Genomic DNA, 41,862 nt, shown 5'->3' on the forward strand with positions numbered 1-41,862 from the left:
GTCATGGCGGAGGGGAAACGCCCGGTTACATTCCGAACCCGGAAGCTAAGCCCTCCAGCGCCGATGGTACTGCACTCGGGAGGGTGTGGGAGAGTAGGACACCGCCGGACAATCGTTCAGTTCAGGGTCACCCCTTTCCGGGGTGGCCCTGAACTGCTTTCCGTGAACGGGAGCGGTCAGAACGCGTAGCGGACCCGGCAGTACGGCGCCTTCGCGGCGATCAGGTCCGTCAATGCCGCCACGTAGGCGCCCTTGCTGCCGGTGCGGTACCGCACGTTCCAGCCGCCGGTCTGCGACCGCTTCGGCTGCTGGAGATCCGGCCGCCAGAGGATCTCCTCGGCCTTCGGGTGCCAGCCCAGGTTCACCTCGTGCAGCCGGTCGTTGTGGGTCAGGAAGATGACCTCGGCGGCGAGCTGTGCCTTGGCGGCGGGCCCGAGCGCGTCGTCGAGCTGGTCGAGCAGCTCCGCCCAGTCGTCCAGCCACCCGTCGCGGACCACCACCGGGCTGAAGTTGACGTGCACCTCGTAGCCGGCCGCGACGAAGTCGTCGACGGCGGCCAACCGCTCCGCGACCGGGGACGTCCGGATGTCGAGCAGCTTGGCGTCGCGGGCCGGCATCAGCGAGAACCGGACGCGGGTCCGGCCCCGGGGATCCCAGTCGAGCAGGTCACGGTTGACGTGCTTCGTGGCGAACGTGGCCTTCGCCGTGGGCAGGCCCCGGAACAGCGTCACCAGGTCCCGGACGTTGTCGGAGATGCGGGCGTCCAACGAGCAGTCGGAGTTCTCGCCGATGTCGTAGACCCAGGCGGCGGGGTCGCACTGGTTCGGCTCACCCTTGACACCCTGCCGGCCCACGTGCCGACCCAGGTAGCCGGTGATCCGGTCGATGTTGGCGAAGACCGTCACAGGGTTGCTGTAGCCCTTGCGGCGCGGCACGTAGCAGTAGGCGCACGCCATCGCGCAGCCGTTCGCCGTGGAAGGGGCGATGAAGTCGGCCGAGCGGCCGTTCGGGCGGGCGGTGAGGGACTTCTTGACCCCCAGCACCAGGGCCTCCGTCTTGATCCGCACCCACCGGGCCGCGTTCGTCTCGTCCCCGTACAGCTCCGGGATGCGGGAGTGGCTCTCGACCTCGACGCGCTCCGCGTCGGGAAAGCGCTCCAGCACGGCCCGCCCACGGGGCAGCGCGGCGGCCTCCGGCTCCACGTAGATCCGCCGGATGTCGAACAGCCGCGGGTGCGGGACAACGTCGGTCACGAAAGGGACAACTGCGGACCGATCGCCGTTGTTCCCGCATCCCGGTCGCGCCGTTTTCGCGCCCGTGCCTCGGGTACCCGGACCGCATGCCCGAGGGCCACCTCGTCCACCGGTACGCGCGCGACCAGCAGGCCGCACTCGCCGGGCAGGTCCTCGCCGTGTCCAGCCCGCAGGGTCGCCTCGACGCCGGCCCGTACGACGGGCGGCGGTTGCGCGCGGTGGAGGCGTACGGCAAGCACCTGCTCTACCACGTCGACGACGCGCCGGCCCTGCACGTGCACCTCGGCATGCGCGGGCTGTTCCTGCGCCACGAGGACCCGGCCGTCCCGCCCCGCAAGGGCGTCCGGCTGCGGTTGGCCCGCACCGGCGTCGCGTACGACCTGATCGCGCCCATCCGCTGCGAACCGCTCCCGGACGACGGCGAGCGCGCGCTGCGGGCCTCGCTCGGCCCGGACCCGCTGCGCGCCGACGCCGACGGCGAGGACGCCGTCCGCCGGCTCGGCGCCGCCAGGGGCGCGGTCGGCGCCGCGCTGCTCGACCAGGCGGTGTGGGCGGGCCTCGGCAACGCCTGGCGGGCGGAGCTGCTCTTCCTCGCCGGCCTCGACTCGGACGCCCGGGCGGTCGGGCCGGCGCCGGCCCGCCGGCTGTGGGAGTTCGCCGTCGGGTACCTGGCGCTGGGCCGCGACGCCGGCCAGGTGGTCAGCGACCCGGCGGCGCCCGACGAGCGGTGGGTCTACAAGCGGCCGACCTGCCGGCGCTGCGGTGCCCGGGTGCGCACGTGGCAGCTGGGCGGCCGCACGGCGTACGCCTGCCCGCTCGACCAGCCCGCGGCCTGACCCGTCCCCGGGACGCCGGTCCGCCGGATCGCCTCCGGCCGGGAGGACCGGTCCCACCCGGCCGGACGCCGCGGCGGTCGCCGTGAGCGGGCGTTCGATGAAGGGGCGGGCGCTCGGTGGCGGGGCGGGCGCTCAGTGGCGGGGCCGGCGCGAGGCGGCGAGCCGCAGGGCGTTGCAGACGTCGGCGACGCCCCGGACGTCCCAGGCGATCTCGCCGGCCACCCGACGGGTGTCCGGGCCGGCCACGATGCCCGCGAGGATGACGACGCGGTTCTGCACGGTCACCACGATCTGCTGGCGACGGGTGGTCCAGTCGCTAGTCAACCGCTGGGCGACCAGCGCCGCCAACCGGCCGTCCTCGTCGTCGGGCGAGGGGCCCGGCGGCTCGGGGCGGAACCCGCCCTCGTCCGGGTACGGCCAGGGGATGAGCATGGCGGGCTTCCTCTCGATGGTCTGCGGCCGGGCCACCCGGGCCCGGCGATCGGGTCAGCGGGACGACGCGTCGGTCACCGCCGCCGCGCGGAGGCCGCGCGGATCCGGCCCGGCGGCGGCGGCCACCAGCCCGGCGGTGTCACCTGCCCCGCCCGGGGAGAGCCGCCGGACCGCCTCCTGCGGGCTCGCGAAGACCGGGAACAGCCCGTCGAGCCGCATGGTGTGCAGCACGGTGCGGATGAAACGGGACGGAGCGGCCAGGCAGAGCACCGCGCCGCGCTCCCGGGCGTCGCGGTGTGCCCGGACGAGCAGCGCGAGCCCGCCGGCGTCGATGAGGCGCACCCGGGTCAGGTCGACCACCACGTGCCCGCCGACGTCCACCGCATGCCGCAGGGCGGCCCGCAGCTCGTCGGTGGTGTCGACGTCGACGTTCCCGGCGGCCGTCGCCGCCGCGACGTCGTCGAGGTGGTCGACGCCCGGCACCCCGCCGCCCGGCACCCCGCCCTGACCGGTGGCGTCACCTTCGAGACCCGGCAGGCTGCACCGGGGACAGCGGTGCGGGCCCGTGGCGAACGGCGAGCCGCTCCAGCCGTGTTCGGCCACCAGGGTCCAGACGACCTCGGCGTCGGGCAGGACGCAGGCGGTGCCCGTGGTCGTGTCCCCGCAGCTGTCGCAGATCAGCGTCATCAGGTGCTCGTCCGGTACGACGGTCATCGTGTCTTCCTCCATGGGAGGTCGGGCCGTGCCACGCGCCGGCCCGCGACCGGCGGCGTCTGGGCGGTGTCGAGGTCCGGCCCCGTCCCGCGCGGCGGGGCGGCGGCGCGCCGGGGACCGGCCGTGGCCGCCACGAGGGCGACGCCGACGACGGCCGAGGCGGCCGGCACGCCGACGCGCCACGCGCCCGACCGGTCGGTGTCGAGGCCGACGATGCGGGCCAGGATGACGCCGAGCAGCGCGGTGACGATCCCCGCCACCAGGGCCAGCCAGGCCGGCACCTCCCGCCGGCGCGGGGTCACCCACCAGCCCGCCCCGGCGACGAGGAGGCCGACGGCGAGCGCGGTGAGGAGACCGGCGACGGTCATCTGGTCCCTCCTGCCGGGCCGGCTGGCCGACGGCAGCCGGCCCACGGGTGTTTCCCCACCACCCTCGGCGCCGCCCGTGGCGCGGGTCACGCGGTTGTATGACAGTTGCGTGACAAAACCGCCGAACGCCGGACACGGTTGGGCGCCCGTCGCCGCCTTGGGGATGATGCCGGTATGACGGACGTGCTGGTGATTGAGGACGACGACCGGATCCGTCTGGCGTTGCTGCTCGCGCTCGAGGACGAGGGCTACCGCGTCCGGGGCGTGGCCACCGCCGAGGAGGGACTGCTGCGGCAGCGTCGGGAACCGGCCGACACCGTACTGGTCGACCTGATGCTGCCGGGCCTCGACGGCTTCGAGTGCATCCGGCGGCTGCGCCGCGACGACGACGTGCCGATCGTGGTGGTCAGCGCCCGCGACGACACCCACGACATCGTCGCGGCACTGGAGGCGGGGGCCGACGACTACGTGGTCAAGCCGGTGGCGATCAAGGAACTGTCGGCGCGGCTGCGCGCTCTGCGGCGCCGGGCCCGGGCGGCGCCCGACCCCGTACCGGTGCTCGCCTTCGGGCAGCTGGAGATCAGCCCGGACGCCGGGGAGGTACGCCTGGCGGGGCAGCCGGTGCAGGTCACGCGCACCGAGTTCCGGCTGCTGTGCGAGCTGGCCGAGCACGCCGGCCGGGTGCTGTCGCGCCACCAGCTGCTGCAACGGGTCTGGGGCTACGACACCGGTGACGAGCGGCTCGTCGACGTGCACGTGGGTCGGCTGCGGCAGAAGATCGAGGACGATCCGGGCAACCCCCGGCACCTGGTCACCCTGCGCGGTCTCGGCTACAAGCTGACCCGGTGAGGCGCCTCGGACTGCGGGCCCGGGTGTCCGCCGGTTTCGCGGTCGGCGCGCTGCTGCTGTCGGCCTCGATGGCGCTGGTCTCGTACGAGCTGACCAGGCGATCCCTGCTGGACGAGCGGGAGCGCACCGCCGTGCGGGCGGCGTACTTCGACGCGGCGGTGGTGCGTACGGGCCTGGACACGGAGGCACCCGACGTGGTGGAGGTGCTGCGGTCGCTCGACACCGGCGGCAACCGCCGGCCGCTGCTGCACCGGGGCGACGACTGGTACGCCCGTACGGCCGACGCCGGCCTGACCGCCGCCATCCCGGTCGACCTGCAACAGCTCGTCCACGCCGGGGAACCGGCCGTGCAGCGGGTCCGGGTCAACGGCCAGCCCACCCTGCTCGTCGGCCTGCCGCTGGCCCCGTCCACCAGCTACTACGAGCTGACGTCGCTGCGCGAGCTGGACCAGACCCTGCGGGTCCTGGCGCTGGCACTGACCGCCGTGGCCATCGTGGTCGCCGGGTCCGGCGCCGCGCTGGGCTGGTACGCCACCCGACACAGTTTGCGGCCGCTGACGGCGGTGGCCGACGCCGCGCAGGAGATCGCGGCGGGCAACTTCTCCGCCCGGCTCGCCGCGACCACCGACCCCGATCTCACCCGGCTCTCCACGTCCTTCAACCACATGGTCGACCAGCTCTCCCGGCGTATCGAGCGGGACCGGCGCTTCGCCGCCGACGTCAGCCACGAGCTGCGCTCGCCGTTGCAGACCCTCTCGGCCGCGGCCAGCGTCCTGGCCCGTCGCCGGGCCCACCTCGACGAGCGCACCGCCACCGCCGCCGGCCTCGTGGCCGACGAGATCACCCGGTTCCAGCAGCTGGTCGACGACCTCATCCAGCTCGCCCGCAGCGACCAGCCGGTCGACCGGACGCCGGTCGACGTGGCGGCGCTGGCCCGCCGCGTCTGTCAGGTCCGTGGGCTGCCGGCCACGCTCGTCCGGGTCGGCGCGGGTGTCCCGCCCACCTGGCTGGTCGACGAGCGTCGGGTCGAGCAGATCCTGGCCAACCTGGTCGACAACGCGCTGCGCCACGGCGGCGGGCCGGTGGCCGTGCGGCTGTCGCAGCGGGACGGGACGGGGATCGTCGAGGTCGACGACGAGGGGCCGGGCGTGCCGCCGGAGGACCGTGACCCCATCTTCGACCGCTTCGTCCGTGGCCGGGCCGCGCACTCGCGTGGCGACGGCGACGGCACCGGGCTCGGGCTGGCCATCGTCGCGCAGCACGCCGCCGCGCACCGGGGGCGGGCCGGCGCGGGCGACCGCCCCGGCGGGGGCGCCCGTTTCCGGGTCGAGCTGCCCGGGGTGCTGCCGTGACCCGCCGCGCGCCCGTGCGGCCGTCGCCCGCCGCGACCTGCCGCGCGCCCTCGAGCCCCCCTCCCGCCGCGACCGGCGCCGCCCCCGCGAGCCCTCCGCCCGCGTCCCGCCGGCGGGCGCGCCGGCCGGGCCGGTGGCGGGCCGTCGGCGGCGCGCTCGTCGTCCTGGGGCTGCTGGGCGGCTGCGGCGTCCCCACCGAGGGCGCCCCGCGCGCCGTGGCACCCCCGCCCGGGCCGTTCCCCTCGCCGGGGGCGATCGTGGCGACACCGACCCCCACCCTGACGGCTGGGCGGACGACGGAGGTCCTCTGCTTCGTCAGCGACGACCGGCTGGTCCGCGTCGAGCGTCGGGTCGACGGCACGCCCACCGTCGACGCCCAGCTCCAGCACCTGCTGGCCGGCCCGACCACCGCCGAGCGTGACCGGGGCCTCACGACGGCGCTGCCCGGGGCCGTGCCGGTCGCCGCCGCCCGGCCCCGGGGCAACGAGGTCGACGTGGACCTCGGCGGGGCCGGCGACGAGACGGGCCGCAGCGACGAGGTCCTCGCCTTCGGGCAGATCGTCTGCACCCTGACCGCCCGCTCCGACGTCGACACCGTGGCCTTCTTCCGGGCCGGGGCCCCGCTGGGGGTGCCGCGCGCCGACGGTTCGCTGTCCCGGCGGCCCCTGACCGCCGACGACTACGCCGGCCTCGTGGCACCCCGCTGACGCGACTCGGCCCGTGCTGCGGACGCCCCGACGGGCCCGCGCCCGACGGCGCCCCGCCCGGTGCCCCGGGGTGGCCCGCTCGGTGCCCCGACGCGGTCTCCGTCCGGTGCCCCGACGGTGGCCCTCGCCCGGTGCTGCTGAGGCGGGCCGTCGGGCACTCCGGGGGCGGGCCGCCCACGGTGTCGCGCGGGCGGGGTCAGCCGCCGAAGGCGGTGAGGAACCGGTCGCGGAAGGCGTCCATCGGCCAGACCGGCGCGCGGGGCCCGGGCCGGAGTCCGTCGTCCCAGCCCCATCCCGAGATCCGGTCGAGCACGGCCGGGTCCCGGGCGACGACGGTGACCGGCACGTCCCGGCTCGCCCCGGCGCCGGTGACGACCGGAGCGGGTTGGTGGTCGCCGAGGAAGACCAGCACGAGGTCGTCGTCGCCGTGAGTCTCCAGGTAGGACACGAGGGTGCCCAGGGAGTACTCGACGGACCGGCGGTAGCCGGCGCGGGGCTGCGACGACGGGTTGCCGGTGGTGGCGCCGTGGAAGACCGTCCCGTCGCCGACCCGCGACCAGTCGACGAGGCGCGGGATCTTCGTCCAGGGGGAGTGGCTGGACACGAGCGCGATCTCGGCCATCACCGGGGCACGATCCGCCCGGGAGCGTTCCAGGCGCTCGAAGGTCGCCAGAGTGTACTGGTCGGGCATCGGGGCGTAGCTGAACGTCGGCCCCCGGTAGCCGAGGCTGCGGGCGTCGTAGAAGCGTTCGTAGCCGAAGAAGGCCCCCTCCGGCCAGGGCCGGGTGGCGGCCGGCATCACCCCCACCGTGCGCCAGCCGGCCCGCCGGAAGGCGCCGCCCAGCGTCAACCGGTCGCTGGCCAGCAGGCTGCGGTGCCGCTGGTCGTTGTCCACCCACATGCCGGACAGCAGCGTGGCGTGGGCCAGCCAGCTGCCGCCGCCGGTGGTGGGCGAGGTGAGGAACCCGCTGCGCGAGGCGAAGCCGGCGGCCCGCAGCCGGCGGTCCCCGTCGGCCAGCACGGCGCCCACGCCCGGGGCGTACTCCGGGTTCTCCACCGCGTCGCGCCCGTAGCTCTCCACGAAGGCGACCACCACGTCCTTGCCGCGCAGCGCGGTCAGCAGGCGGTCGCCGGGGGCGTCCCGGAACGCGTCGACGCCGACCTGGGCCGCGAAGACCTCCCGGTCGCGCAGCCGGGCGCGCACCTGGCGGGCGTGGTCGCCGACCAGGTCGGTCGCGGCGGCGTCGGCCACCGGCACGCCGGGGGACACCCGCACGCCGAAGGCGGCGCAGGCCAGCCAGACGACCGCCAGTGCGGCGACCGTGCGCCGGGTGGCGGCGCGGTGCCGCACCAGCAGGGGGGTCAGCCGCAGCACGGACCGCGTCGTCGCGACGAGCACGGCGGCGAGCAGCAGCACGGCCGCGACGCCCGCCCCGGCGGCGCCCGCCCGCCCGGCCGAATCGGTGAGGAACCCGAGCGCGTCGTCGAGCAGGGCCCAGTCGAGGACCAGGTCGAAGGGGCGGCCGAGGGTCGTGAGGAAGCCCAGGTCGGCGACCTTCAGCAGGGCCAGCAACCCGAGCAGCGCGCCGACGAGCGCCGCCACCGGCCGCCGCGCGCGGGCCGGCAGGGCGAGCAGCACGGCGACCACGAGCAGGCCTTCGAGGGGCACCCGCACGAACGCGCCGGGCGTGAGCCGGGCGGGCTGGTGCGGCGCGGTCAGGGCGGCCAGCACGAGCAGGGCGGCCAGCGCGGTCGTCACCCGCGCCGCGCCCCGCCGCCTCCCGCCCGCTCCTTCGGAGGTACGGCCGCACGCCCCGGCAGTCGACCGGCCGGTCGCGGGCGGCGACGAGGTCGGGTTGGTCGCGGGCGGCGACGAGGTCGGGTTGGTCGCGGGCGGCGACGAGGGCCGGTCAGTCACGGGCGGCGACGAGGTCGGGGCGTACCGCCGTGGGCCGGATCCGGCGGCGTGGGGCGTCCGGCGGCACCGTCCGGGCGGAGCGCCGCCGCCACAGCCACCCGACGTCGCGGCCGAACGATTCGACGAGCAGAGCCAGTGCCACCGCCAGCACCAGCGCGGCGCCCGGTCCGGGCAGCACCCCGGCGGCCGCGACCAGCAGCAGCACGCCCTGCGCCGCCGCGACGACCTTGCGCCAGTACCTCGGGGGCAGCGGCCGGCGCAGCCAGGGCAGCACCCATCCGGCGGCGACGAACGCGTACCGCATGGCGCCGAGGGCGAGCACCCAGGCGCCCACGGCGGGCGCGACGGCCGCCCCGAGGACGAGGATGAGGAACGCGTCGACCTCCATGTCGAAGCGGGCACCCAGCGCGCTGGCGGTGCCGGTGCGCCGGGCCACGTACCCGTCGACGGCGTCGAGGGCCAGCGCCACGGCGGTGAGGGCGACCAGCACCCCGACCGACGCGGCCCGGTCGACGGCGGTCGGGGCGAGCGCGTCCCCGGTCAGCGCCGTCACGCCGCCGACGAGGAGCGCCCGGGCCAGCGTCACCCGGTCGGCCGGCCCGAGGGCGTACGCGCCCGACCGGCGCAGCCCCCGGTCGAGGGTCAGGCACAGCGCCGCCCCGTACGCGGCCCCGGCGAGCCAGCCCGCCGGGCCGAGACCGACCGTCGCGGCCAGCCCCGCCAACAGGACAATCTGGACGATCAGCCCGATCGCCGGGTCTTTTCGAACCGTGGGCACCGTGCCTCCGTGTCTATCGTCGACGACATCCGACAGGAACTACGGGAAATACCGCCGTTCGGTTCGCCCCGGATGCGGGTGAGGAGGAGCCGGTGACCGGTGAGGCGCGCGCCTTCTGGCTGCGTACGCCCGGCGAGGGTGAGATCCGGTCGGCTCCGCTCGCTGACCCCGGCCCGGACGAGGTGCTCGTCCGCAGCCGGTATTCGGGCGTCAGCCGGGGCACGGAGACGCTGGTCTTCGCCGGTCGCGTCCCCGCCGACCAGCACGCGGCGATGCGCGCCCCGTTCCAGGAGGGGGACTTCCCGGCACCGGTGAAGTACGGCTACCTCAACGTGGGGGTGGTCGAGCGGGGCCCGGCCGAGCTGCGCGGCCGTACCGTGTTCTGCCTGCACCCGCACCAGACCGCGTACGTGGTCCCGGCCGGCGCGGTGGTGCCCGTGCCGGACGCGGTGCCGCCCGCCCGCGCGGTGCTCGCCGGGACGGTGGAGACGGCGGTGAACGCGCTCTGGGACGCCGCGCCCCTGGTCGGCGACCGGGTGAGCGTGGTCGGCGGCGGCATGGTCGGCTGCTGCGTGGCGGCGCTGCTCGCCCGCTTCCCGGGCGTGCGGGTGGAGCTGGTCGACACCGACCCGGCCCGGGCGATGGTCGCCGCGGCACTCGGGGTCGGCTTCGCCCCGCCGGAGGAGGCCGCCGGCGGGCGGGACCTCGTGGTGCACGCCAGCGCCACCGCCGCCGGCCTGCAACGCTCGCTGGAGCTGCTCCGGCCGGAGGGCACCGTCGTCGAGCTGAGCTGGTACGGCGACCGCACCGTCGCGCTGGCGCTGGGCGGGGCGTTCCACTCCGGACGGCTGAGCGTGCGCGGCAGCCAGGTGGGCGCCGTTGCGCCGGCCCGACGGGGGAGCCGCAGCTTCGCCGACCGGCTGGGGCTCGCCCTGGAGCTGCTCGCCGATCCCGCCTTCGACGCGCTGCTCACCGGCGAGTCCCGCTTCGCGGAGCTGCCCGACGTGCTGGCCCGGCTGACCGCCGGCAGCCTGCCCGCACTGTGCCACCTCATCACCTACGACGGAGAGTGACCCGTGTTCAGCGTGACCGTCCGAGACCACATGATGATCGCCCACAGTTTCCGGGGGGAGGTGTTCGGCCCGGCGCAGCGCCTGCACGGGGCGACCTTCGTCGTGGACGCCACCTTCCGCCGCGCCGACCTCGACGCCGACGGCGTGGTGGTCGACATCGGGCTCGCCACCGACCAGCTCAAGGCGGTGCTCGGGGATCTGACCTACCGCAACCTCGACGACGACCCGGCCTTCGCCGGGGTGAACACGACCACCGAGGTGCTGGCCCGCGCGGTCGCCGACCGCCTCGCCGAGCGGGTACGCGCCGGCGACCTCGGCGCGGGCGCGCGCGCCCTGGCCGGCATCACCGTCACGCTGCACGAGTCGCACGTCGCCTGGGCCAGCTACGAACGGTCGCTCTGAATGGCGACGGTGCACGTCGTGCTGCCCAACGACATCGACGACCCGGCCGAGCCGAGCGGCGGCAACGGCTACGACCGCCGGCTCTGCCGGGGCCTCGCGGCGGCCGGCTGGACGGTCCGCGAACACGCCGTGCCCGGCGACTGGCCCCGCCCCGACCGGGCCGCGCGCGCCGGGCTCGCCTCGGTGCTCGCGGCGCTGCCCGACGGGTCGCCGGTCCTGCTCGACGGGCTGGTCGCCTCGTGCGTGCCGGAGGTGCTCGCCCCGCACGCCCGGCGGCTGCGCCTCGTCGTCGTCGTGCACCTGCCGCTGGAGCACGACGCCGAGGCCGCCGCCCTGGCCGCCGCCGGCGCGGTCGTCACCACCAGCGAGTGGACCCGGCGACGGCTGCGCGACCGGTACGCGCTGCCGGCCGACCGGGTGCACGTCGCCCGGCCCGGGGTGGACCCGGCCCCGCCCGCGCCCGGGTCACCGGCCGGCGGGAACCTGCTCTGCGTCGCCGCCCTCGCCCCGCACAAGGGTCACGACGTGCTGGTGGAGGCCCTGGCGGCGGTCGCCGACCTGCCCTGGACCTGCGTCTGCGTGGGGCCGCTGACCCGGGACCCGGGGTTCGTGGCGGCCCTGCGGCGGCGGGTGACCGGGCACGGTCTCGCCGACCGGGTGCGTCTGGTCGGCCCGCGCACCGGGGCGGCCCTGCACGCCGCGTACGCCGCCGCCGACCTGCTGGTGCTGGCCTCGCGCCGGGAGACGTACGGGATGGTGGTCACCGAGGCCCTCGCGCGGGGCGTGCCGGTGCTCGCCACGGCGGCCGGCGGGCTGCCCGAGGCCCTGGGCCGCGCGCCCGACGGCGCGGCGCCGGGACTGCTCGTGCCGCCCGACGACCCGGCGGCCCTGGCCGGCGCGCTGCGGCGCTGGCTCGGTGAGCCCGACCTGCGTCGGGCGCTGCGGCGGGCGGCGCGCGGGCGGCGGCGCACGCTCGACGACTGGGCCGTCCCCGCGACCGTCGCGGGCGCGGTGCTGGCCGGGACGGCCGCGGCATGACCGGGCACCTGCCGCCGCGCTTCGCGCACTGGCTGGCGCTGCGGGAGCCCGCCGACGCGGCGGCCCGCGCCGTGGACCTGGTGGATGTCGTGCGTCGCCGGCTGGCCGGCGCCGGGCCGCTCGTCGTGCACGACCTCGGCGCCGGCACCGGCTCCATGGGTCGCTGGCTGGCGCCGCGGCTGCCCGGCCCGCAGCACTGGATCCTGCACGACACCGACGCCGACCTGCTCGCCCGCGCGGCCGCCGGGATGCCCGTCGCCGCCGGCGACGGCGACCCGGTCACCGTCGAGGTCCGCCGCGGCGACCTCACCCGGCTGACGGCCGCCGACCTGGCCGAGGCGTCGCTGGTCACCGCGTCCGCGCTGCTGGACATGCTCACCGCGGCGGAGATCGAGCGGCTCGTCGCGGCCTGCGCCGGGGCGGGCCGCCCGGCCCTGCTGGCCCTGTCGGTGACCGGCGGGGTGCGGCTCACCCCGGCGGATCCGTGGGACGGGCGGATCGCCGCCGCGTTCGACGACCACCAGCGCCGCACGGTCGACGGGCGCGCCCTGCTCGGGCCGGACGCCGTGCACGCCTGCGCGGCGGCGTTCGCCCGGCACGGCGTCGACGTGGTCCTGCGGCCCAGCCCGTGGCGGCTCGGCCCGCAGCGGGCGGAGCTGGCCGGCGAGTGGTTCACCGGCTGGCTCGACGCCGCCTGCGAGCAGCGGCCCGAGCTGATCGGCCCGACCCGGGCGTACGCCCGCCGGCGCCGCGCCGAGATCGCCGCCGGCCGGCTCGACGTGCTGGTCGACCACCTCGACCTGCTGGCCGGCTGTGGCTGAACCGGGCGCCCCGCCGGTGCGCGCCCACCGGCGGGGCGGGCGTCCGGGCAGGACCCGGCCGGTGGCGCGCCGGTGCTGGCCGTGGGCGCGGGCGCTCGGCGGCGGGGGCGTGCTGGCCGTGCTGCTGGGCTGGCTGGGCACCGGCCCGTTCCTCGCCGGGCTCCGCCTGGTCGACGGCCCGGTGCTGGCCGCCGCCGTCGCCATCGGAGCGCTGACCACCGGCTGCTGCGCCTGGCGGTGGAGCCTCGTCGCCAACGGGCTGGGGGTGCGGCTGCCGCTGCCGACGGCGCTCGCGCACTGCTACCGGGCGGTGTTCCTGAACTCGACTCTCCCCGGCGGTGTGCTCGGCGACGTGCACCGGGCGGTGCGGCACGGCCGCGACGTCGGCGACGTCGGCCGGGGGGTGCGCGCGGTGGTGTGGGAACGCGTCGCCGGGCAGGTCGTGCTGGCCGCCGTGGCGGTGGTCGTGCTCGCCGCGTTCCCGTCGCCGGTGCGGCCCCACCTGCCGGCGGTGGCGGCGCTGCTGGCCGCCGCCGGGCTGGGCGTCGTCCTGCTGGCCCGCGCGCTGCCCGCCGCCGGGCCGTCGCGGTGGGCGCGCGCGGCGCGTGCGGCGGTGGCCGACGTGCGCGCCGGGCTGCTCGGCCGCCGCGCCTGGCTGGGCGTGCTCGTGGCCTCCACCGTGGCCGTCGCCGGGCACCTCGCCACGTTCGTCCTGGCCGCGCGCACCGCCGGCTCCACCGCGCCGCTGACCCTGCTGGTGCCGCTGACCCTGCTGGCGCTGCTGGCCATGGGGCTGCCGGTGAACGTCGCCGGCTTCGGCCCCCGTGAGGGCGTGGCCGCGTGGGCGTTCGGCGCCGCCGGCCTGAGCGCCGCCGAGGGCGTCGCCACCGCCACGGTGTACGGGGTCCTGGTGCTCGCCGCCAGCCTGCCCGGCGCCGCCGTCCTGCTGGTCCGCCGTGTCCGCGTGTCCGCCGGCACCGTCTGACGAGGAGCCCGATGCCCGAATCCCCGCCCGCCGCCACGGTCCGTACGCAGGTCACCGTGCCGCTGCGGTTCCCCGACGGATACCTCACCACCGCCCGGGTGTTCTCCTTCGACGGTCTCGTCGACGGCCGGGAGCACCTCGCGTTCGGCCTGGGCGACCGGGCCGGTCCCGTCGACAGGGCCACGGCGCGCCCGTCGCCGCCGCTGGTCCGCCCGCACAGCGAGTGCCTGACCGGGGACGTGTTCGGCAGCCGGCGCTGCGACTGCGGCCCCCAACTGCGCGAGGCGGTCGAACGCATCGCCGACGCCGGCGGCTACCTGCTCTACCTGCGGCAGGAGGGACGCGGCATCGGCCTGTACGCCAAGCTCGACGCGTACGCGTTGCAGGACGCCGGACTGGACACCTACGAGGCGAACCTGGCGCTGGGCCACCAGCCCGACGAGCGGGACTACACCGTGGCCGCGCAGATGCTCGCCGCCCTGGGCGTGGACCGGGCCGCCCTGCTGAGCAACAACCCGGACAAGGCCGCACAGCTTCAGCGGCTCGGGGTGACGGTCACCGCGCGCGTACCCACCGGGGTGCACCTGTCCCCGGCGAACGCCGGCTACCTGGCGGCGAAGGCCGGGCGTGGCGGGCACGCCCTCGACCTGCCCCTCGTCCGTGACTGACCGCCCGTACGTCCTGCTCAGCTGCGCCACGTCGATGGACGGCTACCTCGACGACGCGAGCGGGCAGCGGTTGCTGCTGTCCAACGAGGCCGACCTGGACCGGGTCGACGCGGTCCGGGCGGGCTGCGACGCGATCCTGGTCGGTGCGGGCACGGTCCGCCGCGACGACCCGCGTCTGGTGGTCCGTTCCGCGCGGCGGCGCGCCGAACGCGTCGCGCGCGGCCTGCCCGCCTCCCCGGCCAAGGTGACGGTGACCGGCTGCGGCGACCTGGACCCGACGGCCCGCTTCTTCACCACCGGCGACGCCGACCGGATCGTCTACTGTGCCACCCCCGCGGTGCAGAAGACGGGGGAGCGGCTGGCGGGCCGGGCCACCGTGGTGGACGCGGGCGAGCCGGTGGACCCGGCGTGGCTGCTGGCGGACCTGGCCGGCCGGGGGGTGGACCGGCTGATGGTGGAGGGCGGGGCGAGCGTGCTCGGGCAGTTCCTCACCGCCGGCCTCGCCGACGAGCTGCACCTGGTCCTGGCCCCGTTCTTCGTCGGTGACGGGCGGGCGCCCCGGTTCGTCGGCGACGGGACCTTCCCCTGGCATCCCGGCCGCCGGGCGCGGGTGGCGGAGACCCGCCAGATCGGCGATGTCGTGCTGGTCCGCTACGCGCTCTCGGAGCGCTGCGACGCCACCTGAGCGGGCACCACCCCGAGCGCCTCGTCCACCCGTTCCAGCACGGCCACGTCGTCGTGGCCCACCCCACGCAGCAGGTCGATGGCGGTCGCCCGGATCTGGCCGACGATCATCGTGACGGGCAGCGCCGGGTCGGACGCGAGCAGCCGGCCGGCGACCCGGACCGCGGTCATGGCCGCCTCGTCGGCCCGGGCGGCGTGCCGGGCGGCGTCCTCGCCGGTCAGGTCGGTCGCGACGGACTCGCCAGCGGCGCGTACGGCGGCGGCCAGGGCGGGGATCGCGTCGCCCAGCTCCGGCGGAGTGTCGGCGCACAGCCGGGTCAGCGTCACCCCGGCGCGGGCCAGGACCCGGACGTTGCGCACGGCGTAGTCCAGCTGCCGGGCGGTCGCCTCCACCTCCCGTACCTGCCCGACGTGCCGCCGCCGGCGGACCCGGAACCGCAGCGTCTCCCCGGTGGCCCGGACCGCCGTGCGCAGCCGGTCCACGCAGTCGTCCAGCTCCCGGGACCGGTCCAGCGCCGTCCGGGCGGCGGTCTCGTCGCAGCGGGCGAGCGCGTCGTCGAGCGCGTCGAGCACCCCGGCGAGGTCGGCGAAGCTCTGCCGGGCTTCCCGCACCAGCGGGGCGAGGGGGTCGCGGGCCGCCAGGAGCTGGCTCGCGGCCAGCGCGACCGCGCCGCCGATCAGCGCGTCGACGAACCGGAAGGGCATCAGCGTGCCGCTGGGCGCGGCGACCGCCACCAGGTACATCGCGGAGACCGCCGCCTGCACCACGAGGGTGGTGCGCGCCCCGATCGCCACCATCAGGCCGGTGGTCAGCAACAGCACCAGGAAGACGGTGCCGGTGCCGGGGCCGAGCGCGTACACCAGCAGCTCGGCGACGAGCACCCCGGCCGCGACCCCGAGCAGGATCTCCACCGTCTGCCGGACCCGCCGTCCCCGTGCCTCGCCCAGGACGACCAGCGCGGCCGTGGGCGCGAAGAACGGGTCCGGGTGGCCGATCACCCGCGCGGCGAGCATCCAGGCGGCGGTCGCGGCGAGGGTCAGCTCGACCACGGTCATGCCGTCGTCGCGGATCCGTCCGCGCGCGCCCCGCCACCACTGTCGCACCGTCGGCACTCCTTCTCCGGTGGGGCGCGCGCTCCACACCGGACCCGCTCGCCGGGCCGGCGCCGAGGACCGCCCCGGCGAGTCCCCCGTTCCGGTCGGACCGGTTCGAGCGTCGCCTCTACCCGCGCCGCGCCCCTGGTAACCGTGCCGGTGCGCAGCCGCCGGACGGCGGGCGTCGCGGGGCACCGGCCGGCGCGCGTGCGGCGACCGGCCTGTGCATACTTGCGCGGTCGATGTTGTGCCGGCGGGCGGGCCCCCGGCTGCTGCGCGAGGTGGTTGTGGTGGTCGAGAAGACGGCGTCGCGGCGCAACCCGGCGACCGGAGGGGCCGCGGCGATGGCCGACCCGGGGCTCCGGCAGCTGCTGGCCGGCCTGACGGCGGTACGCGACGGTGACTTCGGCACCCGGCTGCCGGAGGACGCCGACGGCCTGCTCGGGGAGATCGCCACGGTCTTCAACGGCATGGTCGACCAGTTGTCGCTGTTCACCTCCGAGGTGACCCGGGTGGCCCGGGAGGTCGGCACCGAGGGACAGTTGGGCGGCCAGGCCGAGGTGCCCGGGGTGTCGGGCACCTGGAAGGACCTCACCGACTCCGTCAACGCCATGGCGGGCAACCTGACCGACCAGGTCCGCGACATCGCCGAGGTGGCCACGGCGGTGGCCCGGGGCGACCTGTCGCAGAAGATCACCGTGGACGTGCGCGGCGAGATCCTGGAGCTGAAGATCACCATCAACACGATGGTGGACCAGTTGTCGTCGTTCGCCGACGAGGTGACCCGGGTGGCCCGGGAGGTCGGCAGCGAGGGCCGCCTCGGCGGCCAGGCCGAGGTGCCCGGCGTGGCCGGCACCTGGCGCGACCTCACCGACTCGGTGAACTTCATGGCCGGCAACCTGACCAGCCAGGTCCGCAACATCGCCCAGGTCACCACGGCCGTGGCCCGGGGCGACCTGTCGCAGAAGATCACCGTCGACGCCCGGGGCGAGATCCTGGAGCTCAAGAGCACCATCAACACGATGGTGGACCAGCTGTCGTCGTTCGCCGACGAGGTGACCCGGGTGGCCCGCGAGGTCGGCACCGACGGGCGGCTCGGCGGTCAGGCCCAGGTCAGCGGCGTGGCCGGCACCTGGCGCGACCTCACCGACTCGGTGAATTCGATGGCGGTCAACCTGACCGACCAGGTGCGCAGCATCGCGCAGGTGGCCACGGCGGTGGCCCGGGGCGACCTGTCGCAGAAGATCACCGTCACCGCGCACGGCGAGATCCTGGAGCTGAAGAACACCATCAACACGATGGTGGACCAGCTGTCGTCGTTCGCCGACGAGGTGACGCGGGTGGCCCGTGAGGTGGGCACCGAGGGCCGCCTCGGCGGCCAGGCGGACGTCAAGGGCGTCTCCGGCACCTGGAAGGACCTCACCGAGTCGGTCAACGTCATGGCGGACAACCTCACCGCCCAGGTGCGCAGCATCGCCGAGGTGACCACCGCGGTGGCGAAGGGCGACCTGACGCAGAAGATCCGGGTCGACGCGCGCGGCGAGATCCTGGAGCTGAAGGAGACCATCAACACGATGGTCGACCAGCTCTCCGCGTTCGCCGACGAGGTGACGCGGGTGGCCCGTGAGGTGGGCACCGAGGGCCGCCTCGGCGGCCAGGCCCGGGTGTCCAACGTGGCCGGCACGTGGAAGGACCTCACCGACAACGTCAACGAGATGGCCAACAACCTCACCAACCAGGTGCGCTCGATCGCGCTGGTCGCCACGGCCGTCGCCCAGGGCGACCTGAGCCGGCAGATCACCGTGGAGGCCAAGGGCGAGGTGGCCGTGCTCGCCCAGACCATCAACACGATGGTCGGCACGCTCGGCGCGTTCGCCGACGAGGTGACCCGGGTGGCCCGGGAGGTGGGCACCGAGGGCCGCCTCGGCGGGCAGGCGCGGGTGCCGAACGTGGCCGGCACGTGGAAGGACCTCACCGACAACGTCAACTCGATGGCGAACAACCTCACCGGCCAGGTCCGCAACATCGCCCAGGTCACCACCGCCGTGGCCCAGGGCGACCTGACCAAGAAGATCGACGTCGACGCGCGCGGCGAGATCCTGGAGCTGAAGACCACCATCAACACGATGGTGGACCAGCTGTCGTCGTTCGCGGCCGAGGTGACCCGGGTGGCCCGGGAGGTCGGCAGCGAGGGCCGCCTCGGCGGCCAGGCCGAGGTCGAGGGCGTCTCCGGCACCTGGAAGCGGCTCACCGAGAACGTCAACGAGCTGGCCGGGAACCTCACCCGCCAGGTGCGCGCCATCGCCGAGGTGACCAGCGCGGTGGCCACCGGCGACCTGACCCGCTCCATCACCGTGGACGCCCCCGGCGAGGTCGGCGAGCTGAAGGACAACATCAACTCGATGGTGGAGTCGCTGCGCGAGACCACCCGCACCAACCAGGAACAGGACTGGCTCAAGACCAACCTGGCCCGCATCGCCGGCCTGATGCAGGGCCACCGCGACCTGGACGTGGTCGCCGGTCTGGTGATGAACGAGCTGGCCCCGCTGGTCTCCGCGCAGCTCGGCACGTTCCTGCTGGTGGACGACGGCCCCGGCGGGACGGGCCTGCGGGTCGTCGGCGGGTACGGGCACGACACCTCCGGCCGCCGGTACGCCCTCGGCGACTCGCTCGTCGGGCAGGCCGCGGTGAGCAAGCGGGCCATCGTGGTGGACACCGTGCCGGCCGACTACGTCACCGTCTCCTCCAGCCTCGGCGCCGCCGCCCCGCTGCACCTGGTGGTGCTGCCGATCCTCTTCGAGGACCAGGTGCTCGGCGTCATCGAGCTGGCCAGCATGAGCCGCTTCACCGAGGTGCAGCGCGACTTCCTCGACCAGCTGACCGAGACCATCGGCGTCAATGTCAACACCATCGTCGCCAACGCCCGTACCGACGTGCTGCTCACCGAGTCGCAGCGCCTCGCCGCGGAGTTGCAGGCCCGCTCGGAGGAGCTGCAGGCCCGCTCCGAGGAGCTCCAGCGCTCCAACGCCGAGCTGGAGGACAAGGCGGCCCTGCTGGCCCGGCAGAACCACGACATCGAGACGAAGAACTCCGAGATCGAGCAGGCCCGGCAGGAGCTGGAAACCCGCGCCCAGCAGCTCGCCCTCGCCTCCAAGTACAAGTCGGAGTTCCTCGCGAACATGAGCCACGAGCTGCGTACGCCGCTGAACTCGCTGCTCATCCTCGCCCAGCTGCTCGCGCAGAACCCGAACCGCAACCTGACCGCCAAGCAGGTGGAGTACGCGACGGTCATCCACTCGGCCGGCACCGACCTGCTCCAGCTCATCAACGACATCCTCGACCTGTCCAAGGTGGAGGCCGGGAAGATGGACATCAACCCGGAGACCTTCGAGCTGGCCGCGCTGCGCGACTACGTCGACGCCACCTTCCGGCCGTTGACCACGCCCCGGGGCCTGGAGCTGGAGATCAGCACCGGGCCGGGCGTGCCGACCGAGCTGCACACCGACGAGCAGCGGCTGCGGCAGGTGCTGCGCAACCTGGTCTCCAACGCGGTCAAGTTCACCGAGAAGGGGCGGGTACGGCTGCGCATCGAGCGGGCCGCGCCGGGCGAGCTGCCCGAGGGGCTCGCCCAGACGGACGTCGTCCTCGCGTTCCGGGTGATCGACACCGGCATCGGCATCGCCGAGCAGCACCTGACCGCGATCTTCGACGCCTTCCAGCAGGCCGACGGCACGACCAGCCGGCGGTACGGGGGCACGGGCCTCGGGCTGTCCATCAGCCGGGAGATCGCCCACCTGCTCGGCGGCCGGATCCAGGCGCGCAGCGTGCTCGGCCGGGGCAGCACCTTCACCCTCTACCTGCCCGTCGGGCCGGTGCCCGCCGGGACCGGCGACGCGACGGCCACGGACGACCGCCCGACCGGCGCGCTGCCGGCCGCGGGCCGTGCCGGCGCGCTGCCCTGGACGTCACCGGCCACCCTGCCGTGGACGCCGCCGGCCACGCTGCCGCCGGCCGTGACCCTCCAGCCCGGCGAGGTCCGCCGGATGCTGGTACTGGAGCGCCACGACAAGGGGCTGCTGACGCTGCTCGCCCAGGGCGTCGCGGCGGACCTGGGCGACGCCCACCCGCCGGTGGAGATCTCCACCGCGGTGGACGTGGCCTCGGCGGTCGAGGCGCTCGCCGCCGGGCGGCACCACGTCCTGGTGCTCCAGCTCGACCTGCCCGACGACGGCGGTACGAACCTGCTGAAGGCGCTGCACGACGATCCGGCGCTGCGCGGGGTGCCCGTGCTGGCGTACCACGGACACCCGCTGCCGTCCGGCTCGCAGGCCCTGTTGCAGGCGCTGACCCACGAGCGGCCGTTGGAGGTCCTGCGCAGCCTGGACGACCTGCGCGAGCGGATCGCCCTGCACCTCACGGCGGTGACGCCGGAGCGGGTGCTGCCGTTCGCCCCGGTGCTGCCCGACGTCCGTCCCGCCGTCGACGCCCTGCCCGACGACCTGGCCGGGCGCAAGGTGCTGGTGGTGGACGACGACGCGCGCAACGTCTTCGCGCTGACCAACATCCTGGAGCTGCACGGGCTCGACGTGGTGTACGCCGAGAACGGCCGGCAGGGCATCGAGACGCTGATGCGCCACGACGACATCGACCTCGTGCTGATGGACGTGATGATGCCGGAGATGGACGGCTACGCCGCGACGGCGGCCATCCGCGCCATGCCCCGCTACGCCGACCTGCCGATCATCGCGGTGACCGCGAAGGCCATGCACGGCGACCGGGAGAAGAGCATCTCCTCCGGCGCCAGCGACTACGTCACGAAGCCGGTCGACGCCGCCGACCTGTTGCAGTGCATCCACCGCTGGCTGCACGGCTGAGGCGTCCCGCCGCGCTCCCCGGGCAGCTCCGCCCCCGCTGCTGCGTACCGGGCCCGGGGGCGGTCCGGCCCAGTCGCTCAACGCCAACGGGGTCCAGATCGGCGTGAACTGGATCTCGGGCAACTCCGCGTCGGTCACCGTCACCACCGACGTGGTGAACCGTTGCCTGCAGGGGTACGTCTGGCGGGAGGCCCGGCCGGGCGACATGGTCTGCGTGACCGGGGCGACCCGCAGCCAGGTGTGGGCGGACAACGCGGCGGCCCCGAGCCGCTGGACCAACGGCGCGTACGGCCCGCACACCTGCATCTCGGGCTACGTGTGGCGGGAGGCGTACTCCGGTGACGACGTCTGCGTGACCGGCGCCCAGCGCACCCAGGCCGCCTCGGACAACGCCGCCGCGGCGAGCCGCCGCAACCCGGCGCGCCTGGTCGCCGGGCCGAACACCTGCGTCAGCGGGTACGTCTGGCGCGACGCCGACCAGTCCGACTACGTCTGCGTCACCGGGACGACCCGCTCCCAGGTGCTCGCGGACAACGCCGTCGCCACGAGCCGCTGGGTCAACGGCCCGTACGGCCCGCACACCTGCGTCGCCGGCTACGTGTGGCGCGAGGCGTTCCTCGGTGACGACGTCTGCGTCACCGGCGCCCAGCGCAGCCAGGCCGCGGCGGACAACGTCGCCGGCCCGGGCCGGGTGCTGCGACCGGGCGGCTGAGCCCCCGACGCTCCCCGGGTGGGCGACCGCCCGGGGAGCGTCCCGCGGCTCAGGGCCGGTCGGCCTCGAACGTCTCCCGGTCGAGGAAGAGCAGCCGGGCCCGCTTGCCGTTCACGTCGATCAGCGGGCCGGCGACGAAGCCGGTGCGCAGGAGCCGCTCGACCGCCTTGTCGTTGCGCGCGTCCGGCTCCATCACGACGCGCCGGTGTCGCGGGTCGGCGAAGACGAAGTCGAGGAACACGCGCAACAGGGTGCCGGTGAAGCCCCGCTCGACCGCGCCGGGCGGGCCGATCAGCAGGTGGGCCCCGTGGTCGCCGGGCTGGACCGGGTAGCACTCGCCGACCGGGTCGGCGGCCGGCTCGTAGGTCTGGAACAGCGCCACCGGTGTGCCGTCGCGGTGGGTCAGCCAGGCGTGGTGGGTGGGGAGCGAGTCGAGGTAGCGGTAGATTTCCTCGACCCGGTCGCGGCCGGCGTCGCGCATGCCCCAGAACCGGGCGCGTTCCTGGCTGACCCAGGCGTGGATCAGGTCGATGTCGGTGTCGGGGTCGACGGGTCGGATCGTCACCCGGCCGAAGCCGTCGACGTCCTGTCGGTAGGTGCTGGCGAGATCACGCATCGTGTGCCACCGTACGGTGATTCCGGTCGATGCGCGAGTAGGTCGACCCGCGGCGCGGCGCGGTCCGGCCGGCGGCCCGGGCCGCCGGCGCGAACGCCCGTCACCCGCCCACCTTCCCGCCGGCGGCGGTGACCGCCGGGGCGCTCGCGGCGGCCCGGCGGCGGGCGGCGGGGACCACCAGCGGGGTGCCGGTCTCCGGGTCGTCGATCACGCGGCAGGGCAGCCCGAAGACCTCCTCGACCAGCTCGGCGGTGACCACCTCCCGGGGCGCGCCGGCGGCGACCACCTCGCCCTCGCGCATCGCGATCAGGTGCGTCGCGTAGCGGGCGGCGTGGTTGAGGTCGTGCAGCACCGCCACCAGCGTGCGGCCCTGCTCCTCGTGCAGCCGGGCGCAGAGGTCCAGGATCTCGATCTGGTGGGCGATGTCCAGGTAGGTGGTCGGCTCGTCGAGCAGCAGCAGGGGGGTCTGCTGGGCCAGCGCCATCGCGATCCACACCCGCTGCCGCTGCCCGCCGGAGAGCTCGTCGACGGCCCGGTCGGCCAGGTCGGCGACCCCGGTGGCGGCCATCGACTCGGTGACCACCCGCTCGTCCTCGCGCGACCACTGCCGCAGCAGCCCCTGGTGCGGGTACCGGCCGCGGGCGACGAGTTCGGCCACGCCGATGCCGTCCGGCGCGACGGACGTCTGCGGCAGCAGGCCGAGGGTGCGTGCCACGCTGCGGGCCGGCTGCTGGTGGATGTCCTCGCCGTCGAGCAGGACCGCGCCGGCGGCCGGCTTCAGCAGCCGGGACAGGGCCCGCAGGAGGGTGGACTTGCCGCAGGCGTTGGGGCCGATGATGACCGTGAAGGACCGGTCGGGCACGGCGACGCTCAGGTCCTGCGCGATGGTCCGCCGCTCGTAGGCGAGGGTCATCGCGGTGCCGCTCAGCCGGGACTGCATGCTCGGTGCTCCGTTCTCGTCGTGGGTGGCCCGCCGGCCGTGCCCGGTCACAGCCGGCCGGCCCGGCGCTCGGTGGCCAGCAGCCACACCAGGTAGGCGCCGCCGAGCACGCCGGTGACCACGCCGACCGGCAGCTGGTGCCCGGGGAAGGCCCGCAGCGCGAGCTGGTCGGCGGCGACCAGGAGGACCGCGCCGACGGCCGCCGAGGGCAGCAGGTTCGGCCCGGGGGCCCGGGTCAGCCGCCGCGCGAGGTGCGGCGCGGTGAGGGCCACGAAGTTCACCGGCCCGGCGGCGGCCGCGGCGAGGGAGACCAGCAGCACCGCCGCCGCCAGCACGACGAGGCGCAGCCGCTCCACGCGTACGCCGAGGGCGGCGGCGGTGTCGTCGCCCATCTCGACCAGCCGCATCGCCGGCCCGTAGCCGGCCAGCATGAGGGGCACCAGCACGCCCAGCGCGATCAGCAGCGGCAGCGCGTTCGACCAGCCGCGACCGTCGAGGCTGCCGGTGAGCCAGAGCACGGCGCGGGCGGCGTCCATCAGCGGGGCCCGGGTGAGCAGCCAGCCGTTGACGCCGGTGAGGATCGCCATGGTGCCGATGCCGACCAGGATCAGCCGGTACCCGTGCACGCCGCGCCGCCAGGAGAGCGCGTAGACCAGCGCGCCGGTGACCAGCCCGCCGACCACCGCCGACGAGGCCAGCGCCAGGCTGCTGCCGCCGAGCACCACCACGACGAGCGCCCCGGTGGCCGCGCCCTGGGTGAAGCCGAGCATGTCGGGGCTGCCCAGCGGGTTGCGTACGAGGGACTGGAAGACCGCGCCGGCCAACGCCAGCGCGGCGCCGACGCAGAGGGCGGTGACCACCCGGGGCAGCCGCAGCTCGGTGACGATGAACTCCTCGGCCGGGGTGCCCCGGCCGGTGAGGGCGCGCAGCACGTCGGCGGGGCTCATCGGGTAGTCGCCGCTGCCGATGGCGAGCACGCCCAGCGCCAGGGCCAGCAGCACGCAGGTGACGCCGACGGCGATGGCGCGGGGACGCAGCCGCAGGGACAGGCTGCCGGTACGCAGGGTGATCACGGGTGGGCCACCCGTCCGCGGTGCACCAGCCAGAGGAAGAGCGGCCCGCCCGCCACGGCGGTCACGAGCCCGACCTGGAGCTCGCCGGGGCGGCTCAGCACCCGCCCGAGCACGTCGGCGCCGAGCAGCAGCACCGGTGCCAGCACCGCGCAGTACGGCAGCAGCCAGCGCAGGTCCGGCCCGGTGAGCGCGCGTACCAGGTGCGGCACCAGCAGCCCGACGAAGACGATCGGCCCGCAGGCGGCGGTGGCGGCGCCGCAGAGCAGCGTGATCGCCAGGATGACCGCGCCCCGGACCAGGGCCGGGCGGGCGCCGAGGGCGCGCGCCGCGTCGTCGCCGAGGGCGAGGGCGTTGAGCGGGCGGGCGACGGCCAGGGCGACCAGCAGGCCCGCCGCCATGAACGGCGCGACCGTGCGGACGGTCGACGGTTCGGCGCTGGCCAGCGAGCCGACGGTCCAGAACCGCAGCCGTTCCAGCGACGCCGTGTCCATCAGCATCACCGCGCTCACGTACGAGTAGAGGGTGGCGTTGAGCGCCGCGCCGGCCAGGGCCAGCCGGGCGGGGGTGGCCCCGCGCCCGCCGCCGACGGCGTACACGGCGGCGGTGACGGCGGCCGCGCCGAGCAGCGCGAACCACACCTGCCCGCCGACGCCGCCGATGCCGAACAGCAGCGCCCCGGTGGCCACCGCCGCCGCCGCGCCGGCGTTGATGCCGAGCAGGCCGGGGTCGGCGAGCGGGTTGCGGGTCAGCGCCTGCATGACCGCGCCGGCGACGCCGAGCGCCGCCCCGGCGAGCAGGCCGAGCAGCGTACGCGGCAGCCGCATGCGGTGCACGACGGCGTACTCGGCGGCGTCGCGGTCGAGCAGGCCCTGCCACACGTCGGTGAGGGGGAGTTGTTTGGCGCCCACGGCGATGCTGAGCACCGCGACGGCCGCGAGCAGCAGCACCGACGCCGCGAGCCCGGCGGCCCGCAGGGCGGACCGGCCGGGCCGGCGTACGGCCGGCGGTGCCGGCGGCGCGCCGACGCGGGGGGAGAGGGTGGCGGACAGTGTGGGCTCCGATTGGTGCGGAATTCCGAACGGGACTTGACAGCCGTTTAGGTTAGGTTAACCTAACCCCGCTGTCCATGGTCATTCGCCCGACCCTGATCGAAAGACACCGCCATGCCGCATCCCGTGTCCGCCCGCCGCCTCTCCCGCCGGGGCCTGCTCGCCGCCGGTGGCGCCGCCACCCTGGCAGCCCTGCTCGCCGGCTGCGGCGGGGACGAGGACTCCGCCGCCCCCACCGCCAAGGGCTCCGAAGGGCCGTGGTCGTTCACGGACGACCGCAACGAGAAGGTGAGCACCCCCGCCCGGCCGACCCGGGTGGTCGCCTTCACGGGGGTCGCCGCCGCGCTTGTCGACTTCGGGCTCGACAAGCAGATCGTCGGGGTGTTCGGCGAGACCAAGCGCTCCGACGGCAGCAAGGACCCGCAGGCCGGCGACCTCGACGTCGAGTCCGTGGAGATCCTCGGCAACGTCTGGGGCGAGTTCAACCTGGAGAAGTACGCCGCCCTGCGGCCCGAACTGCTCGTCACCCACATGTACGACCCGGGCGCCTTCTGGTACGTGCCGGACGAGAGCAAGGGCAAGATCCTCCCGCTCGCCCCCACCGTCACCGTGACCACCGCGCGGGTGCCGATGACCAAGCCGATCGAGCGGTACGCGCAGCTCGCCGAGTCCCTCGGCGCCGACCTGTCCGCCAAGAAGGTCACCGACGCCAAGGCCCGCTTCGAGGCCGCCGCCGAGTCGGTCCGCCAGGCGGTCAAGGCCAACCCGGGCATCAAGGTGCTCGCCTGCTCCGGCAGCCCCGACCTGTTCTACGCCTCCAACCCCAAGGTCAGCACCGACCTGATGTACTTCGCCGAGCTGGGCGTCGACATCGTCGTCCCCACCAAGCTGGAGGCCGGCGACTACTTCGAGGCGCTGAGCTGGGAGAACGCGGGCAAGTTCCCGGCCGACCTGCTCCTGCTCGACAACCGCAGCACCGCCCTTCAGCCCAAGGACCTGGCCGCGAAGCCGACCTGGCAGCAGCTGCCGGCGGTCAAGGCCAACCAGGTCGCCGCCTGGGACGCGGTGCCCCGCTTCTCGTACGCCGGCGCCGCGCCGCTGCTGGAGAACCTGGCCACCGCCATCAAGGGCGCGAAGAAGGTCACGTCGTGACCACCGCCGTCGCCGTCCAGTACCGCCTCTTCGCCGCGCGGGTCGTCGGCGCCCGCCGCGTCGGCGCCTCCCTGGTCCGGGTCACCTTCGGCGGGCCGGAGCTGGCCGACTTCGCCGGCGGCGGCCGGGACCAGAGCGTCTCGCTGTTCCTGCCGCACCCCGGTCAGCCCGAGCCGGTGCTCCCCGTCGGGGCGGGGGAGGACTGGTTCGGCGCCTACCGGGCCATGGACCCCGACGTGCGCGCGGTGATGCGCTCGTACACCATCCGGGAGCAGCGCCCCGAGGTGGCCGAGGTGGACATCGACTTCGTCAGCCACGGCGACACCGGCCCCGCCTCCCGCTGGGCCCGGCACGCCCTGCCCGGCGACCGGGTGGTGCTGCTCGGCCCGGCCGTGCACGACAACCGCAGTGTCTGCTTCCGGCCCCCGGTCGGCACGGACTCCGTCCTGCTCGTCGCCGACGAGACCGGACTGCCGGCCGCCGCCGGGATCCTGGCCTGGCTGCCGCCCGGCACCCCGGTGCGGGCCTGGATCGAGGTCCCCGACGCGGGAGACATCCAGGAGCTGCCCACCGAGGCGCGGGCCGAGGTGCGCTGGATCGTGCGGGGCGCCACCGCCCCCGGCAGCACCCTGCTGGCGGACGCGGTGCGCGCCGCCCGGCTGCCGGCCGGCAGCCCGTACGCCTGGATCGCCGGCGAGTCCTCGATGGTGCGCTCGGTGCGCCGGCACCTTGTCGGCGAGCGCGGCCTGGACCGCCGGCACGTCACCTTCTCCGGCTACTGGCGCCGGGGCGTCTCCGAGGAGGACCTGCGCGCCGAGGCCGTCGCCAAGGCCGCCGTCTGACCGACGCCGCCGGCGCGCCGGATGCCACCTGCCGGGGGTGGGAACCGGCGCGCGGCGGCGTCCGTCGGGCCGCTCAGAACTCCCGGTACATCACGTGCAGGCCCACCCGGCCGAGGGTGGGATGCCGGAACGCGCCGGGCACCGTGCCCACCACGTCGAACCCCTCCCGCCGGTACAGCTCCACGGCGGTGGCGTTGCTCGCCACCACGGCGTTGAACTGCATGCCGGCGTAGCCCCGCTCGCGGGCCCAGTCGACCGCGTGCCGGCACAGCGCGGTGCCGACGCCACGCCCGCGCGCCTCGCGGGCCACCATGAAGCTCGCGGTGGCGACGTGCGCGCCCGGCCCGGGGCGGTTGGTGCCCATCTTCGCGGTGCCCAGCACCGCGTCGCCGTCGACCGCGACCACCGTCCGGCCGGGCGCGGCCTCCACCCACATGGCGTACGCCTGCTCGGCGGTCAGCTCCGGGTCGTAGGGGAAGGTCTCCCGCGCCCGGACCACCTCCTGGACGATCTGCCACACCTGGGCCCAGTCGGACTCGTGGAACTCGCGGATCCGCATCCGGCGGATGCTAGGGACGGCCCGGCTGCGGCGGCAAGGCGTTTACCGGCGGGAGGGGTGCGCCGCCCGGCGGCCGGGGACGGCGGGGCGGACGTCCGCGCACTACCCGTCGACGAGCTGCTCCCGGAGGATGTCCGCGTGCCCACAGTGCTGGGCGAGCTCGCGCAGCACGTGGAGATACACCCATCGCAGCGGAAGCGGGCCCCGCCGGTTCCCGGACAGGATGTCGTCCAGGCCCAGGGACGACGTCGCGCGGCGTGACGCCTCGCAGGCCTCGCGGTGTGCGCGCTGGACGGTGGCGATCGTGTCGTCGTCATCGAGGATGAACGACTCGTCCGGCGTCGCGGGGATGCCGATCTCAGCGCGCGACCGGCACGTGACGGCCTCGTCGAACCAGACCCTCTCGACGAAGGTCACGTGCTTCACGAGGCCCAGCAGCGTGGTCCGGGAGGCCACCAACGACCGGCGCGCCTGTTCCTCCGTCAGCCCGTCCAGGCAGCCGTTGAGCGCGCGACGGTGCTCGTCGAGGAACGCCTCGAACTGGGCCCGGGCTGGCTGGGCGACGACCTGGTCGGCGAAGGTGGGCGGGTAGGAGGGCATGGAAGGAGCATTCCAGATTGCCGCCCGGGAGCAGTGTCGGGCATCGGCAGGTGGCCCAGGCCGAAGGCGGATGGTTCGGCGGGACTGCGGACGTGACCGCCGACGGGTGCGACAGGACGACGTCGATGACGCGGACCCGCTCGCCGCGGCCGGGGCTGTCGTCGGCCGGCGGTCGACAGGCTAGTTTGCTCGGATGAGTTCCCTCGATGACGTCGCGAGGCGTGATGGTTGGCGATGCTGGGTGTGCGACGAGCCGGTCGACGCCGACAGGTCGGTGAACGACCCGCGTGGTCCCAGCGTCGACAGCCGCACCGCCGACCGGAAGGCCAAGGTCGCCGAGCGACTCGCGCACCGTGCCTGCAACACCCGCAAGGGCGCGGTCAAGGCGGTCATCGCCTGGCCGGACCACCTGCACGTGGTGGAGCCCGCGCCACTGGTCACCGTCGCCGAGCGACTCGAACGCAAGGGTGGCCGCGAGCTGGTCGCCCGCTGTCCGAGCGAGAAGGACGCCCAGGAGGCGGCGGCCTGGCTGGTCGACCGGTTCTCCCGGCTGGTGCCCGGGCTGCCGGTGACCGCGAGCGTCGACGCGGGCGGCGGACAGTATCTCGTCACCCTGGCCGCCGGCCGCCGCTGACCGGTGGCCCTGGTCGGCGCGCCGCCGGCCAGGGCCCGATCCGTGAGCGTTCGGCAGCCCGGGACCCGGGCCGCCACCGGCGCTGCGGCACACCGCGCTCACCGGCCGTCTCCGGCCGGTGGCGTCGGTGGGCGATCAGTGCCCTGATCAGAAGGGGGGTGCGTCCTCGCCCATCAACGCCAGCACGACGCCTCCCTTCCCGCTCTTCAGGCCCTGGACCACGACCTTGCCGGTGCTGCCGTCGGGCAACTCCAACGTGAAGGTCTTCCCGACCGCGTTCTTGGGGCCGTTGCCGGCGCTGTTGGCGGGTCGGAAATCGCCCGCCCACGGCGGGATCCCACCCTTGCGGGCGGGCTCGGCGAAGAGCGCGGCGGTGCCGGGGGTCCGGGTGCCGTCGGAGGAGAGGAGCACTGAGGCGCTGCGATAGGTAGCCATATGCCGTAAGGCTATCCCGGACTGCGCCCGTTCGTGCCACCACAACCGTCGGGTGACGCGAACGGCTTCGGCAACCGACGGTGGCCTCGTCCCACCCCTCGTGCCGCATCCTGGACCTCGACTTCCAAAGATGGTGTCGTATCGGGGCGTGGCCGTTCGTGGAACCAGTGTGCGGCGGCCGGCCCGGGCCGCCGCACACGAGGGGCCGGGCAGGGCCCTCGTCCGGGACCGAGAGGAGACGACCATGACGGAATACCTGATCACCTTCAACGACGAGTGGGTGCCCGAACACACGGCGGAGCAGATCCGCGAGAAGAGCCGGGCCGGCTGGGCCGTGATCGAGGAGATGCAGGCCGCGGGCGTCCTGCTCTTCAGCAACGGGGGGCTCGACCGGTCCACCGCGGTGTGCAGCGTCGAATCGGTCGACGGCAAGCCCGTCTTCACCGACGGCCCGTACGTCGAGACCAAGGAGCACCTCGGCGGCTTCGCCGTCGTGGACGTGCCCGACGACGAGGCGGCGCGACACTGGGCCGGCAGGCTCGCGACCGCGCTCGACTGGCCGCAGGAGGTGCACCGGTTCGGAGCCCCCGGGGCGCGCCCGGCGTAACGGCTCCGGGGAGAAGTGAGCGTGGTGCCCAGATACCTGCTGTCCGTCTACGGACCGGCCGAGCCCACCGAGTTCGGCACCCATCCCTCCCAGGAGGCCGTGCTGCAGGCGTTCGCCGACACCGGCGCCTTCGACGAGAGGCTCCGGCGGGACGGTCACCTCGTCTTCGCCGACGGCCTGGCGCCCGCGACGACCGCCACCACCGTCGACGGGCAGGGCGGGAGGCCGGTTCTCACCGACGGGCCCTACCTGGAGACGAGGGAGCACCTCGACGGCTTCTGGGTCATCGAGGCGGCCGACCTCGACGTGGCCCTGGCCCTCGCCGCCGAGGGGTCGAGAGCCTGTCGCGGTACGGTCGAGGTGCGTCCCTTCCGCACCGAAAAATCCGTCCGAGCGCTGCCGGAGCCATGACCGATCTCACCGTCGAGCAGGCGATCACCCGTGTCCACCGCGAGGAGTGGGCGCGGGTGGTCGCCGGCCTCGCGCGCCGTTTCGGCGATCTCGACGTCGCCGAGGAGTCGACGGCCGAGGCGTTCATGGCGGCCGCGGAGCGATGGCCGCGCGAGGGCGTACCGTCCAATCCCGGCGGTTGGCTCGCCACCACCGCGACCCGCAAGGCGATCGACCGACTCCGTCGCGAGTCACAGCGCGACGCCAAACACCAGGCGGCCCGGATCATGTACGACGACACCCCTGCTGAGCCGACCGGCCCGGTCGAGGACGACCGGCTCAGACTGATCTTCACCTGCTGCCACCCCGCGCTCGCGTTGGAGACCCGGGTGGCGCTCACCCTGCGCCTGCTCGGCGGCCTCACCGTGCCCGAGATCGCCCGCGCCTTCCTGGTGCGGGAGACCACCATGGCGCAACGGATCACCCGCGCCAAGACGAAGATCAAGGCGGCACACATCCCCTACCGGGTGCCCTCGGCCGACGACATCCGCGAACGGCTCGCCGGCGTGCTCGCGGTCGTCTACCTCGTCTTCAACGAGGGCTATCTCGCCAGCGAGGGGAACGACCCGGTGCGCGTCGACCTCACCGAGGAGGCGATCCGCCTCGGCCGCCTGCTCCGGACCCTCCTCCCGGACGACGGCGAGGTGGCCGGCCTGCTCGCCCTGATGCTCCTTACCGACGCCCGGCGGCCGGCGCGCGTGTCCCGCACCGGGGAGCTGGTGACCCTCGCCGAGCAGGACCGCGGCGCCTGGGACCGCACCCTCATCGCCGAGGGCAACGCCCTTCTCCGCGAGCGGATCGAGGCGGTGGCGGCCGGCGGCGGCCCACCCGGGCGCTACCAGCTGCAGGCCGCGATCAACGCGGTCCACACCGACGCCCCGTCCGCCCGGGACACCGACTGGTCCACCATCGTCGCCCTCTACGGGCGCATGTCGCTGCTCGACCCCTCACCGATCGTGCGGCTCAACCGGGCGGTCGCGGTCGCCGAGGTCGACGGCCCCGGGGTCGGGCTCGCCGAGATCGACCGGCTCGCCGAGGCCCTCGACGGCTACCACGCCTTCCACGCCGCGCGCGCCGACCTGCTGCGGCGACTCGGGCGCGGCGGCGAATCGCGGACCGCGTACGACCGGGCCATCGGTCTCGCCGGCAACCCCGCGGAGCGGGCCTACCTCACCCGCCGCCGCGACCAGCTCGCCGGCTGACCGCCACGCGGAGCCTGCGCGATCTGTTCCACCTGCCCTGACTGGCGTGCGCTGCGGGGCCGCGTCGGAGTCAGGCGCCGATGTCGACCGGAGCGCGGCAGGGGCGGTGGCGGCTCGGCGACCGTGGCAGGATCGCGCTTTCGACCCTGCCGCGATGCCGAGGAGCCAGCCTGGTGAAGGCCGACCACTACGACAGTTTCGCCGAGCGCTACAGCGTGGACAACGAGTCCAACCTGATCAACGGCTACTACGAGCGGCCCGCGATGATCGGGCTCGCCGGGGACGTGGCCGGCCGGCGGATCCTCGACGCCGGCTGCGGTTCGGGTCCGTTGTCCGCGGCGCTTCGCGAGCGAGGGGCCGTCGTGACCGGCTTCGACTCCAGCCGCGCGATGGTCGAGCTGGCCCGACGGCGGCTGGGTGGGGACGCCACGCTGCTGGTGGCCGACCTCAGCGGGCCGCTTCCCTTCGCCGACGGCGCGTTCGACGACGTCGTCGCGTCCCTGGTCCTGCACTACCTGGAGGACTGGACCGCGCCCCTGGCCGAGCTGCGACGAGTCCTGAGGCCGGGGGGTCGCCTCATCCTGTCCGTGAACCACCCGATGGTCTACACGGCAGTGAACCCGGGCGCCGACTACTTCGCCCTCGCGCGGTGGTCGGAGGAGTACACCTTCGACGGGCACACCGCGGAGCTGACCTACTGGCACCGGCCGCTGCACGCGATGACGGCTGCGTTCACCGACGCGGGCTTCCGCCTCTCGGTCGTCAGCGAACCCCCCATGTCTCCCGAGACCCCGCGCGAGATCCTGCCGCCACATCTCGTGGACCGCACCACGTTCATCTGCTTCATCTTCTTCGTCCTCGAAGCGCACTGAGCCCGGGCCGGTCCGCCGCCGCACGCCACCACCGGCCTTTCCCTTCCGGCATCCGCCGATCGTGCCGAACGCGCGGTCGGCGGCTCAACCGAGGCGCACGTGGGCGGGCCGTTCGGGCCGGCCGGCGCCGTCGAGCGTCGTGCCGACCGGGACGACGGGCCGGGCCGGTACGACGGGCGCGTCCCGGCCGGTGCCCCGGTGGCCGTCCCCGTCGTGGCTCGACTCCTCGTGGTAGTCCTGCTCCACGTTGACCGACCACACGTCGTGCCGGGTGCCGCAGGCGATGTTCTCGGCGGTGAGCATGGCCGTCAGCATCGAGTGGTCCTGGTTGTTGTAGCGGTGCATGCCGTTGCGGCCCACCGGGTGGACGTTGGGCACCTCGCGCGCCAGCCAGTCCCGGATCACGTCGACGTTGTGCTGGTAGCGCTCGTCGTAGACCGGGTACGCCTTCGGCATCCGCACCACGTAGCCGGCCTCGACCACCCCCGGCCGGACCAGGCCGAGCCGCTCCAGTTCGGCCGTCGCGGCGGCGACCAGCTCGGCGTCCGGCGTACGCCAGGTCTCGTCGTCCTCGAACACGAAGTACTCCAGGCCGAGGCAGGTGCGGCCGTCCTTGACCAGGTGCGGCGACCAGGAGCCGAAGTTCTGGATCCGGCCGACCCGCACCGCCGGGTCGTGCACGTAGATCCAGTTGTCCGGGAACGAGAACTCCTCCGGCACCACCAGCGCGACGGTCAGGAAGTCCCGGTACCGCAGGTCGGCCGCGGCGGCCAGCACCTCCGGCGGGGCCGCCGGGCGCAGCGCGGCGACCAGCTCGGAGATCGGCATCGAGGAGACGACGTGCTCCGCCGGCTCGGTACGCTGCCCGCCGGCCCCGTTGACGGTCACGGCGACGGCCCGGCGGCGCTCCGGGTCCCGGTGCACGGCGGTCACCCAGGTGCCGGTGTCCACCCGGCCCCCGCGCCGGCGCACCTCCTCGGCGCAGCGTTCCCACATCATGCCCGGGCCGAGCTTCGGGTACTGGAACTCCTCGATCAGGCTGGTCACGTCCTTGCGATTGCGTCTGGGCAGCACCGCGTTGCGGACCGCCTTGGCCAGCGACAGGTTCTTGATCCGTTGGGCGGCCCAGTCGGCCTGCAACCGGTCGGCCGGCATCCCCCAGACCTTCTCGGTGTACGTCTTGAAGAACATCGAGTAGAGCCGCCAGCCGAACCGGGCCGAGACCCACCCCTCGAAGTGCGACTGGTCCTTCGGCGGGCGCAGCCGGGCCCGCGCGTACGAGCCCATGCACAGCACGGCCTCCCGTACGCCGAGGTTGCGCAGGGCGTTCGCCGCGCTCAGCGGGTAGTCGAACAGGGCGCCCCGGTAGTAGATCCGGCTCATCCGGGGCCGCAGCAGGAAGTCCTCGTCGGGCAGGATCTCGTGCCAGAACTCCTCGACCCGGGCCACCTTCGTGAAGAACCGGTGCCCGCCGATGTCGAAGCGCCATCCGTCCCGCTCGACGGTACGGCTGATCCCGCCCACCACCTCGTCGGCCTCGAACACCCGGACCGCGCTGTCGCGCCGGAGCAACTCGTACGCCGTGGTCAGGCCCGCCGGTCCAGCGCCGATGACCACCGTGCCGTGCTCTTCGCCCATGCCCGTCGCCCCCTGTTTCGGCCTCCCCGAGGCGGCCCGCTTACCCGGCACCGGCCCGAACTCACCCCGGATTCCCGTCCGCTCCCGGGACACCCCGACGGGCGGAGCGCCCGGGACGCGCCGCGACGCGCCCGGCGCCCGGTTCCGCGCCGGGATCGCCCCGACGTGTCAACGGCCCCGGAACGGGGATGTGGCACCGGTCGGGCCGCCGGACCGGGAGACGCGTGATGGACAGTGGGCGGGCCGTCTCGGACCGGCGGTGGCGCGCGCTGCCCGTCCGGCTGGCCGGGCGCGGGCACGACCTGCGGCGGGCGGCGTCGCGGGTCGCCGGTCGGGTGCCGGCGCCGTGGCTGTTCGTCCTCGCCGTCTTCCTCGGTACGAAGATCGTGCTCAGTGCCCTCGGGGTGCTCGCGCTGAGCGCCTTCGACGACGTGCCCTGGGCCCCGCCGCCGGACGAGACGATGATGCGCGAGCAGCAGCGGGCGGTCTCCGGGCACCGCGCGGTCGCGCTCTGGTTCGCCTGGGACTCCTTCCTCTACGACCGCCTGGCGCAGCTCCCGCTCGACGAGCCGTGGCCCGACTTCGGCTTTCCCCTGCTCTATCCGTTCCTGGCCCGTCCGCTGGCCCCGCTGCTGGGCGGCGACACCGCACTGGCGTTGCTGCTCGTCGCGAACGTCGCGTTCCTGCTGATGCTCTTCTACGCCCACCGGCTGGGCGAGCGGCTGCTCGGCGACGACGTCTCCGCCCGCCGGTTCGTCCGCTACGCCGTGCTGCTGCCGGCCGGGTTCCTGTTCCAGGCGGCGCTGACCGAGTCGCTGTTCCTCTGCCTCGCGCTTGCCGCCTTCCACTACGCCGAGCGGCGGCGCTGGCTGCTCGTGGGCGTCGTCGGCTTCTTCCTGGCGACGAGCCGTTCCGTCGGGTTCCTCGTCGTGCTCCCGCTGGCCCTGGTGCTGCTACGGCAGCACGGCTACCGGCTGGGCCCGCGCGCGTGGTGGACGTACGTGCGCGTCGGCTGGCCGCTGGCGCTGGTGCCCGCCGGCTGGCTGGCGTTCATGGCGTTCTGCCGGTGGCAGAGCGGCGACTGGTTCGCCTACAAGCACGCCCAGGAGACGGGTTGGGGCATCCGGGTGCAGAACCCGCTGGCGGTGCTGTGGCACGGACTGACCGGCAGCCCGCCCCGCGACGCCCTGCGGGTGTGGGTCGCCGTGCTGGTGCTGGCGGTCCTGCTCGCGGGCGCCCGCCGACTCGGGCTGCCCTATCTCGTGTACGGGCTGACCATGGTCCTGGTGCCGCTGTCGATGGGCCCGCCGGTGTACAAGAGCCTGCTGCGCTATCTGCTGGCCGTCTTCCCGGTCGCCCTCGTGCTGGCCCGCTGGGCCCGGCAGGCGGGCGCCGACGCCTGGCTGACCGCCGCCCTGGCCCTGCTCCAGGGCGCGCTCTTCGTCACCTGGCTCGCCTACTGGACCCACTTCATCATCTGAGCCCGCCTACGCCTCCCGCCCGCGCGCCGGGGCGTCCGGCGTGCGGGCGGCGACCGCGCGCACCAACTCCTCGGAGAGCGCCGTCGAGACCAGCGCCAGCCGACTCGCGTCGGCTTGGACGTCGGCCTGCGCGACCGCCACGCTCTGCGACTCCAGGGCCGGATCGACCTCCCGCGTCGCCGTCGCCCCCGAGGCGAAGCGCCGGAGTGCCACCAGGACCGCCGCGGCCTCACCGGCGGCGTCGGCACGCTCGCGGCTCCAGCCGGCCGCCACCGCCCGCTGCCGGGCGGCGCCCGCCACGGACTCGTCGAGCGGGCCCACCGCACGCAGGCCGTCGCTGATCTCGACGCAGCGGCGGTAGAGCCGTTCGCCCAGGCGCCACGCCCACCGGGGGTCGACCTCCGGCCGGCGCGGGGGATGCAGGGCGATGGTCGGCATCGCCTGGTACAGCAGGTACCACAACGCGTGCAGGTCGCGGTGCGTGGCGTACCGGCGCGGCCAGGCGCGGACGCCGTCGACCGCCTTGCGTGCCGTCGCCAGCACGAAGCTGGCCCCGATCAGCGACACCGACAGCATGATCAGCGTCTGCGTCGCGGCCGGCTCGGGCCACGGCGGCGTCACCCCGGCCAGCTTGAGGCAGATGAACAGGGCCTTGTGCGCGACGAATCCCGCACCGAAGGCCGCGCCGGCACTGAGCAGCCGCATGCTGGTCCTCAGCCGGGCGCCGGCGTAGCGCGCGTAGCCGGCGGACACCCGCAGGATGTCCACGACCGTCACCCCGAGGCAGGTCAGGAACGCGAGCATGTAGACGCCGACCGGTGGCAGGTCGCCGTACCGCTCGGCGAAGTGCAGGGGCTCGGACTCGGGGAAGTCGGCCCGCGAGAACGCCGCGACCATCACGCCGAACGCGACGGCGAGGAACACGCCCCGCCGCGCCATCAGCCGGCGTGCCCGCCCCGGGTCGCCCAGGTGCAGGAAGAGGAACTGGATCGCCGCCGCGGCGAGCAGCGCCGAGCCGTGCTCCACCAGCTTGGCGAGATTGGCCACGCCCGACACGCGGTCGAGCAGGCTGTGCACCGGCGCCCACCCGGCGGAGACGGCCACCCCCATCCCCAGGCAGATCCCCGCGCTCGCCAGGATCCTCGGGTTGGCCGGATCCCGACCCAACGCCCTGAGCTTCACCAGGAACGCCACCGCGGCGACGCTGGCGGCGACCAGATGACCGACGGTGACGAGCACCGGATCTCCCGCCTAGTCCGTCAACGCCGCGGCGATGCGGTGCATGACGGCGGCCGTGACGCCGCCCAGCTCGTCGAAGGCCACGTCCTCGCCGCCGCCGTCGAGCCGTGCCCCCAGGTACGTCGCCAGCAGCTCCGCGTCGTGCTCCTGCTGCTCGTCGAACGTGGCGGGGGAGCGGGCGAGCACCCCGTGCGCCGCCGTCTCACCCGTTCCGCCGGAGGGCACCGCCCGCGCGGTGTGCCGCAGGGCGATGTGCATCAGCTCGTGCAGGATCGTCTGGAGGCGCAGCACGGGCGGCGCGTCGCGACTGAACAGGACGTAGTCGGTCCCGGACGTCGCCACCCACAGCCCGCAGGGCCCGGCCTGCCCGTCGACGCTCATGGCGGCGAGTTGGATGCGCCGACCGCGCGTGGTCTCGAGCGCGGACACCAGGCCCCGCACCGTCAGGGGCGACGGCAGGTCCACGTCGAGCTGGCGCAACAACCGCTGTCTCCGACGCCGTCGGTGCCACATCGCCCGCCATCACTCTCCCCGCCGGGCCGCCAGCCCGAGAGACCCCCGTGTCGTGTCACCCGCCCGCCGCGTCCACCCCGGACGGTCGACGCCCGTGCCGGCCGCGACGGCGCGGGTGCGGGCAGCATAGCCAAGCGCGACGACACTGTGACGCCCGAGCGGGGCGGAACGTGACAGCTCACGCCCGGGGTGTGCCCGCGGCCCGGGGCGGTCGGCAGAATGTGGACCGTGCACGACGTCATCGACCGCCCCGACCGCCGCACCAGCAGGCTGCTCGCCCGCGCCGCCACCGAGGTCTTCGCCCCGGCGCTGCTGGCCGCGCTGATGCCCGTCGTCGTGGGCCTGCACGCCGCGTCGCCCGTCGGGGTGGGCCTCGCCTGGGCCCTGGTCGGCTCCCTGTTCTGCTCGGTCATCCCCAACAGCCTGATCTGGTGGGGCGTACGCCGGGGCCGGCTGACCGACCACCACATCAGGCGACGGGAACAGCGCCGGCGGCCACTGGCGTACGGGCTGCTGTCCGTGCTGGTGGGCCTCGCCGTGATGATCGGGTTCGGCGCCCCGCGCCCCGTCCTGGCGATGGTCGTCGTCATGTTCGCCCTCGGCCTCGCCGTGACCGTGGTCAACCTGGTGTGGAAGCTCAGCATCCACGCGGCCGTGGCGGCGGGCGCGGCGGCCGTGCTCGTGATCGAGTTCGGACCGGCGCTGCTCGCCTCGGCGCCCGTGGTGGCGCTGGTCGGCTGGTCGCGGGTGCGCCTGCGCGACCACACCGTCGGTCAGGTGGCCGCCGGCACCGTCGTGGGGACGCTCATCGCCGCCCCCACGTTCCTGCTGCTGCGGTGAACGGAGGCGGGAGCCCGCCCTACGTCCGGCCGCGCCCCGTGGCCTTGTTGCGTGCCTCCAGCGCCGCGACCTGCTCCACGATGGCGCGTAGGCTCGCCCTGGGCGCCCCCGGCGGCATCCGGCGGGCCAGGACGGTGATCGTCTCCAGGTCGGGGTCGCCCTCGCCGTCTGCGGCCACGGTGTCGAAGAAGTAGCCCGGGGGCACCCGGAAGAAGTTGGCGAGCTGCTGGATGGCCGACCGGGTGGGATTGTCCCGCTCGCCGCTCAGCAGGTAGTTGACGTAGCTCGTCGAGAGCCCCGTGGCCCTGGCGACCTCCTCTGGCGAGAAGGGCCTGTCGCTGCCGGGCCGGCGATGCGTCTCGAACAGGTGCCGCAGCCGGTCGGCGAAGGACGTCGATCCGCTGGCCTCGCCGCCGTCGGCCATGAACCACCCCTCCCGATCCGACCCGAGGATGCCCACCATAGTGGTTGGGCCGGGCTGCGCCGCCACAATGGTTGCGGGCCGTGGCGGACCGTGCTTGACTGACCACGCCGACCACTGTTGTGGCAGTGACACCGTAGCGGACAACCATAGTGTGTGGTAGGACACCCGCACCAGCGTGTGTCGACTCCGCGTCGGCGCGTCGGCCGACGACCGCCAGGCGCGGCACAGGGGGGACGGAAACGGGGGATGCGCAAGCCGCTCAGGGCGCGCACCTCACCGCACGCCGAGAAGCAGCCGGCAGGGGGGACCACAGCCGGTACGGCCGCGCGCATCTGGGGGGCCGTCCTCCGAGCGACCTGGCGCCAGGTGGCCCCGGGCGCCATGCCCGGGGCCACCGACGACGGTGTCCACCGTGGCCGGGGCGTCCCGGTGACCGGAGGGTCGTCAGCCGGCTGACGCGCCGGATCCCGCCGCCCGTGGGCGGACCGGGGTGACCTCGGGGGCCGGCCCGGTGCTGTCCCGGCGCACCACCTCGGCGGGCAGCACCTCGACGCGGGGCGCCGCGGCCCCCGGGTCGAGCGCCAGCGACATCGCGCGGGCCCCCATCTCGACCAGGGGCAGCCGGACGGTGGTCAGCGCCGGGGTGACGTCCCGGGCGATCGGCATGTCGTCGAAGCCGATGACCGACACCTGCCGGGGCACCGCCACCGACCGGGAGCGCAGCAGCGCCAGCGCGCCGATCGCCATCGAGTCGTTGAGCGCCACGACGGCGGTGAGCTCGGGGTCGGCGTCGAGCAGCGCGGCGGTGGCGGCGACGCCGCCGTCGCGGTCGAACTCGGCGTGCCGGACACGGTGCTCGGGCAGGCTCAGCCCGTGCGCGGCGAGGGACTCCCGCAGGCCGGTGAGCCGGTCGGTGGTGGTGGTGAGCACGGCCGGCCCGGCCACCACCCCGATCGTCCGGTGACCGAGTTCGTACAGCTCCTCGCCGATCAACCGGCCGCCGGCGCGGTTGTCCGGCATCACCGCGTCGCCGGAGTGCTCGTGCCGGCCGATGACCGCGACCCGTCCGCCGGTCGCCTCGTACGCGGCGAGCTTCTCGTTGAGCAGCCGGGTGAAGGTGGCGTCGTGGTAGCCCGAGCCGGCCAGGATGATCGCGGCGACCTGCTGGCCGCGCAGCAGCTCGACGTACTCCAGCTCGCGGTCCGGGTCGCGGTAGCTGTTGCAGATCATCAGCAGCCGGCCCTGGTCGGTGGCGACCCGTTGCAGGCCACGGGTGATCTCGGCGAAGTACGGGTCGGAGACGTCGTGCACGATGACGCCCACCGCCACGCGGTGCGAGCGGGCCAGCAGCTGGGCGTGCGCGTTCGGCACGTACTGGAGTTCGGCGACGGCGCGCAGCACGCGCTCGCGGAGCTCCTCGGTGACGGGCTTGCTGCTGCCGTTGATCACCCGGGAGGCGGTCGCGGGCGAGACCCCCGCCCGCCGGGCCACGTCGGACAGGGTCGCCACTGCCGCCCCCTCGGTCGTTTCTCGACGGCCGCGCCCCGGTGCCGGCCATCCGTCACCGTACCGCAGCGAAAGCGCTCCCCCGCCCCGGCGCCCGCCCGCGTGGCCCGGCGGGCGGCGCCGGCCGCGAGACGGGTCGGACAGCCCCTTGCCTGAGGAGGGGGGCGTTCCCTACGCTGCCCAGGAAAGCGCTTGCCTGAGATCCGCCGCCGGGGGCCTCCCGGCGGCGGCGCAGGCGTGGAACAGGTCGCCGCCCGCCGCCGTCCCGGTCGGAGGCGCCCGCGGAGGGAAGGAACACCATGACCCGCAGGTCGATAGGCATCATCGTCAACGGCGTCACCGGCCGGATGGGCTACCGGCAGCACCTGGTGCGCTCCCTGCTCGCCATCCGCGAGCAGGGCGGCGTGCCCCTGGCCGACGGCACGTCGATCTGGCCCGAGCCCGTCCTGGTCGGGCGCAGCGAGACCAAGCTCCGCGAGATCGCCGAGCGGCACGGGCTGACCGACTGGACCACCGACCTGAGCGCGGCGCTGGCCCGCGACGACGTCGAGATCTACTTCGACGCCCAGGTCACCCAGCAGCGGGAGAAGGCGATCCGCCGGGCGCTGGACGCCGGCAAGCACATCTACACCGAGAAGCCGCTGGCCGAGGACACCGAGGGCGCCCTCGACCTGGCCCGGGCGGCGCGCGCCGCCGGAGTGCGTACCGGGGTGGTGCAGGACAAGCTCTTCCTGCCCGGGCTGCGCAAGCTCAAGCGGCTCATCGACGGCGGCTTCTTCGGCCGGATCCTGTCGGTGCGCGGGGAGTTCGGCTACTGGGTGTTCGAGGGCGACTGGCAGCCGGCCCAGCGACCGTCCTGGAACTACCGCAGCGAGGACGGCGGCGGCATCGTCGTGGACATGTTCCCGCACTGGCAGTACGTGCTGGAGGAGCTGTTCGGCCGGGTGCGTACGGTCTCCTGCCTCACCGCCACGCACGTGCCGCAGCGGGTCGACGAGGCGGGCCGCACCTACCCGGCGACCGCCGACGACGCCGCGTACGGCATCTTCGAGCTCGACGGCGGCGTGGTCGCGCAGCTCAACTCCTCGTGGTGCGTCCGGGTGCACCGCGACGAACTGGTCGAGTTCCAGGTCGACGGCACCGAGGGCAGCGCCGTGGCCGGGCTGCGCAGCTGCCGGGTGCAGCACCGGGCGGTCACCCCGAAGCCGGTGTGGAACCCCGACCTGCCGGTCACCGAGCCCTTCCGGTCACAGTGGACGGAGGTGCCGGACAACGAGGAGTTCGACAACGGCTTCAAGGTGCAGTGGGAGGCGTTCCTGCGGCACGTCGTCGCCAACGAGCCGTTCCCGTGGGACTTCCTGGCCGGCGCGCGCGGTGTGCAGCTCGCCGAGCTGGGCCTGCGCTCGGCCCGCGAGGGCGCCCGCCTCGACATCCCGGAGCTGGACCTGTGAGCGCGAGGAGTGAGGCGGGGTTGCGAGCCCCGCAGTCGCGAACGGAGGTGGCGCTGTGAGCGCGAGGAGTGAGGCGGGGTTGCGAGCCCCGCAGTCGCGAACGGAGGTGGCGCTGTGAGCGCGAGGAGTGAGGCGGGGTTGCGAGCCCCGCAGTCGCGAACGGAGGTGGCGCTGTGAGCG

General features: G+C 74.9%; 40 protein-coding genes, 1 rRNA gene and 1 pseudogene. 24 read left to right on the forward strand and 18 right to left on the reverse strand.

The window, feature by feature from the left end:
• A 5S ribosomal RNA gene (gene rrf, locus RM555_RS28605) occupies positions 1 to 110 on the forward strand; the annotation flags it as partial.
• Positions 111 to 176: 66 nt separating this feature from the next.
• On the opposite strand, the gene RM555_RS28610 is transcribed toward rrf, so the two are convergent.
• Positions 177 to 1,253, reverse strand: coding sequence for a spore photoproduct lyase family protein (locus RM555_RS28610; protein ID WP_311414630.1), 1,077 nt, complete (start codon positions 1,251 to 1,253; stop codon positions 177 to 179).
• Between the two features lie 86 nt (positions 1,254 to 1,339).
• Here RM555_RS28610 and RM555_RS28615 point away from each other — a divergent pair, with 86 nt between their 5' ends.
• Positions 1,340 to 2,089 (forward strand): DNA-formamidopyrimidine glycosylase family protein, encoded by a 750-nt coding sequence (locus tag RM555_RS28615; protein ID WP_311414631.1) that lies wholly within the window; start codon positions 1,340 to 1,342, stop codon positions 2,087 to 2,089.
• Positions 2,090 to 2,221: 132 nt separating this feature from the next.
• Here RM555_RS28615 and RM555_RS28620 read toward each other — a convergent pair whose 3' ends face one another.
• From RM555_RS28620 to RM555_RS28630, 3 genes are read right to left on the reverse strand one after another with little or no spacing between them, the layout of a single operon-like run.
• Positions 2,222 to 2,521: a BON domain-containing protein gene (locus RM555_RS28620; RefSeq protein ID WP_311414632.1), complete on the reverse strand. Its 300-nt coding sequence runs from the start codon at positions 2,519 to 2,521 to the stop codon at positions 2,222 to 2,224.
• Between the two features lie 54 nt (positions 2,522 to 2,575).
• Positions 2,576 to 3,235 carry an STAS domain-containing protein gene (locus RM555_RS28625; RefSeq protein ID WP_311414633.1) on the reverse strand — a complete coding sequence of 220 codons (660 nt, stop codon included), beginning with the start codon at positions 3,233 to 3,235 and terminating at the stop codon, positions 2,576 to 2,578.
• A complete protein-coding gene (locus RM555_RS28630; RefSeq protein ID WP_192581595.1) occupies positions 3,232 to 3,603 on the reverse strand; it encodes a GlsB/YeaQ/YmgE family stress response membrane protein in 372 nt (123 codons plus the stop codon). Before RM555_RS28630 ends, RM555_RS28625 begins: the two co-directional genes overlap by 4 nt.
• 174 nt (positions 3,604 to 3,777) lie before the next feature.
• On the opposite strand from RM555_RS28630, the gene RM555_RS28635 reads away from it, so the two are divergent.
• The 3 genes from RM555_RS28635 to RM555_RS28645 all read left to right on the forward strand — a co-directional run bounded on the left by RM555_RS28635 (position 3,778) and on the right by RM555_RS28645 (position 6,511).
• On the forward strand, positions 3,778 to 4,452 hold the full coding sequence (locus RM555_RS28635) for a response regulator transcription factor (protein ID WP_311414634.1): 675 nt from the start codon (positions 3,778 to 3,780) through the stop codon (positions 4,450 to 4,452).
• Positions 4,449 to 5,804: a sensor histidine kinase gene (locus tag RM555_RS28640; protein WP_311414635.1), complete on the forward strand. Its 1,356-nt coding sequence runs from the start codon at positions 4,449 to 4,451 to the stop codon at positions 5,802 to 5,804. Before RM555_RS28635 ends, RM555_RS28640 begins: the two co-directional genes overlap by 4 nt.
• A gap of 164 nt (positions 5,805 to 5,968) precedes the next feature.
• On the forward strand, positions 5,969 to 6,511 hold the full coding sequence (locus RM555_RS28645) for a GerMN domain-containing protein (protein WP_311414665.1): 543 nt from the start codon (positions 5,969 to 5,971) through the stop codon (positions 6,509 to 6,511).
• A 196-nt stretch (positions 6,512 to 6,707) separates the two neighbouring features.
• Here RM555_RS28645 and RM555_RS31100 read toward each other — a convergent pair.
• A pseudogene (locus tag RM555_RS31100) lies at positions 6,708 to 9,207 on the reverse strand (CDP-alcohol phosphatidyltransferase family protein).
• Positions 9,208 to 9,299: 92 nt separating this feature from the next.
• Here RM555_RS31100 and RM555_RS28660 point away from each other — a divergent pair.
• Genes RM555_RS28660 through RM555_RS28690 form a run of 7 tightly spaced genes read left to right on the forward strand, consistent with a single transcriptional unit; the run spans position 9,300 to position 14,879 of the window.
• On the forward strand, positions 9,300 to 10,280 hold the full coding sequence (locus RM555_RS28660) for a zinc-dependent alcohol dehydrogenase (RefSeq protein ID WP_311414636.1): 981 nt from the start codon (positions 9,300 to 9,302) through the stop codon (positions 10,278 to 10,280).
• Positions 10,281 to 10,283: 3 nt separating this feature from the next.
• Positions 10,284 to 10,682, forward strand: a complete 399-nt coding sequence (locus RM555_RS28665) for a 6-pyruvoyl trahydropterin synthase family protein (RefSeq protein WP_311414637.1) — start codon at positions 10,284 to 10,286, stop codon at positions 10,680 to 10,682.
• Entirely contained in the window at positions 10,683 to 11,720 is a 1,038-nt protein-coding gene (locus RM555_RS28670) for a glycosyltransferase family 4 protein (protein WP_311414638.1), read from the forward strand. It abuts the gene before it with no gap.
• Complete coding sequence (locus tag RM555_RS28675) at positions 11,717 to 12,541, forward strand: methyltransferase domain-containing protein (RefSeq protein ID WP_311414639.1); 825 nt, start codon at positions 11,717 to 11,719, stop codon at positions 12,539 to 12,541. Before RM555_RS28670 ends, RM555_RS28675 begins: the two co-directional genes overlap by 4 nt.
• A gap of 16 nt (positions 12,542 to 12,557) precedes the next feature.
• Complete coding sequence (locus RM555_RS28680; protein WP_396888860.1) at positions 12,558 to 13,526, forward strand: lysylphosphatidylglycerol synthase transmembrane domain-containing protein; 969 nt, start codon at positions 12,558 to 12,560, stop codon at positions 13,524 to 13,526.
• A gap of 11 nt (positions 13,527 to 13,537) precedes the next feature.
• Positions 13,538 to 14,194, forward strand: coding sequence for a GTP cyclohydrolase II (locus RM555_RS28685; RefSeq protein ID WP_311414641.1), 657 nt, complete (start codon positions 13,538 to 13,540; stop codon positions 14,192 to 14,194).
• Complete coding sequence (locus RM555_RS28690) at positions 14,187 to 14,879, forward strand: RibD family protein (RefSeq protein ID WP_311414642.1); 693 nt, start codon at positions 14,187 to 14,189, stop codon at positions 14,877 to 14,879. Before RM555_RS28685 ends, RM555_RS28690 begins: the two co-directional genes overlap by 8 nt.
• On the opposite strand, the gene RM555_RS28695 is transcribed toward RM555_RS28690, so the two are convergent.
• A complete protein-coding gene (locus tag RM555_RS28695) occupies positions 14,846 to 15,982 on the reverse strand; it encodes an FUSC family protein (RefSeq protein WP_311414643.1) in 1,137 nt (378 codons plus the stop codon). The genes RM555_RS28690 and RM555_RS28695 overlap by 34 nt on opposite strands.
• A gap of 281 nt (positions 15,983 to 16,263) precedes the next feature.
• On the opposite strand from RM555_RS28695, the gene RM555_RS28700 reads away from it, so the two are divergent.
• Complete coding sequence (locus RM555_RS28700; RefSeq protein WP_449560156.1) at positions 16,264 to 20,847, forward strand: HAMP domain-containing protein; 4,584 nt, start codon at positions 16,264 to 16,266, stop codon at positions 20,845 to 20,847.
• 103 nt (positions 20,848 to 20,950) lie between these two features.
• Positions 20,951 to 21,559 carry a hypothetical protein gene (locus tag RM555_RS28705; protein ID WP_311414644.1) on the forward strand — a complete coding sequence of 203 codons (609 nt, stop codon included), beginning with the start codon at positions 20,951 to 20,953 and terminating at the stop codon, positions 21,557 to 21,559.
• Between the two features lie 49 nt (positions 21,560 to 21,608).
• Here RM555_RS28705 and RM555_RS28710 read toward each other — a convergent pair whose 3' ends face one another.
• The 4 genes from RM555_RS28710 to RM555_RS28725 form a co-directional block, all read right to left on the reverse strand.
• A complete protein-coding gene (locus tag RM555_RS28710) occupies positions 21,609 to 22,175 on the reverse strand; it encodes a GNAT family N-acetyltransferase (protein ID WP_311414645.1) in 567 nt (188 codons plus the stop codon).
• A gap of 100 nt (positions 22,176 to 22,275) precedes the next feature.
• The gene (locus RM555_RS28715) at positions 22,276 to 23,115 is read right to left on the reverse strand and encodes an ABC transporter ATP-binding protein (protein WP_311414646.1); all 840 of its coding nucleotides are present in this window, start codon (positions 23,113 to 23,115) and stop codon (positions 22,276 to 22,278) included.
• 47 nt (positions 23,116 to 23,162) lie between these two features.
• Positions 23,163 to 24,188 (reverse strand): FecCD family ABC transporter permease, encoded by a 1,026-nt coding sequence (locus tag RM555_RS28720; RefSeq protein WP_311414647.1) that lies wholly within the window; start codon positions 24,186 to 24,188, stop codon positions 23,163 to 23,165.
• Positions 24,185 to 25,261, reverse strand: a complete 1,077-nt coding sequence (locus RM555_RS28725; protein ID WP_396888861.1) for a FecCD family ABC transporter permease — start codon at positions 25,259 to 25,261, stop codon at positions 24,185 to 24,187. Before RM555_RS28725 ends, RM555_RS28720 begins: the two co-directional genes overlap by 4 nt.
• A gap of 90 nt (positions 25,262 to 25,351) precedes the next feature.
• Between RM555_RS28725 and RM555_RS28730 the strand changes: the two genes are divergently transcribed.
• Positions 25,352 to 26,389 carry an ABC transporter substrate-binding protein gene (locus RM555_RS28730; protein WP_311414648.1) on the forward strand — a complete coding sequence of 346 codons (1,038 nt, stop codon included), beginning with the start codon at positions 25,352 to 25,354 and terminating at the stop codon, positions 26,387 to 26,389.
• Positions 26,386 to 27,231: a siderophore-interacting protein gene (locus RM555_RS28735; protein ID WP_311414649.1), complete on the forward strand. Its 846-nt coding sequence runs from the start codon at positions 26,386 to 26,388 to the stop codon at positions 27,229 to 27,231. The genes RM555_RS28730 and RM555_RS28735 overlap by 4 nt, the downstream gene beginning before the upstream one ends.
• 73 nt (positions 27,232 to 27,304) lie before the next feature.
• On the opposite strand, the gene RM555_RS28740 is transcribed toward RM555_RS28735, so the two are convergent.
• Positions 27,305 to 27,790, reverse strand: coding sequence for a GNAT family N-acetyltransferase (locus RM555_RS28740; RefSeq protein ID WP_311414650.1), 486 nt, complete (start codon positions 27,788 to 27,790; stop codon positions 27,305 to 27,307).
• 102 nt (positions 27,791 to 27,892) lie between these two features.
• Positions 27,893 to 28,390, reverse strand: a complete 498-nt coding sequence (locus tag RM555_RS28745) for a DinB family protein (protein ID WP_311414651.1) — start codon at positions 28,388 to 28,390, stop codon at positions 27,893 to 27,895.
• Between the two features lie 193 nt (positions 28,391 to 28,583).
• On the opposite strand from RM555_RS28745, the gene RM555_RS28750 reads away from it, so the two are divergent.
• The gene (locus RM555_RS28750) at positions 28,584 to 29,024 is read left to right on the forward strand and encodes a hypothetical protein (RefSeq protein ID WP_311414652.1); all 441 of its coding nucleotides are present in this window, start codon (positions 28,584 to 28,586) and stop codon (positions 29,022 to 29,024) included.
• A gap of 147 nt (positions 29,025 to 29,171) precedes the next feature.
• On the opposite strand, the gene RM555_RS28755 is transcribed toward RM555_RS28750, so the two are convergent.
• Positions 29,172 to 29,459 carry a hypothetical protein gene (locus RM555_RS28755; protein WP_311414653.1) on the reverse strand — a complete coding sequence of 96 codons (288 nt, stop codon included), beginning with the start codon at positions 29,457 to 29,459 and terminating at the stop codon, positions 29,172 to 29,174.
• Between the two features lie 244 nt (positions 29,460 to 29,703).
• Between RM555_RS28755 and RM555_RS28760 the strand changes: the two genes are divergently transcribed.
• The 4 genes from RM555_RS28760 to RM555_RS28775 all read left to right on the forward strand — a co-directional run bounded on the left by RM555_RS28760 (position 29,704) and on the right by RM555_RS28775 (position 32,590).
• Positions 29,704 to 30,066, forward strand: coding sequence for a YciI family protein (locus RM555_RS28760; RefSeq protein ID WP_311414654.1), 363 nt, complete (start codon positions 29,704 to 29,706; stop codon positions 30,064 to 30,066).
• A gap of 21 nt (positions 30,067 to 30,087) precedes the next feature.
• Positions 30,088 to 30,477 (forward strand): YciI family protein, encoded by a 390-nt coding sequence (locus tag RM555_RS28765; RefSeq protein WP_449560157.1) that lies wholly within the window; start codon positions 30,088 to 30,090, stop codon positions 30,475 to 30,477.
• Positions 30,474 to 31,718, forward strand: a complete 1,245-nt coding sequence (locus RM555_RS28770; RefSeq protein ID WP_311414656.1) for an RNA polymerase sigma factor — start codon at positions 30,474 to 30,476, stop codon at positions 31,716 to 31,718. The genes RM555_RS28765 and RM555_RS28770 overlap by 4 nt, the downstream gene beginning before the upstream one ends.
• Positions 31,719 to 31,891: 173 nt before the next feature.
• Entirely contained in the window at positions 31,892 to 32,590 is a 699-nt protein-coding gene (locus tag RM555_RS28775; protein WP_311414657.1) for a class I SAM-dependent methyltransferase, read from the forward strand.
• A gap of 84 nt (positions 32,591 to 32,674) precedes the next feature.
• Here RM555_RS28775 and RM555_RS28780 read toward each other — a convergent pair whose 3' ends face one another.
• Positions 32,675 to 34,228, reverse strand: a complete 1,554-nt coding sequence (locus RM555_RS28780; protein ID WP_311414658.1) for an NAD(P)/FAD-dependent oxidoreductase — start codon at positions 34,226 to 34,228, stop codon at positions 32,675 to 32,677.
• 227 nt (positions 34,229 to 34,455) lie between these two features.
• Here RM555_RS28780 and RM555_RS28785 point away from each other — a divergent pair, with 227 nt between their 5' ends.
• Positions 34,456 to 35,709, forward strand: a complete 1,254-nt coding sequence (locus RM555_RS28785) for a hypothetical protein (RefSeq protein WP_311414659.1) — start codon at positions 34,456 to 34,458, stop codon at positions 35,707 to 35,709.
• A 6-nt stretch (positions 35,710 to 35,715) separates the two neighbouring features.
• On the opposite strand, the gene RM555_RS28790 is transcribed toward RM555_RS28785, so the two are convergent.
• Together RM555_RS28790 and RM555_RS28795 are read right to left on the reverse strand one after the other, a co-directional pair.
• Positions 35,716 to 36,948, reverse strand: coding sequence for an MAB_1171c family putative transporter (locus RM555_RS28790; protein WP_311414660.1), 1,233 nt, complete (start codon positions 36,946 to 36,948; stop codon positions 35,716 to 35,718).
• 12 nt (positions 36,949 to 36,960) lie between these two features.
• Entirely contained in the window at positions 36,961 to 37,431 is a 471-nt protein-coding gene (locus tag RM555_RS28795; protein ID WP_311414661.1) for a hypothetical protein, read from the reverse strand.
• Positions 37,432 to 37,689: 258 nt separating this feature from the next.
• Between RM555_RS28795 and RM555_RS28800 the strand changes: the two genes are divergently transcribed.
• Positions 37,690 to 38,301: a phosphatase PAP2 family protein gene (locus tag RM555_RS28800; protein ID WP_311414662.1), complete on the forward strand. Its 612-nt coding sequence runs from the start codon at positions 37,690 to 37,692 to the stop codon at positions 38,299 to 38,301.
• A gap of 19 nt (positions 38,302 to 38,320) precedes the next feature.
• Here the strand turns inward: RM555_RS28800 and RM555_RS28805 are convergent, their stop codons facing one another.
• Complete coding sequence (locus RM555_RS28805) at positions 38,321 to 38,725, reverse strand: helix-turn-helix domain-containing protein (RefSeq protein WP_311414663.1); 405 nt, start codon at positions 38,723 to 38,725, stop codon at positions 38,321 to 38,323.
• Between the two features lie 444 nt (positions 38,726 to 39,169).
• Complete coding sequence (locus RM555_RS28810; protein ID WP_311414664.1) at positions 39,170 to 40,234, reverse strand: LacI family DNA-binding transcriptional regulator; 1,065 nt, start codon at positions 40,232 to 40,234, stop codon at positions 39,170 to 39,172.
• 296 nt (positions 40,235 to 40,530) lie between these two features.
• Between RM555_RS28810 and RM555_RS28815 the strand changes: the two genes are divergently transcribed.
• Positions 40,531 to 41,682 (forward strand): Gfo/Idh/MocA family protein, encoded by a 1,152-nt coding sequence (locus RM555_RS28815; RefSeq protein ID WP_132234929.1) that lies wholly within the window; start codon positions 40,531 to 40,533, stop codon positions 41,680 to 41,682.
• Positions 41,683 to 41,862: the final 180 nt, after the last annotated feature.

This window comes from Micromonospora reichwaldensis, assembly GCF_031845925.1.
Lineage (GTDB): Bacteria > Actinomycetota > Actinomycetes > Mycobacteriales > Micromonosporaceae > Micromonospora > Micromonospora reichwaldensis.

What these genes read in the sequence shown, in the direction of transcription:
- RM555_RS28615 (WP_311414631.1), top strand. Translation starts at nt 1,340, where the DNA reads ATGCCCGAGGGCCACCTCGTCCACCGGTACGCGCGCGACCAGCAGGCC.
- RM555_RS28620 (WP_311414632.1), bottom strand. Translation starts at nt 2,521, where the DNA reads ATGCTCATCCCCTGGCCGTACCCGGACGAGGGCGGGTTCCGCCCCGAG.
- RM555_RS28625 (WP_311414633.1), bottom strand. Translation starts at nt 3,235, where the DNA reads ATGACCGTCGTACCGGACGAGCACCTGATGACGCTGATCTGCGACAGC.
- RM555_RS28630 (WP_192581595.1), bottom strand. Translation starts at nt 3,603, where the DNA reads ATGACCGTCGCCGGTCTCCTCACCGCGCTCGCCGTCGGCCTCCTCGTC.
- RM555_RS28635 (WP_311414634.1), top strand. Translation starts at nt 3,778, where the DNA reads ATGACGGACGTGCTGGTGATTGAGGACGACGACCGGATCCGTCTGGCG.
- RM555_RS28670 (WP_311414638.1), top strand. Translation starts at nt 10,683, where the DNA reads ATGGCGACGGTGCACGTCGTGCTGCCCAACGACATCGACGACCCGGCC.
- RM555_RS28675 (WP_311414639.1), top strand. Translation starts at nt 11,717, where the DNA reads ATGACCGGGCACCTGCCGCCGCGCTTCGCGCACTGGCTGGCGCTGCGG.
- RM555_RS28685 (WP_311414641.1), top strand. Translation starts at nt 13,538, where the DNA reads ATGCCCGAATCCCCGCCCGCCGCCACGGTCCGTACGCAGGTCACCGTG.
- RM555_RS28710 (WP_311414645.1), bottom strand. Translation starts at nt 22,175, where the DNA reads ATGCGTGATCTCGCCAGCACCTACCGACAGGACGTCGACGGCTTCGGC.
- RM555_RS28715 (WP_311414646.1), bottom strand. Translation starts at nt 23,115, where the DNA reads ATGCAGTCCCGGCTGAGCGGCACCGCGATGACCCTCGCCTACGAGCGG.
- RM555_RS28730 (WP_311414648.1), top strand. Translation starts at nt 25,352, where the DNA reads ATGCCGCATCCCGTGTCCGCCCGCCGCCTCTCCCGCCGGGGCCTGCTC.
- RM555_RS28740 (WP_311414650.1), bottom strand. Translation starts at nt 27,790, where the DNA reads ATGCGGATCCGCGAGTTCCACGAGTCCGACTGGGCCCAGGTGTGGCAG.
- RM555_RS28745 (WP_311414651.1), bottom strand. Translation starts at nt 28,390, where the DNA reads ATGCCCTCCTACCCGCCCACCTTCGCCGACCAGGTCGTCGCCCAGCCA.
- RM555_RS28750 (WP_311414652.1), top strand. Translation starts at nt 28,584, where the DNA reads ATGAGTTCCCTCGATGACGTCGCGAGGCGTGATGGTTGGCGATGCTGG.
- RM555_RS28755 (WP_311414653.1), bottom strand. Translation starts at nt 29,459, where the DNA reads ATGGCTACCTATCGCAGCGCCTCAGTGCTCCTCTCCTCCGACGGCACC.
- RM555_RS28760 (WP_311414654.1), top strand. Translation starts at nt 29,704, where the DNA reads ATGACGGAATACCTGATCACCTTCAACGACGAGTGGGTGCCCGAACAC.
- RM555_RS28770 (WP_311414656.1), top strand. Translation starts at nt 30,474, where the DNA reads ATGACCGATCTCACCGTCGAGCAGGCGATCACCCGTGTCCACCGCGAG.
- RM555_RS28780 (WP_311414658.1), bottom strand. Translation starts at nt 34,228, where the DNA reads ATGGGCGAAGAGCACGGCACGGTGGTCATCGGCGCTGGACCGGCGGGC.
- RM555_RS28785 (WP_311414659.1), top strand. Translation starts at nt 34,456, where the DNA reads ATGGACAGTGGGCGGGCCGTCTCGGACCGGCGGTGGCGCGCGCTGCCC.
- RM555_RS28805 (WP_311414663.1), bottom strand. Translation starts at nt 38,725, where the DNA reads ATGGCCGACGGCGGCGAGGCCAGCGGATCGACGTCCTTCGCCGACCGG.
- RM555_RS28815 (WP_132234929.1), top strand. Translation starts at nt 40,531, where the DNA reads ATGACCCGCAGGTCGATAGGCATCATCGTCAACGGCGTCACCGGCCGG.